Below are 43,243 nucleotides of genomic sequence, written 5' to 3'. Positions count from 1 at the left end.
CGGGACCTTGTGGCGCAAAAGCGTAAGGAGGTCCCCGCTCTACGCTTCGCTTCGGCGGGGACGACAGTGGTTTTGGTTGGGTTTTTTATCTGGACGCGCTTTGGTGATCCCTCTGGTCCACCCAACCGCTTTGAATATCGTTTTCGGGCGATGGGTCGCGTCAAATCGCCCGCGAACAATCGAACTTGGCCTTTGGGGCGGGCAGGGCCTGCACCAAAGCCTTCTGGACGGAAAACTATGATTAACTACGAATGCAGCCGAAAAAAGCAAAACGGCGACCCCCGAAGGAATCGCCGTTGGCAAATCAGGTGAACCAGAAAGCCTTAGTCGCGACGGCGACGGGGGCGTTCGCTACGCTCACGGGGTTGTTCCACCTCTTCAGGCTCCCCACGCTCAGCGCGCTCTGCTTTCAGCTTTTCTTCAATGTCTTCGCCCGTCACCTGGTCGACAACTTTCATCGACAAGCGGGTTTTGCCGCGGTCATCAAATCCCATCAGCTTCACCTTCACGGTGTCGCCTTCTTTGACGATTTCGCCGACAGTGGCGACCTTGCGGTTGGCCAATTGCGAGATATGGACGAGGCCATCCTTGGCACCGAAGAAATTCACGAAAGCCCCGAATTCCATCACTTTGACGACTTTGCCTTCGTAGATTTTGCCCACTTCGGCTTCATCCGTGATGCTCTTCACCCACTTCACAGCGGCATCGATCTTCTCTTGATCGGAAGCAGCAACTTTCACGCTGCCATCATCTTCGATCGAGATTTTCGCGCCGGTCTTTTCGACGATTTCGCGGATGACTTTGCCACCGGTGCCGATCACTTCGCGGATCTTGTCGGTTGGGATGGTGAAGGACACGATCTTTGGTGCAAAGGCATTGAGCTCACCCCGGGCACCGGTCAAGGACTTGGCCATTTCGCCCAGAATGTGCATCCGGCCAGCATGGGCACGGGTGAGGGCGACCTTCATGATCTCCTCAGTGATGCCGGCCACCTTGATGTCCATTTGCAGCGAGGTGATGCCATTTTCGGTACCTGCGACTTTAAAGTCCATGTCACCCAGATGATCTTCATCACCCAGGATGTCGGTCAGAACTTCAAAGCTGCCATCATCTTGCAACACAAGACCCATCGCCACGCCAGCCACGGGCGCGCTGATTGGGGCACCTGCATCCATCAAAGCCAAAGAGGCCCCGCAGACCGACGCCATCGAGGACGAACCGTTGGATTCGGTGATCTCCGACACCAAACGGATGGTGTAAGGGAATTGTTCTGGAGTTGGCAGAACCGCTTGCATCGCACGCCAAGCGAGCTTGCCGTGACCAATTTCGCGACGACCTGCGCCACCCATGCGGCCAACTTCGCCCACCGAATACGGAGGGAAGTTATAATGCAGCATGAAGCGCTCTTTATAGGTGCCTTCAAGGCTGTCGATAAATTGCTCATCATCGGCAGTACCCAAGGTGGCAACCACGAGAGCCTGGGTTTCGCCGCGGGTGAACAGAGCCGAGCCGTGTGCCCGGGGGAGCACGCCCGCTTCCGATACAATCGCACGAACCTTGTCAACAGGACGACCATCGATGCGGCGGCCTTCCTTCACGATGGCGCTGCGCACGATGTCGCTTTCGACTTCTTTACACACCGTCTTGAAGAGCGATGGGTCCATGCCGTCTGGCTTGGTTTCAGAAGCGACCAGTTCGGCTTCGGCGCGCTTTTTGGCGGCGCCAACGGCGTCTTGACGGGCACCCTTGTCGGCGATGCGGTAGGCCGCGTCGATTTCGGCACCGATCATGTCCTTCACAGCCTTATATTCAGCGCTGTGATCTTCGGCTTGGAAGTCCCAAGGATCTTTGGCGGCTTGCTCGGCCAACGAGATGATCAGATCGATCACAGGCTGCATCTGCTTGTGCGCGAAGGATACCCCGCCCAACACCACTTCTTCGGACAATTCGTAGATTTCAGATTCAACCATCATCACGGCTTCAGCGGTCCCTGCGACCACCAAATCCATGTCGCTTTCTTTGAGCTGATCGACGGTTGGGTTCAGGACATATTCGCCATTGATATAGCCAACGCGCGCGGCCGAAATCGGGCCCATGAACGGCAAACCCGACAGAACCAAAGCTGCCGAAGAGGCCACCAAGGCGACGATATCGGGATCATTTTCCTGATCGTGCGACAAGGTGGTGACCACAACTTGGGTTTCGTTCTTGAAGCCTTTGGCAAACAGAGGACGAATGGGGCGGTCGATCAGACGGGAAACCAACGTTTCCTTTTCAGTTGGACGGCCTTCGCGCTTAAAATAGCCACCGGGAATACGGCCAGCTGCATAGAATTTTTCTTGGTAGTTTACGGTCAAGGGGAAGAAATCGATCCCCGGCTTGGCCGAACGCGCACCAACAGCGGTCGCGAGAACTTGTGTGTCGCCATAGGTAGCCAAAACGGCCCCGTCGGCTTGGCGCGCCATGCGGCCAGTTTCCAGTGTCAGCGTACGTCCGCCCCATTCGAGCGAAACAGTCTTTATGTCAAACATCATCATTCCTTCTGGCAGATCATGGAGCCTTCCCCATGCTGCCGCCTACAAAACTCAGCCCAGGCCTTCCTGAACTGAGGGGTCCGGCGTCCTTGCCGGAGAAAGCCCTCGCCCTATGCGGGGGCCATCTTTCATCTTACCCCGATTGCCGATTTCGGTTGAGGGGCAAATAGCAAAAGGGCGGCGCATCTCGCACCGCCCCGATTGGTTTTGTCACAGCGCCTTAGCGACGCAGACCGTGCTTGGTCAAAATGGCCTGATAACGTGCCACATCGCGGGACTTCACATAGTCCAGCAAACGGCGGCGCAAAGATACCATGGCCAACAGACCGCGACGGGAGTGGTTGTCCTTCTTGTGAGACTTGAAGTGCTCAGTCAGGTTTACAATCCGCTCGGTCAGGATGGCGATTTGGACTTCTGGGCTGCCCGTGTCGTTCGGGGCGAGACCATGTTCTTTCATAATTTCGAGCTTACGCTCTGGTGATACCGACATCGTGGTTTCCTTTGGGTTGGCGGCGGGTTCAATCGCGCGCACTGAGTTGAAACACACGGACCGGCTCAAACCGCCCCGCGCGTGCGTCTCCTATAGCGACGGCTTGCCCTTGAAGGGTTGCCAATGCTGCCCGGCTCATATCTTCGCCAGAGACAACACGTGGTCTGCGCTTGGAGCGCAGCTCTTCAACCTGGTGGGGGAGAAGAACAATCCCGCGGCCTTGCCGCAACCTGAAAGCCTCTTCCGCTGTTACGGCCAGCGCCGGGATGTCGTCCAGCGCGGTCTCAACTGGCAAAAGGCTGTCGGACGCGGCGTCGCTATGGCATACTTCCTGTAGCTTTTCCAGTGTTATTGCTGCGCTCTCATGGAATGGCCCGACCGACGTACGTCGCAAGGCACTCACATGCCCCTCCGCGCCAAGCGCTGTTGCAAGGTCGCGGGCCAGGGCGCGGACGTAAAAGCCCTTGCCACAGCGACACTCAATCGTGGCGTGATCGGCGTCGGGCACATCAACAAGATTCGCCTCAATCAATAGCACGGTTCGGGCCTTGAGCTCTGGCACTTCGCCATCACGCGCCAAATCATAGGACCGTTCGCCCGCGACCTTGATGGCGCTATAGATGGGCGGGACTTGCTGGATTTCACCGATGAAGCCTTTCAGAGCCGCTTCTATCGCCTCTCTGCTGGGCCGCACGTCCGAAGTGGCGATGATTTTGCCTTCGCGGTCTTGGGTATCGGTGGACGCCCCCCATTCGACCGTAAAGCGATAGGACTTCTCAGCCTCCATCAGCCAAGCCACCGTCTTGGTGGCTTCGCCTAAAGCAATCGGCAAAATGCCCGTCGCCAAGGGGTCGAGTGTGCCGGCATGGCCCGCCTTCTTCGCGTCAAATGCCCGCCGGACGCGCGTGACCGCATCGGTGGAGGTGAGGTGTAGGTCCTTATCCAGAACGATCCAGCCGTGGACATCCTGACCCTTCTTGCGCCGCGACATCAGGCCTCATCCGCCGGTTTGATCAAGTCGGCACGAACCTTGGGATCGTTGAAAAGATCATTCATCTTCAGGGCCGCGTCGTAGGATGTGTCGGCAATAAAGCGCAGGTCTGGGGTAAATTTGCTTTCGAGCGCCCGCCCACATTCGCCGCGCAGGAATTTCGAAGCACGGTTCAGCGCTTTGGCAATCTCCTCGGCATCTTCAAGGCCAAGGGCCGCCACAAACACATTGGCGTGCTTCAAATCTGGACTCATGCGGACTTCACCAACCGTGATGCTCTTGTCCACCAAGGCAAGGTCTCGAATATCGCCCCGACGCAGAATCTCGACCAACACGTGACGGATATTTTCCCCCGCCCGCAATTGCCGCTGGGTAGGGCCAGATGAATGATCGAAACGCTTTGCCATGATTGTTTTGCCTTTTGCGCGCCTGCTGGTGTCGGCCAGTTTCAGGGGCGGGAGCGGGATGTAGCGGGTTGTGACGACGGGGGCAAGTCGGGCGCACCCTAAAGAACATCTTTCGATGGGCGATACCTAAAATATAATTGACGCATGAAGTAACTTATGGTAAGGAGCAATTCGCGATGGGTTTGCTTGAGGCTGGTATCCTGTGCGTGCCTAAAGGGTTTATTCTAGCATGTGGGCATTGGCTAAGAGCAAACGAGTTTGGGTGGCAAGCTTCGGCGCGAGTGCCTATGCGACGATCCCTTTTGTGCTTTTCCCTGTCTATTTTGTCCTGATCATTCTTGCGATAAAGTTGGGTCGACAACGCGGCATATCCTATTATGACGCGCCTCTTTATGGTGCCCATCTCGCGCTCAGAGTGCTGAGTGCGATTGCACTGGCGGGCGCGCTTCGGTTTGACTTCTCACATGTCTTAAATGAGTGTGAGGCAACAGCCATTTTGGCAATGCAGACTCGCGAGGCGTTTGACCCGTGCTTTCAAGTAAATGCTGACCTGACCAATCTGGTTAGAATTCTTGTCAGTTGCTGTCTGATTTGGATTTGGATCAAGCATGATCGACGTCCGTTGACAGTTACGCACCTCGGTTCTGCAGCAATCGTGGCCTTTGCTGCACTCCTCGTGAATGCAGCTCTTATGCAAAGACCGGACAGCATTTCGGTTGGATGGCCAACATCGCTTGTTTGGGACCGCTTCGGATTAACATCCATCTATATAAGCTATGCTGAGATCACACTCCAAGTTTTGCTCGTAGCCGGGTTCGGCTGTGTTTTGGGACATCTGTGTGCCCCGTGCGTCGGCCAGTCTAACAACCCGCCTAAACGCATCCTCTTTTCATCTAGCCCACACGCGAATTGGTTCAGAGCCGACAAGTTGACTTGGCAGCAAATTCTGGCCGGCTTTTTGGCAGCCACAGCCCTCACGGTCCTATTCACGGCCAAGAATTCGGCACCATACAGCGAGCATCCAATAGACTGGCGATATGCTGACACTGGTGATCTCATCGGGCGCTTCAATTATGACGCTCTGAAAACAGGATTTTCGGGCGCATTTGAAGTGCTGCCCTATCTGGCTGCGGGCGCAATGATTGTTTGGCTATTGAGCAAGGTGCGCTTAGCAGGGGTTCTTCCAATACTGGTCGTTGGCGCAATCATGGGTCGTATGGCTGGAGCCATGATCCAGCCACAGTATCAAACCCCATTTCTAACGCCACCGGATAGCGCAACTCTCATCGGAATGATCATCGCTGCCGGCTTTGGCGCGGCTGCAAACGCAATTGGCTTGCGAACGAACCAAGACAAAATTGGCCCGTCCAGTACCCAGGGGATTTAACTTCGACCTACAAACTGCGCTTGATGATCTGCACGTCGAAGCACTCAATCAGGTCGCCTTCGCGCAGGTCCTGATAGCCTTCAAATGCCATACCGCATTCTTGGCCAGCCGAAACTTCGCTAACTTCGTCCTTAAAGCGCTTCAAGGTAGAGAGCTTGCCTTCATGGATGACAACATCATCGCGCAGCAAACGAACACCGCAACCACGTTTGATATTGCCTTCATTGATCTTACAGCCAGCAATTTTGCCAACCTTGGTGATGTTGAATACCTGCAAGATTTGGGCGTAGCCCAAGAAGGTTTCTTTCCGCTCTGGCTCTAACATGCCGGAGAGAATGTCTTTTACATCATCCAACAGATTGTAGATGATGGAATAATAACGGATCTCAACGCCTTCATGCTCGGCCAAGTCACGCACTTGCTTGGGTGCCCGTGTATTGAACGCAAGGATCGGTGCGCCGGACGATTTGGCCAACAACACGTCGCTCTCGGTAATCCCGCCAACGGCTTGATGGATAACTTTCGCGCGTACTTCCTCGGTCGAGAGCTTTTCGAGCGCGGCAGTAATGGCTTCGGCGGACCCACCCACATCGGCTTTGACGATGAGCGGGAATTCCTTGACTTCGGCATCTTTGATACGGGCCAACATGGCTTCCAGACCCGAACGCGCGGTTTGGCGAACGACGACCTTTTCCCGCTTCATGCGGATCCGGTAATCGGTAACTTCGCGGGCGCGGGCTTCGCTGTCGACCACAACCACGACATCGCCAGGCTCTGGTGTTCCATCAAGACCCAAGATCTCAACGGGCTGCGATGGACCAGCCGATTGCAAGGTTTGGCCACGCTCGTCGGTCAAGGCGCGAACACGGCCCCATTGGGTGCCGGCCACAACCAGATCGCCGCGCTTCAAAGTCCCGCGTTGTACCAGGACGGTCGCGACCGAACCCCGACCCTTGTCGAGCTTGGCTTCGATGACGGCCCCTTCTGCAGCGCGATCTGGATTGGCCTTCAGGTCCAAAACTTCCGACTGAAGGAGGATGGTTTCCAACAGGGTATCCAGATTGGTGCGCTCTTTTGCCGAGACGGGCACCCACAAGGTGTCGCCACCCACAGCTTCCGTCAGAACTTCATATTGCAGAAGCTCGTTCAAGACCTTTTGCGGATTGGCCTCTGGCTTGTCGATTTTGTTGACGGCCACAATCATGGGAACGCCAGCGGCTTTGGCGTGATTTATCGCCTCCACCGTTTGTGGCATGACACCATCGTCTGCCGCGACCACCAAAACCACCACGTCTGTGATGCTGGCCCCACGGGCGCGCATGCTGGAGAAGGCGGCGTGACCTGGTGTGTCCAAGAAGGTTACACGATCGCCGCTGCCCAAGCGTACCTGATAGGCCCCGATATGCTGAGTAATGCCACCAGCTTCGCCCTTGACGGTATCCGCCGAACGAATGGCATCCAGTAGCGACGTCTTACCATGATCAACATGGCCCATGATGGTGACAACCGGTGGACGTGGCAATTGGTTCTCGTCGGTATCAGCTTCGCCTTCAAGGCCAATTTCCACGTCTGATTCGGCCACGCGCTTCACAGTATGACCAAAGTCGGTGACGATTAATTCGGCGGTATCTGCGTCGAGATTGTCCGCCCCCTTCATCATCTGACCCTGCTTCATCAGATATTTGATAACGTCTGTTAGGCGCTCGGCCATCCGGTTGGCCAATTCGGCCACGGTGATGACTTCGGGCACAACGACTTCGCGCACTTGCTTGGTCTGCTCTTGACCTTTCAGCATGCGCAAGCGGCGGTCGCGTTCTTTCTCGCGAGCCCGCCGAACCGAAGCCAATGAACGCTGACGATCCGAATCGTCGCCCAAGGCCGATGTAATTGTCAGCTTGCCTGAGCGGCGCTGTTGGGCACCTTTGGCACGCGAAACAGGGGGAGCGCGCACAACGGCAACTTTTTGCCGCTTTACCCGACCACCCAATTCCGACAGCAAGTCGCCGTCTTCGCCTTCTTCGCCCGATGGGGCTTCGCCAGTATCATCGCCACGGTCGGCACCCGAAACTTGTGGTTCAGGCTCATAGGCTGGGGCCGCTTCTTCGCGGCCACGAACAGGGCCATCATTTTGGATGTTGAGCGCAGCCTGTGCTGCAGCGCGGCGGGCTTCGGCGGCCCGCTGCTCTTCTTCCTGCTGACGCTTGCGTTGTGCTTCGGCTTCGGCGAGCTGACGTTCTTCCTCGGCGCGACGACGATCAGCCTCTTCACGACGCTGACGCAGTTCAGCTTCAGCCAATTGCTGTTGGCGGCGGATTTGTTCTTGTTCCCGCGCACGCTCGAGCGCAGCCATGCGGGCTTTCATTTCACTGTCAGACAGACCCAAAGTCTTGGTGGTCCGTGCAGGCGCTTGACGCGAGTCGTCAGACGGGGCCGGTGCCGCAGGCTTTGCTGCGGGCGCTGCGGCTACGGGGGCTGCAGGACGGGAAGGCGGGGTAAAGGCTGGCTTTGGCACAGATCCGGGTGTGCCAGCTGCAGGTGCTTCGCCAGGGCCAATGGTTCGTTTCTTCTTGACCTCAACCACAACTTGGTTGGTGCGCCCATGCGAAAAGCTCTGGCGAACGGTGCCAGCGCCCACATTGCGGGAAAGGGTCAGAGGCTTACGCCCCGTTTGGTTTTCGTTGTCGTTACCGTCGCTCATGCTCATCCTTGCGCACGCAGTGGCGCGTCGTAAAATTTAAACCGGCCTTTGGCCCCCAAATTAGGTCCAGCAAGCACAAGAACCGCCGTTCGAGCAGGGTTACCGCCCGGGCGTTCTGTGCCGGTCAAGATCGGCTTCGTCCAGTTCCAAATAGACCTGCCCCTATATATAGGTGCCGTCCCTTGGCCAATCATCGGGCACTAATGGAATAAAACCCGCTAAGCGCCTAATGTCCGTCGTCCAGCTGTCTGCTAAACGCCCTGGCATTAAGATAGCATGTATCACAACATCGCGTCCTAACGCCATGCCCATTTCCACCCCAGTGAAACAGCCTGCAGTTGGCACCCCGCCCCACATGCGCGACAGGCCGTCTAATTTACCTCGACCATCTGGCGATCCGTCACTGGCTTCAATGCGCCACGCTGGCTTTGCGGTTCGCAACGCCGAGGCAACTTGATCATTGCCGAGAACGATTTCGCCAGCTTTTCGCGCGATCGAGAGCTGATTTAAACAGCGTTGGCGCAAAGCCTCGACTAATCTGTCCATCAGATCTTCGCGCGGCTTCGCCTCGCGTTTGAGACCACGCGAAAAGGCACCTTTTTTGATGGCAAGGGCTACAGCCTCCCGCGTGGAGGTTACCCAGACCCCACGACCAGGTGCCCGCGCGGCTGGATCGGGAAAGACCCAGCCATCAGGATCGGCCACAAATCGGATCAGTCCAGCCTCGGGCTGAACCTCTCCTGTGGCTACACAGCGCCGAACGCGTCCGGCGCCTTCACGTCGTTCACTCTTGTCCATCGGCGGCAACTTCCGCCTCTGCTTCGGCTTCCTCCACCGCAGGAGCCTCAACCCAGCCCATGGCGACACGTGCTGCCATGATCAGCGCATCCGCTTGCTCGACGGTCATGCTCATGCCTTCCAAAAGGCCAGGGAAGCGGACTTTTTCGCCATTCTTGACTTCAAACCAGCCGCGCAGATCGTCTGAGACCAAGCCAGCGACGTCTTCCACAGTTTTTACGCCGCCTTCACCCAATTTGATGGCGATTTCGAGCGTAACTCCTGGCAGACCCAAAACTTCGTCTTCCACGCCAAGGCTGGTGCGCTTGGTGTTAAGTTCGTTTTGAGCGCGTTCGATGTAATCGCGTGCGCGGGCTTGCAGCTCGGCGGAGACGTCTTCGTCAAAGCCTTCAATCTGCAAAAGGTCGCCCAATTCAACATAAGCCAATTCCTCAATGGTCTCGAAGCCTTCCGAGACTAAGAGGCGCGCCATCATTTCATCGACGTCAATCGCGCCCATGAACAATTCAGTACGGCTATTGGCTTCTTTCTCGCGGCGCGAACGCTCTTCTTCTTCGGTCAGAATATCGATCGACCAGCCAGTCAATTGGCTAGCGAGGCGGACGTTTTGGCCGCGACGACCAATGGCCAAGCTCAATTGCTCATCTGGAACCACGACTTCCACGCGGTTTTCATCTTCGTCGAGAACCACTTTGGTCACTTCAGCGGGCTGAAGCGCATTCACGATGAAGGTTGCAGGGTCTGGCGACCAAGGAATAATGTCGATTTTCTCGCCACCCAATTCACCAACCACGGCTTGTACCCGCGAACCACGCATACCGACGCAAGCGCCCACGGGGTCGATTGAATTGTCGTGGCTGAAAACGGCGATCTTGGCGCGCGAGGACGGATCACGGGCCACCGCCTTGATTTCGATGACGCCGTCATAAACCTCAGGGACTTCAGCTTCGAACAACTTGGCCATGAAGCCCGGATGGGCACGCGACAGAAATATTTGTGGGCCTTTTGGCTCGCGACGCACGTCGTAGATATAGCAGCGGACGCGGTCGCCCATGTTCAGATTTTCGCGTGGCAAGGTCTGGTCACGGCGGATAACGCCTTCGCCACGACCCAGATCGACGATCACATTGCCATATTCAACGCGCTTGACGATGCCATTAATGATGTCGGCAACACGGTCCTTGTATTCTTCAAACTGTTTGTCACGCTCTGCCTCGCGGACCCGCTGTGTGATGACCTGCTTACCGGTCAAGGACATCACGCGGCCAAAGTCGAACAAAGGCAGGTCTTCTTCAAAAACATGGCCCACATCCACGCTGGGGTCGATGCGCTTAGCAACCGACAGCGGAATTTGCTGGCTGGGGTTTTCGACATCGTCTTGGGTCGCAACCACCGTCTGCTTGCGCTTCAACGTCAGTTCACCCGACTTCGGATTGATGCGAGCATCAATTTGATGATCAGCACCATAGCGGGCGCGGGCAGCTTTGCTGATCGCCTCTTCAATCGCTTCAACCACGATCGACTCGTCGATATTTTTTTCATATGCGACCGAGCGGGCGATGGACAAAAGTTCAAGCCGGTTGGCGGAAATGGCCATGTTTGTCTTCCTTCTGAAACGGAATGGGCTGATTAGGTTAGATCTGGATCCACCTCTGGTAAGACATCATCATCGGTGACAAACTCCACCTGATCGTCATCCAGAGCTTTTTCCAATTGCTCAAGTTCGTCTTCATCTGCCCCGCGACGGCGCAGGGATTCGCGGATTAGATCGTCTGTCAGCACCAGACGGGCACTGGCGATCCATTCGAAGGGGATAAGGGCTGTGTCTTCTTCGCCTTCGAGATTGATGCAGATATGGGTGTCTTCGGTTCCAGCTAGCTCACCGGAAAAGCGCTTGCGCCCTTCGATACCGCGATCTAGCTCCAGCTTCGCTTCCCAACCGATCCAGCGATCAAAATCTGAAAAGCGGGTCAAAGGACGATCAATGCCTGGAGAAGAGACTTCCAGCGCATATTCCCCCTCAATCGGATCTTCAGCTTCAAGAAGCGGGCTCAAGCCCCGCGACAGCTTTTCACAATCGCCGGACGACATACGGCCATCGGGGCGCTCTGCCATGATCTGAAAGGTCTTGCGACGCGACCCCATCAGACGCACGCGCACAATCTCATAACCCAAATCGCGGGCAGCAGGCTCAATCAAAGCCAAGAGTTTGTCTTCATAGGGCGACGTTGTGCGCACGTGGGTCTCAATCTGTTGCGCCATCCCTCCGTGGAGGCCGGCAAGTTTTAGAACAAAGAAAAAGCGGCTCCGGTGACCCGGAGCCGCTTTGACCGCCTCAGGCGATCAAAGTCGATCTGTTAAAAGGCTTATAGGCTGAGGAAGCCGCCTTGTCACCAGCTTTGGCACAGGCTTCCTCAGCGAAGCGGATGCGAAGCCCAAAAACTCAGCGGGTCGCCCCCTTTTCGGCCTGAATCCCTGCATCGGAATCAGGGCCACCCACGATCTTTTCCAGCTTCATGCGGAAGATCAAGAGCGAGTTCGGCGGAATTGGACCACCGCCTTGGGCACCGTAACCTAGGGCGGGCGGCACCCAAATCGTCCATTCATCGCCGGGGCGCATCATTTGCAAAGCTTCGACCCAGGCCGGAATCAAAGCACCAACTTGAAACTCTGCCGCTTCGCCACGGGCAAAGGAGCTATCAAACACTTCGCCATTCAAAAGCTTGCCTTCGTAATTCACCTGCACCATCGAATCGACTGCTGGCTTAGGTCCAGTCTCTGGACCCTTGGCAATGACCGCATATTGCAGGCCCGAGGCCGTCGTGATTACGCCCGGAGCGCTCTTATTCTTTTCCAAAAACTCCTTAGCGGCTTGGCCATTCGCGTCCAGCGGCGCTTCGGCGGCTTTGCCATCTACGCCATCCATCACCGACTTATCTTGATCGGCACCGGCAGGCTGGCACGCCACAAGCGCAACGCACGAAATCAACATGAGGGACGTCAGTCTCTTTTTGAACATAGGGGCAGCCTTTTTGTTGGGAGCAAAGGTAAGCGGACGGCAGGAGGAAGCGGTATCAAGAATCCTCAAACGGGACGCCATAAAGCTCGAGCCGATGGTCGATCAACCGATAGCCCAAACGACGAGCGATTTCTTGTTGAAGGCGCTCGATCTCAGGATCGACGAATTCAAGCACGCGGCCTGTTTTCATGTCGATCAAATGGTCATGATGCTCGGCACCTGCTTCTTCATAACGCGAACGCCCATCGCGAAAATCGTGACGTTCGAGGATGCCGCTTTCTTCAAACAAGCGGACGGTGCGATACACCGTGGCGATAGAAATGCCTTTATCGACCGCCGCTGCGCGGCGATGCAATTCTTCCACGTCAGGATGATCTTTGGCTTCCGACAGAGTGCGCGCGATGATGCGGCGCTGCTCGGTCATACGCAGACCTTTTTCCACGCAAAGGGCTTCAATGCGATCAGGCATAGTGGTTCCATCCGTCATGGTTAAGATATGCGAGGTTTGCGCTGTTTCGTCTACAGCTTTGACATCAATGTGCTGTAGTCAACGCACAAGAAAGAAGCTTTGCGTCCATAGTCGGGCCATTTTCGCGCCGATAATAAGCTTTGCGGACGCCAATTGGCGTAAATCCCTGGCCTTCATAGAGCGCTAAAGCCGGCAGATTATCGGCGGCAACTTCCAAAAAAAGGCGAACAACACCATGTCCGACCAAGTCTCGTTTCGAAGCGCTGAGAAGAGCGGCGGCGTGACCGTTTCGCCGCGCTGATGGATCAACAGCCAAGGTCAAAATCTCAGCTTCGTCGCCAATAGCCCGAACCAATAAAAAGCCTGCAATCGGCTTGCCAATGATCCAAACAAAATCTGATGCCACATAAGTCGCAAAGTCGGCTTCCGACCATGAATGATCAAACGCAGCTTGGTGGATACGGGCAAGGGCCGCTGCATCTGAGGGGTCCGCACGGCGCAAAGTCATGTCAGCGCAGATTCCAAAGAGAGCCCTCCGGGAAGCTTTGCCTCATGTCCGCGCAAGTAAAGCGGAGCGGGTGGGTTGGCGGCCGGGTCACGGTGCTGGGCCAAGTGTGCCAATATCACAGGGTCTGGCATATCTTGCGTAACCAGCTGCCAATGCGGGCGAAGTCGGGCCAGACTGGCCAAGCCTGGCCCGGTAAAGTGCCAATCCCCATCAAGCCGATCAAGCACGCTTACGACATCAAGGCGACACGGCTCAATAACGCACATCCGCCCCTCCCACGCCCCAACAAAGAGGCTTCCGGCGACATCAATGGCCGCCAAGATACGCGGAGCCGCCGCCCCATGAGCGAGGACTTCCAGCGTCGAGATGCCGAGGCAGGGTCGATCCAAAGCCAGAGCAAAGCCACGCGCAAAGGCTAGGCCAATCCGGAGTCCTGTAAAGGCACCAGGCCCGCGCGTCACCGCGATTCGATCAATCTGAGGTGCCGTAACCCCCGCCTCGGCCAACACTTCACCCACCATGGGAGCGAGGCGCTCCGCCTGACCTTTGGCCATAGGCTCCACGCGCGACACAAGGACTTCGCCTGATCGCAAAACCGCCACGGAGCAGGCATTTAGCGCTGTATCGATGGCCAGAATAAGCATTGGCACCCCACCTTCCGCGCGTTGCGGAGAAGGCCTTAGATAATGGTCAAAAGAGCAGAGTTCGGACGACCAAGGACCGCTTTATCGCCATTTATTCCAATCGGACGCTGGATAAGCTTTGGGTTCTTGGCCATTGCGGCAAACACATCCGCATCGCTTGCATCCGCGGGAAGGCCCGCGTCAGCAGCGTCCTTTTCGCGCATGAAGGCGCGCGGCGAAACCCCGCCCATTTTTTTGGCGATTTCTTTGAGTTCATCCACACTCAAACGCTCTGCCACCAACATATAGCGGCGGATTTCGGGCTGAATGCCGGCGGCCTCCAGCACTTCAAGACCCTTTTTCGACGAGCCGCAGCCCGGATTATGGATTAGAACATAGCTCATCGCTGCCGCTCCTAAATAGGTTATTGATCTGGCCTGCTAAATGGCTGGGGGATTAATCAAAGTAAAGGGTTGGGAAAAAAAGAAATGACCGGTATTGGGTTGGGTATGGCCCGCCCTTTACCGCTTGCCATAAGCATGACATGATGGGCGACGCTTGAAGGCAAAGCGGGTCGCCAAATTGGCGCTGAAGGAAGTTTCCGTGACTGAGATAAGCAGCCTAACCGCAACAATAACGACCAATTCACCTGAAAAGCTAGATCGCTCTGCCCTGTCTTGGGCCTGTTTTGAGGCCGGCCGTAATCCCTACGTGATCCTGTGCACGATTTATATTCTTGCGCCCTATATTGCGACGACCGTGTTTTCAGACCCCGTGGTAGGACAGGCAACGATCGCGAGTTGGCATACGCTGGCTGGGATAATCGTGGCCGTGACGGGCCCATTTCTGGGTGCCATTGCAGACCGCTTTGGTAACCGCAAGCCAATCTTGGGCCTCGTCACCTTTACCATGGTGCTGGCCATTTTTAGTCTATGGTGGGCGCTGCCCGCCGGCCAAGGCGGACTATCGATTGTCATGATCGGCGCCTTGACCACCGCACTTGGGGTCATGTTTGCTTATACCGAAGTGCTGCACAATGCGATGTTGCCAACAGCCTCTACGCCAGCAACTTTACCACACGCGTCTGGTCTGGGACTGGCGCTCGGTAATCTGGCTTCCGTCGTCTTCTTGATCTTCGTCCTTTGGGGTTTAGCGTTCCCCGGGCGCGTGGATTGGAGCTTTGTGCCCAGCCAGCCTTTATTCGGCCTAGACACTGCAACCCACGAGACCAGTCGCATTGTCGCGCCAATGACTGCCATTTGGTTTGCGATGGCTGCCTTACCTTTGTTTTTCTTCTCCCGCGACAAAAAGCCTTCCGGCATGAAACCGTCAAAAGCAGCCATTGATGGGGTCGTAGGTATGTTCAAAGCCGTTGGTCGTCTATTTCGGGTTGACCGCAATGCAGGCCTCTATCTGATTGCCCGCATGCTCTATGTCGACGGCAAAACCGCCATACTGATTGTTGCCGGGGTGACCGCAGCGGGTGTGTTTGGCTGGGACCTCTTGGAAATGTCCGCTTATGGTGTGATCTTGTCGATATTTGCGGTTTTTGGCGGGTTGGTGGCCGGCAGGGTTGATGCGCGGATAGGGGCGAAATGGTCCATCATCGCAGAAATTGGCGTAACCTTAGTGTGTTTAATTGTCTTAACCGCACAGTCCAAGACCCATGTGTTTGGCTTGCCGGTAGTGCCAGACACGCCAATTTGGAATGCGCCTATGTTCACCACTCTGCCCGAAGTCGTATTTGTCTGTGGAGCAATCATCATCGCCATATCCATCACAGCAGCCTATGCCTCCTCACGCACTTTGATGGCCAGACTTGCGCCCAAGGGTATGGAAGGAGAATTCTTTGGACTTTACTCTTTGGCAGGTTCTGCCACCGTTTGGATGGGCCCAATGTTGGTAGGGATATTCACCAAGGCGTTTCAAAGCCAGCAGATTGGATTGGCATCGACTGGATTTTTGCTAATCGGCGGACTCTTCCTCATGCTTTTTGTCAAGCAACCACCTCGCCTTGAAAGCGGGACTTACTAGATTGCGGACAGCCCAGATCCTCTGACGAGAAGACGCCAACGTGACGCATCCTGCCGTTCGCCCTCTTTCCTGGCAGCCTGCGCTGCAAGCACTTGCCTCTTTGGAGCAGCAGGCCGGCTGTCTTGGTTTCATCGGTGGCGGCACCCATACCCTGTCGCGCTGGTCCTATGTGATGGCGGAGCCGGTTCGTATCCATAGTTGGCACCGCAGCGCTGGCCATGACCCCTTTATGGACTTGCATGAAGCCTTAGTGGCCCCCGGTATCAAGCCGCACCCAGAGCTAGGACCATTTCAAGGGGGGTGGGCTGGCCTTTTGAGTTACGAGCTTGGCCACGCCTTCGAGGTTTTACCAGAGACTGGCAAAGAAAGCTGGCCCAATGCGTGGCCAGATGTTTGGCTGGGTCTGTATGATACTCTGGCCGTGTTTGATGCAGAAAATCAAAGAGCTTGGGTATTGTCTTGGGGCCTTAATTCCGCTGGGCGTTTGGACTTTGCCCTAGCTGAGAAGCGCGCAGAAAAACTGGCAACCTCTCTAGAGGCTGCCTGCCCGCTGCCCGTGAGGGCCGCAGAAGCCCCCACCGAACTGGCGCTGATCCCGTCTTTGCCGCGCGCCACCGTCGAAAGACAGATCGCACGCGTCGTCGACTATATCCATGCGGGTGACATATTTCAGGCCAATATATCTGCGCGCTTCTCGGGCCAACTCGCGCCAAATGACACGCCTCTGGATTTGTTTTGTCGCCTTATGGGCCGTCATCCTTCCCCGTTTGCGGCCTATCTATGCTTAGGTGATAAGGTGGTCGCATCCCACTCGCCAGAGCGTTTTATCTCTCGAGACCCGACAGGCACCTTGGAAACGCGCCCAATCAAAGGCACCGCTCCCCGATACAAAGATCCAGCTCAAGACAGCCGAAGTGCGCAGTCCTTGCTTGCCAGCGACAAAGACCGAGCTGAAAATTTGATGATTGTCGACTTGATGCGCAATGACATTGCCCGTGTCTGCGAGGCCGGCAGCGTGAAGGTGCCACGCCTATGCGATTTAGAGAGCTTTTCCACGGTACATCACTTAGTTTCTGAAGTGCGCGGCCATCAAAAACCAGGCCTAAGCTTTTTCGATGCGCTGCGCAGTTGTTTCCCACCGGGATCCATTACAGGCGCACCCAAAGTCCGTGCCATGGAGATCATCAGCGAGTTAGAAGGCGAGCCGCGCGGCCCTTGGTGCGGCTCCATGATCCGGGTTGGCTTTGACGGAGCAGCCGATTCCAATGTGTTGATCCGAACCGCTGCGTGCCGCAGGCATGGCGATCTTTGGCAGATTGACGCCCGGGCTGGCGCTGGCATTGTGGCCGATAGTGAGCCGGCAACCGAATATGAAGAAATTTTAGTGAAAGCGCGTGCGCTTCGTATTGCCGCCCATGGAGGAGACGTGGCGTGACAGCTTCCGCGCTTGGAGAATTCTGTTGGTTTAATGGCCGCTTGGAAAAAATCGCCAAGGTCCGGGTTGATCCAAGCGATCGAGGCTTTACCCTTGGCGATGGCCTGTTTGAGACGCTGCTTTGGACGGGCCAAGAAATTCGCTTTTTCGAAGATCATATGGCCCGAATGGGCCATGGTGCCCGCGAGTTAGGGCTGTCGGTCCCGTTTGAGATTGACTCAATTGAACAAGGCCTGCTGAACCTTGCCGCAAAAAGTGGCGCAAAAACAGGAGCGCTGCGCCTGACACTTACGCGCGGAACAGGGCCGAGGGGATTAAAGATACCGGAGAATAGTCAACCTAACTTGTTGGCGACACTTGCCGCCGTGCCAGCTGAATTCCCGCCCATAGAGGCCTGTATTGTGGATGTTCGGCGAGCTTGGGGAGCCCCGTCCGCACGCTTTAAGACCTTATCCTATGTCGACAATATCGTTGCCCTGTCGATGGCGCAGGCACAAGGGGCCGACGATGGCTTGATGCGTGGACCCGATGAGTCAATTGCCTGTGCGACAAGTTCAAATCTGATGATCCAGGTTGCGGGTACATGGCGTACCCCACCGATCGAAGATGGGGCCCTACCTGGGATTATTCGGGGGCGTTTGATCCGCGCTGGACTGGTCGTCGAAGGTAGGGTCAGCCATGTTGACCTCACCAGATGCGAGGCAGCCTGCTTAACCAACGCCATTACTGGGGTTCGACCGATCCACACTTTGAACAGATTAGCCTTGGATACAAACCCAGCACGCTTTGAAAGCCTGAGAGCAGGCGTAAGCTCAGGCTAGCAACCCGGCGTAGACACACTAGTCAAGCAGAGTTTGGCGGACTTACGGGGCCGAAAGTAAAAGCGTTCCCGCATCGTCGTGGTGCCCGATAGAAACGAAGTTCCTAGCGAGGTGTATTGAAGGGTGACCTCCCCGACAACAACGCCACCATTTGTTGCAAACAGGCCTGTGTCGACCGCAACCGTATTCCCAACTTTCAAAGAATGGCTGTTGCTGACATTGGCGCAGCCGCCTGTGCCGTCAATTTCTTGGCTCCACTCTACTTTCGGGGTGCCGGCTTGTAGGGCGATGGAGCCCACCACAAGTGACGGGCTCGTGGCCGTATAGGGGGCGAAGACGCCGCGCGTTACATTGGCAATTTGGGCGAGATCCGCACAGCTTACCCGGTCAGTTTGCGCGGCCAAGTCGCCCAATGTTGACGCTGCGAGAATTACTTTGCGGTCGACGCTGACGGCTTGACTAACTTCTGACGCGCCAAACAGCATAAGAATCATGAGCGGCGCGATCAAAGCAAACTCGACAGCGGAAACACCGCGCTCGGCGGTGCGGTTTTGCGATGTCTGACTTAGATGACTCAATTGGTTTTTAAGTGAGGTTTTGAACGTCATCACAAACAACCTCAATTGAACGGTTCGTTGCGGAATGCCGATGTTGCGGCAATGATGCGGTTATAGTTTCCGAGGGTGCCGCCCGAAGACGTATCGGAAAAATTACGCATGGCGTTGGAAATGCCTGGGGTCATTAACGGCCAGACATAATACCCACGCACCACAACAATCGCGTTGGCTGCCGTCGTCTCGTAGGGCTCATCGGCGGCTGAACCCGGTGTTAAGGTTCCATCTGCCCAGGGAACCGGCAGAGTACCGGACACGGGCTGGTTCTGAACTTGAACAAACAATCGGGCATTACAATCCGCCAAACCCATCATGCGGGCACAAACATTGGCTTTAAACTGGGTTTTTGTAATTGGGGCTGAAGTAGATTGTGCCTGACCTGTACGAATTTTCCGAGCTTCTTCGGCGACAGCGGCTTCCAGCGTCGTCTGCACAAAGAAAATCATCATGGTTTCGAAAATGCCAAACAACATGAAGATGAATGGCGTGGCGACCATCGCGAATTCAACAGCAGCTGTGCCTCGCTTGCCCTGCTTAGCGCGACGAGAACGCAGCCGTTTAACCATGATCGAGAGCAATGCAGACATCGTCCACTCCTTCAATACAGACACACTAAGCACAGAGGGCGTTTCAGTCTGCTTAAAGCGACGATGACATTTTTATCTATTAACGACGATCTAAGCTCTATTGGCGCGATCCTGAGCCCGCAGCGAAACCCGATCGCTGGTTGATGGCAGTCACAGCGGGAACATTGCCCTGCGTGGTCCCCTCAGAATGAACATTTGGGATGCACCGCTCCTGGCAGATTGCGGTGGAAATCTCTCGGCCACGTTGAATGGTAACCATGTCGCGCACATGAGCCGGCCGCACTTGCACAGTCCCCGAAAACACCGTGCGGCCTGCAGCGTCTACAGCGGTAATCTCTGTGGTGCCGGTCGACTTACCAATGACAAAGAGCACGCGGGCATCATGGACAATCACATCGGCAATGCTGGCATTTCCGACAACCACACCTGTCACTGGGCGCTCAAAACGCAAGGGCTGGGTTTGATCGACTTCCAATTGAAAGGACTGCGCGGCTGCCGAACCTGCAACCAGTACGACAAAGGCGCTGGCAAACAAAGCCAATGATTTCGGAAAATTGGACATGACAGAACTCCGTGCTGTCGTTCGTTTTACCCCCCACCTGTAAACCAGCCATTAACAAGTAAAGGCCGTTTGCGACCGAAAAGCTCGCAACTTGTGACGCCAAAGAGTTTGAATAATGACCCCTTCCGCAGCGCGGATATGAGGTAGAGAAAATACCATGCGGTAATTGCGTCTAAACTTAGAGCAACAACCTATAGTTTATTGAAAAAGGAAATATTAGCTTTTTGCATTTTTGCCTGATTTCTGTTCTTTTAGCGGTAACATATTACTTCGTCAATTTTACCCAATCCTACGGAAACCACGAAAGTGTCGAAATTTTGGCGAAACAAAGAAAAAAATCTTATTTAAGATCAATATTGTAAGTCAGTCTCGCCACAAATTTGCTGAGAAAATGGCATGTCAGATCAATTCTTACGATTGAGTTAACGCCCTGTTTATGAGTCTTCAAGAGAACGGGGCGGACACGGGGAATTGTAAGCAATCAAGACTTCAACCTCCTGGTCGCATGTAGAAAGGGAACCTAAAGATGAAAAAACTCTTCAAGAAAATCCGCAACAATGAGTCCGGTGCAACAGCTATCGAATATGGTCTGATCGCAGCTTTGATCGCTGTTGTGCTAATCACCTCGTTGGGCACCTTAGGCAATAATATGAGTGACCGCTTCAATTCGATCGGCACCTCGATCGGCAGCCGCTAATACGGACTTTGTCTGCCAAAATTGGCGCTTGGTCTTCGGGCCAGGCGTCTTTTTGGGCTCCTAGCCAAATCCGAGACATAAAGGATGCGCTCCTACGCGCATAAGATATAAAGCAAATCCCAAGGGGAAAATGTGACTCATACTTGGTGAACAACTTTCAATTTCACGAGAGGAAAAGGCTAGTTTTTATGTCCTACTGGCTCAGGTATGTACTTTGAGCGGTAACATATTACTTCATATTTTCTATCTAATTCTACGGAATCTATGAAGTTGCAGAAATTTTGGCAAAACAGCCCCCAAAAATCATCATTAAAATCAGTAGTTTGAATTTATGTGGCCGCAAATGTGCCCAGAAAGTGGCATGTCAGATCAATTTTTACGTTTCAGTTTACGCCATGTTTATGAGTCTTCGCTAGAACGATGGGGACACAGGGAATTAGAAGCAATCAAGACTTCAATCACCCGGTCGCATGTAGAATGGGAACCTAAAAATGAAAAAGCTTTTCAAGAAAATCCGCAACAATGAGTCCGGTGCAACCGCTATCGAATACGGTCTGATCGCAGCTTTGATCGCTGTTGTCCTGATCACCTCGTTGGGCACCTTGGGCAACAACATGAGCGCCCAATTCAACTCGATCGGTACCTCGATCGGCAGCCGCTAATACAGACTTTGTCTGTTAAATTGGCGCTTGGTCTCCGGACCAAGCGCCTTTTTTGTTTTTACCCCGGCCTCGGCTCCCGCAGTGTCATTTACCTTGGCTTAGCGGAACCATGCTAAAAAACGACCATGACAGTTGGACCTGAAACATTTGCAGCAGCTGCGGGGTTGGTAGCCTTTTCAGGGGCGATGATTTGGGCTGGAATCGGCGATGTTCGGACCTTCCTAATTACAAACAAGTTAAACACGCTGATTGCGGTAGGTTTTTTAGTTTTCGCGTTGCCGATGGGCTTAGGCGTGAATGAACTCGCGGCCCACGTTGGAGTGGGCCTTGTTACGACGATCATTGCTATGGGCATGTTCTTAATCGGCGTTTATGGCGGCGGTGATGCCAAATTAACCGGCGCCGCAGCCTTATGGCTTGGGCCAGCCGCAATGATGCCATTCATCCTATACACGTCCATAGCCGGGGGAGTCTTGGTGCTGTTCCTTATCCTGGGCCGCCGCTTGGCGAAGCGGTTTGGTCTGCCAAAAAGTCCGCGCTGGGCACGTCGACTATTGCGGAAATCAGCGGCTGTACCTTATGGGGTTGCCTTGGGAATCGGGGCAATTCTTGCAACGCCATATACCGTTTGGTTTCCAAGTTTTTAACCTAAAATTGTGTAAATTGTTTGCATTTCTTGAACCTAAGAAATCATCGCGTTAACCTCTTCTTAGAACCTATTTACGCATGGTCGTCCGGTAAATCGTTTTGGATTTGGGTGATTCTCTAAGGGTTCAGCAGGAAATTGGCCTGCGAGAGCCCTGAGCGGGAGATGCGTAGCGTGAATATTCGGCAAATCTCGATCATTGGCGGTGCTTTGCTAGTCGCAGGTGGCGCATTCATTTGGATGCGGTCGCAAGCCGGAAACCCACAAGTCGCGCAACCGGTTGCGGTTGCCGAAGCCAAGGTTGAAACGGTCAATGTTCTGGTTGCTAAGCGCGATATGGTTGTGGGTGAACGCATTTCGCCTTCCTCCTTGGGATGGGAAGCCTATACCCCGACGAGCGCTGCCGCACCCGGATTCATCTTGCAATCAAAAAGCCCCAAGGCAATTGAAGAGTTAGCCAATGGCATCGTTCGCCAAGCCATGGTGAAGGGCGAACCTGTGCTCGCCAGCAAAATTGTTGATGTTGATGCAAAAACAGGGGCTATGGCCGCACTGCTCACGCCAGGCATGCGCGCTGTTTCTTTCCCAATTAGCCCAGAAACAGCTGTGGCCGGCTTTGTGCTTCCAGATGATCGCGTCGACATTATTCTGACGCGCGAAGTACAATTTACCTCTAATGGTCAGTCCCAGTCTAAAGTCGTTTCAGCGGCCATTTTGGAAAATGTCCGCGTGCTGGCAATCGACCAGTCGGTCACTCAGGACAAAGACAAAACAACCCTACCAGGCGGCGTCGCAACAGTTGAATTGTCTGCAACCGATGCTGAGAAAGTTCGTCTCGCCCACAAACTGGGTGATTTATCACTCATCTTGCGCGGCTATGCAGATGCTGGTGGTGCGACTTTTGCGTCGACCGGTACCGACGTCATGAGCCAACGCACCGGTATAGCGCAAACAAGCGACCCGAAGCCGGCGACAACTCAAGTGGTTCAACAGGGTTCTCAGCCCATCCCGACGACCGTTAAAGTATATCGGGGAGGGCAGTGATGCGCAGAACCCAAACCGCGAAAAGTCTACTCGCCGCAGCATCAAGTCTTGTACTTTGCATTGGGCTGATCCCAAGCTTGGCATCTGCCCAAGCGGCCATCTCAAAACCAGCCAGTCATGCCACCACAACCCAGCGCCTCACTTTAGGGCTGGGCAAATCGGCGATTGTCGATCTGCCAGTTGATGCCCGCGATGTTGTGGTCTCTGACCCAAACATCACGGATGCAGTCATGCGCACCGGTCGCCGAGCCGTTCTGCTCGGCACCCGAGCGGGTGAGACAAATGTCTTCTTTCTAGATGCGCAGGGCCGCCAAATTTTGGCGTTGGAGATTCGGGTTGCCCGCGACACGTCAGAGTTAAACGCTTTGATCCAACGCCTAGTGCCAGAGGCACGCGTTGTCGTTGATAGTGTGGGCGACTCCATCATTTTGACGGGCGAAGTCCCCAATGGACTGACGGCTGACCAGGTTTTGCGCATTGCCGGCCAATATGCAGGCGGCGTCGACAAAGTTCTGAACATGATGAGCGTCTTGTCAGGCGATCAGGTCATGCTGCGCGTTCGCATCGTGGAAATGCAACGTTCGGTCATCAAGCAATTGGGCATGAACCTGACCTCCACCAACATCCTCAATCAGCTTTTGCCGGAGGATTGGGGTCTTAAGTTTGCGACTGCCAATGGCTTTTCAGTCAATGGGGCTTTCTTAGGCGGCACCACGATTGACTCAACTTGGGCACAAAATTTCATTCGCCCCGTTTCGAACTCGTTCCTGAGTGGCAATTCCAGTCTTCTCGACCCAACCGTTGGCGCAGGCGCGGGTGGCTTTAGCTCTAGATTCAACCCCGATACGAACCGCACAGAGGTCACCTATGGGCCCGGCGAACTGGTGTCGGGACAGCGCACGGATAGCAATATCCAAGCTTTGGAGCGTGTTGGCTTGGCGCGGACCTTAGCCGAACCAAATCTTACGGCAACGTCCGGTGAGCCCGCTAAATTCTTGGCTGGGGGCGAATTCCCTGTACCGACCGCCCAAGAAGGTAATCGCGTCTCAGTTGAATTCAAGCCCTTTGGTGTCGGCTTGGGCTTTACCCCCATCATCTTGAGTCCGGATCGTATATCTCTGAAGATTTCCACCGAAGTTTCCGAAATCTCTACGGCTGCCTCCTTCCGCCAAGCTGATACGCTGATCCGGGATGCGGCAGGGAACATTACGGATACGATCCGCGGCTTGTCTATTCCCGGGGTCTCTGTACGGCGCGCGGAGAACACGATGGAATTGCCTTCAGGGCGTTCGATGGTGATGGCTGGCCTCATCCAACAGGCTACGCGGCAGTCGATTGAGGGGATGCCCGGCCTCAAAGATCTACCAATCTTAGGCAATCTGTTCCGGTCGCGTGATTTCCAAAGCAATGAAACCGAGCTGGTAATCATCGTCACGCCCTACATCGTAAAATCGACGACCATGGACCAACTGCAGACGCCAGGGGATGGTTACGCCCCATCAAATGACGCAACAGCCTTGTTGCTGGGTCGCATGAATAAAATCGTCAAACCCGATTCGAAGGGGCTGCCGCAAGGACGTTATCGTGCCCCTGTCGGCCATATTGTGAATTAAGATCAGGAAGAAGCCGATGATCCAAGTAGTCGCTCCAAACGCTTCAATCGCCCGAACCGGCAAGGCCGCCGCCATGGCGCTTGCGCTGTCAGCGCTGATGCTACTCGGTGCTTGCGGGGGCGGTCATGCTGCCAAAGAAGAGGCCACTGTCGATTTTGTGGAGCAGGCCCATTTGAAACGCACTGTTCTTGATGCCTACATTCCCGAAGTTGTCCCCGTTGAAGCGCGAATGGCGGTTTCCGCACCGAGTGGTGCTGTTGGCCTCAACGTACAAGAAGCGGCAGAGCTGAAGGCGTTCGCCCAAGAATATGTTCGTCTTGGCCGCGGCAATATTGTTGTGTCGGTACCGGCTAATGCCAGCAACAGCCAAACGGCTGGGCAAGTCGCCCAAGATGTTCAACGGGCTCTTTTCCTTGGTGGCGTCGATTTTTCAAAAATCTCTTCTGGCCCTTATCAAGCGCAAGGGCAGTCCAATGCCCCTATTTTGATTACCTTCGGCCGCTATGAAGCCAAGCCAATCGTTTGTGAACCTTGGACATCGTTTGATCCACGAAAGACGGCCAACAACACGCCAGTCGATCGATTTACATGCGCTCAGAACGCCAATTTGGCTGCAATGGTTGCTGATCCCGGTGACCTTCTTGGCGATCGCAAAGATGGGCCGCGGGATGCAGCCCGAATTCAGACAGGTATTGATCTACACCGCAAAGGTGGTGTGCCGACAGTTAGTGGATCCGTTGCAGCCGGGGGTGGCAAATGATTGGGAATGCAAAACGCAAGCCCATGTGGGAAGAATTGGCAACGGCTGACGAGCCTTTTGAGCTGGATGCCGATCTAGACTTTCTAGAGCCGACCCATGCGCAAAGCATCCCAGCGGCCGCCTCTCCGGGTGACTTCGATGCAGCCGCCTTTGAAGAAACCTATGTCGGTGAGCTAGCACGCGGCGGTGACCAACCTGTGCCACGCATCTCGGTGCAAGTCTTCTGTGAGCGACCTGATACTGCCCAACTGCTACAATCGGCCTCGACTGATCGCCGGATCGCAAAAGCCCATGTGACCGTTTCCATGGGCGGCTTGGCAGGGGCGATTGAATTCTTCCAGGCACAGCCATCGCCCAACCTGATCATTGTTGAAAGCTTGGCTCCGCCAGCCGCCTTGATTCAGCAATTAGACGAACTGGCTTCCTATTGCGAACCCGGCGTCAAAGTAATCTTGATCGGCGAGTCCAACGATATTGGCCTATACCGTGAGTTGATCCGGCGCGGGGTTTCCGAATACCTCGTTCCGCCGCTGCAGCCTTTGCAGCTAATCCGCACCATTTCCGGCCTTTATGTCGATCCGAGCAAGCCTTTCTTGGGCCGTACCATTGCGTTTGTGGGTGCGAAAGGCGGTGCTGGCTCATCCACCATCGCGCATAATGTCGCGTGGTGCATGGCAGAACATGCCCGCGTAAACACCACATTGGTAGACCTTGACCTTTCTTGGGGGACCACCGGCCTCGACTTCAATACCGATCCAGCAACAGGTATTGCCGATGCTTTGGAACAGCCAGAGCGGGTCGATGATGTGTTACTGGACCGCTTGCTGACCCGCCATACAGACCACTTGACCCTCTTTACGGCTCCGGCATCGCTGGAACGCGAGTTTGATATTTCCCCAGACGCCTATGAAACGGTGATCGAAGGGGTCCGCCGCGGCGTGCCTTATGTTGTTCTTGATTTGCCTCACACTTGGTCAAAATGGATGCGGCAAACCTTGTTGTCTGCCGATGAGGTTGTTGTCGTGGCCCAACCAGACCTGGCTGGGTTGCGCAATGCCAAAAACATCTTCGATATGGTGCGGGTTGGTCGCCCAAACGACACGCCACCAAAGGTCATTTTGAATATGGTCGGCGTTGCCAAACGGCCCGAGATCCCGGTCAAGGACTTTGCCGAAGCCTTGGGCGTACAACCAACCCTAGTCTTGCCTTACGACCCCCAATTGTTCGGAACCGCAAGCAATAACGGGCAAATGTTGGCTGACGTAAATCCCAACAGCAAATGCGCTGAAGGTATGGATTTCTTGGCTCAATTATTCACGGGTCGCGCCCCTCAGCCCAAGGCTAAGACTACATTCTTGTCAAAACTAATTCCCGTAAAAGCGGCTAAGTGAGGACAGGATGTTTGGTAAACGCGCAGACGGGGCGGCACAGGCATCACCTCCTAAGTTTGCCCCCATTGAGTCTCCAAAACCAACAGCAGCGCCACAAGGGCCATCCCCTGCGGCTGCGACAGCGCCATCGGCGTCGCCCGCTGGAACTTTGGACCCGGGACGTGTCGCCAAAGCCGTGCGCGCACCAACCCAGTCAGCACCGCCAGTCGTCCCCGTCAATGATGGAAGGACGGAGGAATATTACCGCACCAAGGCTTCAATCTATAACGCATTAATCGAGACCATTGATTTGGGTCAGTTGGCTGCGTTGGATCAGCGCACTGCCCGTGATGAAATCCGCGATATCGTCAATGAAATCATCGCGATCAAGCAAGTCATCGTCTCGATTGCTGAGCAAGAGCAATTACTCAACGACATCGTCAATGACGTTTTGGGCTATGGTCCACTTGAACCTTTGTTGGCGCGCGATGATATCGCCGACATCATGGTCAATGGGGCAAATGCCGTCTTTATCGAAGTCGGCGGTAAAGTGACCAAAACGCCGATCCGCTTCCGCGACAACCAGCAGCTGATGAACATTTGCCAACGGATCGTGAGCCAAGTCGGTCGGCGGGTTGATGAGAGCTCACCAATCTGCGACGCGCGTTTACCAGATGGCTCGCGCGTGAACGTTATTGTGCCGCCTTTGGCGCTGGATGGCCCTACCCTCACCATTCGTAAGTTCAAAAAAGACAAATTGCGGATGAAGGACCTCGTCGGGTTCGGGGCCATTTCTGAGGCTGCCGGCAAAGTGCTCGGCATAATTGGTGCTGCCCGATGCAATGTGCTGATCTCTGGCGGGACGGGTTCTGGCAAAACGACCCTACTGAACTGTTTAACCGGATATATTGCCCCGGATGAACGCGTCATCACTTGCGAAGACGCGGCCGAACTGCAACTGCAACAGCCCCATGTCGTTCGCTTGGAAACCCGTCCGCCCAATTTGGAAGGTCAAGGCGCGGTCCACATGCGCGATCTCGTCAAGAACTGTCTCCGGATGCGTCCAGAGCGGATCATCGTGGGCGAAGTCCGGGGACCAGAGGCGTTCGACTTGCTACAAGCCATGAACACGGGTCACGACGGTTCCATGGGAACTTTGCACGCCAACAGCCCGCGGGAAGGTCTTTCGCGGATGGAAAGCATGATCACGATGGGCGGCTTCTCTCTGCCCACCAAAACGATCCGCGAAATGATTGTTGGTTCGATTGATGTGGTTATTCAGGCAGCCCGCCTGCGCGATGGCTCACGCAAAATCACCCACATCACTGAAGTTCTAGGCTTAGAAGGCGATGTGATCGTAACCCAAGACCTGATCGTCTTTGAAATGGATGGTGAAGACGCAAACGGCAAAATTATCGGCAAGCACCGTTCGACTGGTATTGCGCGTCCAAAATTCTGGGATCGCGCACGCTATTACGGTCTTGAAAAGGAACTCGCCGAAGCTCTTGATGCGGCGGATGTGTAACAGACATGGATCTTGGAACCATCATTCCTGTGATTGTAGCCATCGGCGTGGTGCTGATCGGAATTGCGCTGGCCGGCGATGACAAACAGGAATCTCAAAAGCGAATTAAGTCGGTGGCGCAGTCGCGCGAGTCCGCGATCAAACGGCGCGGTGCTGACCCGGATGAAACACGCCGGAAGCGCTTGCTTGGCAACATTAAGGATATCGAAATGCGGGAACGGCAATTGCGTCGGGCCCGACTTTCTGTCGGCGCGCGCATCGAGCAAGCGGGTCTAACGATCGAAGAAAAGACTTTTTGGATCGCATCGGGTTCAATTGGCATCTTGGTCGCTTTGGGCGTATTGGTCTCGGGCAATTCTTGGTACGTTGCCTTGGGCGCAGGTGGGGTTGCTGCTTTTGGATTGCCGCGCTGGATTTTGGGCTTTCTGGTTGGCCAGCGCCAAAAGAAATTCATTGCAGAATTCGCCAACGCTATTGATGTGATCGTGCGCGGTGTGAAGTCTGGCTTGCCCTTAGCAGAGTGTCTGAAGATCATCGCTCGGGAGGCACCAGAACCCTTGAGCACAGAGTTTCGGCGCATCTGCGATAGCCAATCCATGGGCGTTCCGATGGATCAGTGCTTGGCAAAGCTTTTTGAACGCATGCCACTTCCTGAAGTCAGCTTCTTTTCGATCGTTTTGTCGATCCAATTGAAGGCGGGTGGGAACCTTTCAGAAGCCTTGGGCAATTTGTCTTTGATCTTGCGGTCGCGCAAACTCATGCGCGAGAAGATCAACGCCCTATCTTCCGAAGCCAAGGCCTCGGCCATGATTATCGGCGCTTTGCCAATCTGCGTCTGCTTGATGGTTTACATCACAAGCCCCTCTTACATGGGCCTACTTTTCTCTGACCCCACTGGACATCTTGGATTAGGTGTTGGGGTTTTGATGATGGGTACCGGCATTCTCGTCATGCGCAACATGATTAACTTCGATATTTAAGGAACAAACTATGTTCGCAGAAGTTAAGGATTTTGCACGGACGGTCACAGACCCAGATTTTGTTGCCTCGCTCATCATGGCAGTTGCGCTGTTGATTACTGCTTTGACGATTGCCCAACCTCTGTGGAAAACCGACCAATTGGCGGCCCGCATGAAAGGTGTGGCAACCGATCGCGAGTCCATGCGCCGCAAGAGCCGCGCGACCATTGCCGCTGAGCACGCCGAAAAGACGTCCCTGCGCCAACGCGCTAAAGGTCCGTGGAAGTCGATCGTCGACAAGCTAAACCTTCAGAAACTGCTTGAAGATCCCAATGTGACCCAGAATTTGATGGAGGCAGGACTTCGCGGCCCCGGGCCTGTTGCCATCTTCTATTTTGCGCGCTTTGCGACCCCAATTTTCTTTTTCATCGGCGCGCTGACCTATGTCACGATCTTTGGAAAGGACATGACCAGCAACAACCGGCTTATCGCGGCCCTTGGGGCGTGTGTCGCGGGTTTTTACCTGCCAAACATCATTGTTAAAAACATCGCGACCAAGCGGCGCACATCAATCATGCGCGCTTTCCCGGATGCGTTGGACTTGCTGCTGATTTGCGTTGAGTCCGGCATGTCAATCGAAGGGGCCTTCTTGCGCGTCGGTCAAGAAATCGGTTCATCCTCCATCGAATTGGCGGAGGAATTGAGCTTGACCAATGCGGAGCTCGCCTATCTGCAGGATCGACGCGTGGCTTATGAAAATTTGGCTAAGCGCACCAATCATCCTGGCGTAAAGGGCGTCGCTACAGCGCTGATCCAAGCCGAACGATATGGTACACCACTCGGCGCGGCCCTGCGGGTAATGGCGAAAGAAAACCGCGAATTGAGGATGACGGAAGCTGAGAAAAAGGCAGCCGCTCTGCCGGCAAAGCTAACGGTGCCGATGATTGTGTTTTTCTTGCCGGTTCTGTTCATCGTGATTCTGACGCCAGCCTATATCCAGTATCAGAACATGAATGGCGGCGCTGGTCCCAAAAACATTTCGGGTGCGCCGCCTCGGTAAACGGCAAGCTGAGCTAAATCCAATCTTAGTGCGTTGCACCACCTTCAGCGGTCTTCTGCACATACAAACGGCCACAGTACAGGCACTCAACCTGGCCTTCGTCACCCATCTCATACCAAACCTTTGGGTGCCCCAAAGCACCGCCACCGCCATCACAGGCGATGCGATGACCATCCACATAAATGGTTTCAACTGGCTGCTTGTTCTTTAGAAGTACGGAGACGGACATAAATCTGCTTCTCTCACAGTGGCGTGATTGCTACGGCCTGTTTAGCGTCCTAATTAGAACTTTCGGGCCCTATCCGTCAACGTGTGCGCCAAGCGAGAAACCATGACCCAATCCCCTTTTGCGATTGAAGCCCGCGGGCTTCAAAAAACCTATGCAGCCAGCGGAAAATCTCCCGAAAAGCAGGCTCTGAAAGGGTTGGACCTCGCAATCCCAAAAGGGTCTATATTCGGCCTATTGGGGCCAAATGGCGCAGGAAAGTCCACATTTATCAACATTCTGGCTGGCCTAGTCATCAAAACGGCGGGTGAAGTTCGTATCTGGGACATCGATATCGACAAAGACCATCGCACTGCTAAGGCAGCCATTGGGATTGTGCCACAAGAAATCAGTTTTGATGCCTTCTTTACCCCCTTTGAAACACTCGAGCTCCAAGCCGGTTTTTATGGGGTCCCGCCCAAGGAACGGCGTTCGATGGAGTTGCTGGAAGCCGTTGGCTTGGCGGATAAGCGCGACACATATTCTCGGCAATTATCAGGAGGCATGAAGCGTCGGTTGTTGATCGCCAAAGCACTTGTGCACACGCCGCCGGTTGTCATTCTGGATGAACCCACCGCCGGCGTTGACGTCGAACTCCGCCGCTCGTTGTGGGAATATATCACGATGCTGAATAAAGAGCGTGGTGTGACGATTGTCCTGACCACGCACTATCTCGAAGAGGCGCAGGAATTGTGCGACAATATTGCGATCATCGATCAAGGACGACTGATTGCCTCTGAGCCAACGCCGACTATTTTGAAGCGGCTCGACAAAAAGGCAGTGGTGATCTCTCCCTTAGAGCCCTTAACGCAAATTCCTTCGGGCCTATCCGATCTTGAATGTGTGTTACGCCCAGATGGGGCTTTGGCCATTCACTACCGACCCAACGAGCACAGCGTGGAAGCACTCTTGTCTCAGGCGATGGGCGCTGGAGTGCGGATAAAGGATTTACGGATCGAAGAACCCAATTTGGAAGATGTCTTTGTTGCCCTCACAACCCCCGCGGGCGGGCGGTAAAGCGCAAGAAAATAGGCGCGCAATCCCCAAGCTTTTTGATTTCATATCGCGTTGTAATGTGATCGTCTGGTGGCGTCCGCCAATCAGCCGCCATCTCTGCCTGCCACTCAAAGCCACCGTGTTGGGTTACTTTCTCTAGCGTCCACGCGGCATAATCGGCCCAATCGGTGGCAAAACGAAGCTCACCGCCGAGCTTAAGTGCTTTATGGGCATCGTCCAAAAAGGCGGTTTGGATAAGACGACGCTTATTGTGTTTGGCCTTATGCCATGGGTCCGGAAACAGGACCACCAGCTTGTCGAGGCTGGCCGGCTTGAGGGCCTGCAAAACGGGCCGGGCATCTGACGCCGAAAGACGCACATTCGTAAGGCCGCGGTCTTCAATACCAACCAAGGCCTTGGCAACCCCTTCTTGAAAGGGCTCGGCCCCCAGAAAGAGGTGATTTGGATGACGCTCGGCTTGCCCAATCAAATGCTCGGCTCCACCAAAGCCGATCTCAAAAACAATGGCTTCCGCAGAGGGCATCCAGTGGCTGGGGTCTAGGCCATGGGCTGGTTCTGCTGGAATCGACACGCGTGGAAATAGGGTTTCAAACAGCTGTTCTTGGCGATCGGATAAAGCGCGGCCACGCACGCGTCCAAAGGATCGGAGCGGCCCAAAGGGCTTTGGTGCAGAGAAATCAGGGTTGGACATGGGCTGCTTATGCCCGTTTGGCTGCCCTTGGACTAGAGCCGGAAATCTACGCTTGGCAGCAACCCCTCGTACAGAGCCTAGTCGCCATCAGCCAGAATGCGAACTAGCTCAATGACCTTCTTGCGCTGAGTGCTGGATTTTAAGCGCGCATAATCGGCCAGAAGCTCAAGAGCGCCAGGGGCAGCCAAAAGACTTGCGGTAGAGAGTGTCTCTGCCACGCTTGGAATTTCTGCAACACCCGGCCCTAGCGCCACGTTTAGCCCGTCGAAGAAGAAGGACGGCTCAACGCCCAATAGGCCGCAAAGTTGGAATAGACGGCTTGCCCCGATTCGGTTCATGCCGCGTTCGTATTTTTGAACTTGTTGAAACGACAGACCCAGCAATTCGGCCAAGCGCTCTTGGCTCATACCCAAATCTTCACGCCGCTGCTTTAAGCGACAGCCAACATAAGCATCAACGGAAGTAGAACGACGATGATTAATCATGAAACCTTGCCTTGGTGCAGACATTATTTCAATGAAGAGTTGTTTGTGTCAATGCCGCTTGTGTCGCCAAACCGCCATCAGGCCGAAACCAAGAATTAAAATGCCAAACCCGAGTTCGCCGAAACGGGCATAGAAAGTGGGTCCGAAGAACTCCGGCAGTCGTGCCGTCGCATAGCCAGCCCCGGCGCGATGTTCAGCCACTGGGCGTCCGAGGCGATCAACAATAGCGGACCACCCGCCACTAGCGGATCGCACCACAGGCAGCCCTGTTTCAATGGCACGATAACGGGCTTGCGCATAATGCTGATCTGGCCCCAGCAAATCACCATACCATGCATCAATCGACACATTCAGGATCCAAGCAGCTTTACCAGTCGCTTGCTTGTTGAAGCTTGGAAACACAATCTCATAACAAATGCGGGGATCGGCCAAAGGCGCTTTGGGAAGGCTTAATGTCGCGGGCTCTGGCCCTGGTGACATCTCGCCATCATAAGAGACTAGACTTGCAATCCCGAAAACCTGGAACAGCGATCGCAGGGGCAGATATTCACCAAACGGTACCAAATGATGCTTATCATAGACGGCGCGCGTGGTTAGGCCGCCATTCTCCACATCAAACACCAGCAGACTATTGGAAAAGAGCGCTTGTCCGGCCAAAAGGTCACGACGAATGGAACCGACTGCTAAAGTCCGTGCACCGAGGCGGGCTTGAATCTGCTCTAAGACAAGGGGCTCTTCCAAAAGAATGAATGGGAAAGCCCCTTCCGGCCAAACCACAATATCTGCCTTCTGGGAGTCTGACGTTTCCAACAAATCAAGATAGGTTTCAACGATCCGCACCGTATTGGCGGGATCCCACACCTCCTTTTGGCTAAACCCAGCTTGGCCGGCAGCAATCACAGGACCTTTTCCAGCCATCGGATCAATCGGCCCCGCTGCGCGAAGCTGAATCAAGCCATACGCATAGCTACCCAATGCTAACCCCCCTGCGACGACAAGAGAGATATAGCGCTTGCGCCCCTCGCCCGTTGCCAAAAGGACGACGGGTGTTGCTAAAGCCCAGAGGGTCAAGACTGACAGCCCATAAGGACCGATTAAGCCGGCAACTTGGCTGATCGGCTCTCCCGGTTTCCAAATATAGGCCGGCAAATTCCAAGGAAGGCCGGTGAATAAATGGCTACGCGCAAATTCGCTCATGCCAAAGCAGACGGCAAAAATCAGAATACGAGACGGCCCTGCGCGCCAAAGCCCTTGCGCCGCAACAGCCGCCAGCCCCCAATACACACCCATCGCGGCGGGCAAAGCTGTAACAGCGAATGGCATCAAGACGGCAAATTTCTCGGGATCGACCAAAAACGCATTGCCGACCCAAAACATCCCAGCGAGGAAGTAGCCAAATCCCCAAGACCAGCCGCGCCAAAAGGCCGATCTAAGCCGCTTCTTGTTTTGAAATGCGCCATCCAGCAAGAAAATGAGGCCGCAGATGGATACCATGAAGGCCGGCCAAATATGGAAAGGTGCATGGCCCAAGACCGCGAGTGCACCTAACAACATCGCACCTAAACCAGAGAGCCAAGCAGGCTTGTTCGGGCCCAGAATAGCTATGGGATGACTTGTTTCGGGCTCAGCCGCCGATGATGGGGGCATTAGGGTGTCAGTCACGCAGATGGTGCCTGAGAACTATCGGTATTTGCCTTTTCCACCGCTTTGGCGGAACGGATACGCACCCGCTTGATTCTGCGCGGGTCCGCATCAATGACTTCAAAATCATAGCCAGTAGGATGATGAAGGATTTCACCGCGTGGCGGGACCCGTCCTGCAAGTGCAAAGACCAAACCACCCAGCGTATCAATATCATCTTCCATATCTTCCAGCGTCAGATCCACGCCAGCACGCTCAGAAAAGTCATCTAACTCTACCCGCGCATCGGCCTCCCAGACGCCGTTTCCGGTATCAACGATGAGGTCCTGATCGAGATCATCGTGTTCGTCATCAATATCGCCAATGATTTCTTCTACGAGGTCTTCAATCGTCACCAAGCCATCGGTGCCACCATATTCATCGATCACAAGTGCCATATGGCATCGCTTTGCACGCATTTGCAGCAACAGGTTTGGTAACTTCATGGAGATCGGAACATAGAGCAAATCGCGCTTTAGCCGCCCTAAGACGAGATCATCCAACTTTGCCTTGGTCTGACCCTCTGCATCCGGAATCAGCAAGGATAGAATGTCTTTGACGTGGACAAAGCCCAAGGGTGTGTCGAGATTTTCGGAATAAACCGGCATACGAGAATGCTGATGTTCCTCAAACATGCGGGCGACTTCGCCAAGCGGCATCTCAATTTCTACGGCCGTAATGTCGGCGCGGGGTACCATTACGTCACGCACCGACAACCGATCAAAGCTTGCGGCCTTGACGATCATGTCCTTTTGATTGCGCTCAATCGTTTCGCCAGACTGCTCGCGCTCACGCAGGAGCTCGGCGGGATCTAGGCCTGCATAAGCGTTCTGGCGACGCAGCTTTTGCGTCCACCGCTTCCAAAAGCTTGTTTTCTTGGCTGAGTTACTACTGGATGGGTCGTCAGTCATGGGTGTGATAAGGATCAGCAATACCGAGGTTTGCCAATATCTCTCTCTCTAAGCCTTCCATCTCCGCCGCATCATCATCGGCTTCATGATCATATCCTAAAAGATGTAATAGCCCATGCACAAGTAAATGGGTAGCGTGATCTTTGAGGTTTTTGCCCTGTTCAAGGGCCTCGCGCGCACAGGTTTCGTAAGCAAGCGCGACATCCCCCAAGGTTTTCTCAAGCGCGTGAACTGTCTCAGGTGCTGGAAAAGATAAGACATTTGTTGGCTGGTCTTTATGGCGCCACTGCGCGTTTAAAGCTTGAACGACCGGATCGCTGGTCAGAAGCAATGCGAAGCTATCTTCGGCTGGTTCAAAATAACGTGAGACCGCCTGCACGATTTTCTCGATTTCGGCCTCGGAGTCTGGTCCGAAAACTTGATACCAACCTTCAGCTTCGATTTGTACGTCAACGCCAAAGGATGCGGGGCGGTTAGTCATAGTGTGCTCTGGTTCTGCAATCGGCACAGCGCGGGCGGGGACTGCCTCGTCAGCTTCACGCTCATATGCCGAGACGATCCGCCCGACGAGGGGGTGGCGGACGACATCTTCTGCCGTAAAGTGGACGATCTTCATGCCTTCAACTCGCCGCAGGATTCGTAATGCATGGGGCAAGCCGGACTCGCTGGCGCGCGGCAAATCGATCTGACTTGGATCGCCATTGACTGCCATACGCGACCCCTCACCCAAACGGGTCAGCAGCATTTTCATCTGCATGCGAGTGGTATTCTGCGCTTCATCCACGATCACAAATGCATCGGACAAAGTTCTCCCGCGCATGAAGGCCAGTGGGGCGACCTCAATTTCACCTGCGGCTTTGCGGCGCTCTAATTGCGCGGCTCCTAGAAGGGTTTTGAAGGCATCCCAAATAGGCTGAAGATAGGGATCCACCTTCTCTTCAAGGTCTCCCGGCAGAAAGCCCAATCGTTCACCCGCTTCCACAGCGGGTCGGGTCACTACAACGCGTGAGACGCGCCCTTCTAGCAATAGCGAGACGCCAACCGCCACGGCCAAAAAAGTCTTTCCAGTTCCGGCAGGCCCAACGCCGAACACGAGGTCGTACTCGCCACCCATGAGAGCGTCGAGATAAATGGCTTGAGTCGGGGTTCTGGGCTTGATGTCGGCGCGGCGCCCGGGCAACGAAAGAGCGCCGCTGCGCGCGCGCGAACCCGCCCGAACGAAGGTGATAGCCGAACGGACTTCAGGCAGACCCAAAGCCATCCCGGCCGCCGCCCTCTCGATGAGAGCCTGCAATGCCTCGCGCGCTTGGCCAACCGACACAGGATCATCGCCATGGACCAAAATATCACCGCCTTGGGCGGTTACATCGACACCAAAAGCATCCTCGACCAAGGTCAAATTACGATGAGCCGGACCCGCCACTAAAGGCACCAAGTTTGGGTTGGTGAGGGCGACGCGCCCTTCTTCTGATTTGCGACGACGCGTCACGAAGCAGTCACCAATTCCCCGGTCAGGGAATTCGGCATGGTGCCAATTATTCGAACACTTTGGATTTGGCCAATCAGATGTTCTGGCCCGGCAACATGGACCGACTGCAACCATGGGCTACGGCCCAAGATCTGGCCTTCATTGCGGCCCTTACCGGTGAAGAGCACATCAAAAGTCTCCCCAATTTTGGCAGCATTAAAGGCGCGCTGTTGCTCTAATATCAAGGCTTGCAAACGTTGCAGTCGGTCATCGGCGACTTCTGAAGCGACTTGGCCATACATTTCAGAGGCTGGCGTGCCCGGGCGCTTAGAATATTTGAAACTATAGGCTCCTGCATAGCCCACCGCGCGAACCAGTTCCATCGTGTCTTCAAAATCTTGTTCGGTCTCTCCGGGGAAACCCACAATAAAATCTGAAGCCAAAGCGATGTCAGGACGTGCCTGACGTACCTTGGCAATGGTGTCGAGATAGCTCTCTACACTGTGCTTGCGGTTCATAGCTTTGAGGATTTTGTTGGAGCCAGACTGCACAGGCAGGTGCAGATAGGGCATTAGTTCCTTCACTTCGCCATGGGCTTCAATCAAGTCGTCGCTCATGTCGCAAGGGTGTGACGTCGTATAGCGGATGCGCTCTATCCCACCGATCTTGGCGAGATGGCGAACCAATTGTGCCAAAGACCATGTCTCAGAACCAGACAATGTCGGCCCCTGCCCATGGTAGGCGTTGACGTTTTGACCCAAAAGCGTGATTTCCCGTACCCCTTGCTGCGCAAGCCCGCGAGCTTCGAGAATAATGGGATCAACTGGGCGCGAATATTCCGCGCCGCGCGTGTAGGGCACAACACAGAAGGTACAGAATTTATCGCACCCTTCTTGCACAGACAAAAAGGCCGATGGTCCATCGGGTGCGCGCAAAGTTGGCAAGGCGTCAAACTTCTCGTCAGCCTCGAAGCTCGTCTCAAGTCGCTCACCGCTCGCTCGGGCGGCACGGGCGATCAACTCGGGTAGCTTATGATAGGCTTGTGGGCCCACGACCAAATCTACCGCTGGCGCGCGACGCATGATTTCTTCGCCCTCGGCTTGAGCGACACAGCCTGCGATCGCAATGGTCATTTTGGCACCGTTCTGCGCCATCAAGTCCTTATGTGCCTTAAGACGACCAATTTCAGAATAGACTTTTTCGGTTGCCTTCTCGCGAATATGGCAGGTGTTGAGCACAACAAGGTTTGCATTATCAGGCTTATCAACTGGGCTGTAGCCCAAGGGCCGCAAGACATCAGCCATACGTTCGCTGTCATAGACATTCATTTGACAGCCATATGTCTGGATAAACAGGGTCTTGCCTGTCTTCCCGTCTGGTGCTCGGGCAGATGTGGGGCGGTCTATCTGTTGGCTTTGGAGAGAGGTCGCGGCTTCTTCATGCATAAAGTCAGCCTAAAACGCCAAACGCAGCAAATAGGCAAGAGCATTCGCGCAACACTTTGTCGGTGAAGCCAGACAGAATTAGTCGGTGAAGGCTACAGCATCGCCCAGTTTTGCATGCTTCAGCAGGTCACGCAGGTCGTCCTCGGCCAAAGCCACGCAACCCTCTGTGGGCCTATAGTCTTCTGAAGCGCAATGCATGAAGATAGCCGACCCCATCGCCGGCACAACAGGGTCATCATTATGTCCAAGGACGACAATGATATTGTAAAGCCCGTCTTCGCGCCACAAATGTTCAGCACTAGCCGGATAGGGATGGGTCACGAACTGATTGTATTTTGGGTCATCTGCTGCATCACACCACCCGTCTTGTGGCTGAATCGGCGTGGCATCAAATCCCGACACAGGCTTGGGTCCACGATCCTCTCTCCAAAAAATGGCACGGATTGGCCACACGCCAAGCGGGCTTGCCCCATCGCCCTCACGCTTTTCAGTAGCGGGCTTTGCACCACCCTTACCAATGGAACAACGCACTTTTGTTTGTCCGTAGGTTAGCCAACCCGATTTTGACGCTGCAAAAACCTGCATAATTTCCCCTGGATCAAGACTCTGTGATGCCGCACCCTCTTGTATCACACAATAGGGTGCAACCATGTAAGGCTCATGTCACGCAAGCGCACCCTCCTTCTGGTCGATGACGACCATGATCTCCGCACCACCTTGGCCGAGCAATTCGAGCTGACGGGGGAATTCGACACCGTTATGGCCCAGGATGCTGCAAGCGGGGTCGCCGCTGCACGCACTCAGGGTCCCGACCTAATTCTGCTCGATATCGATCTTCCTGATCTCGATGGTCGTGAAGCCTGTAAGGCGATCCGCGCGGGTGGATTTGCAGGGCCTATCATCATGCTGACAGGTCAGTCCACCGATTCTGATACAGTCTTGGGCCTCGATGCGGGTGCCAACGACTATGTCACCAAGCCATTCCGCTTTGCGGTACTTCTGGCTCGCGTACGCGCCCATTTGCGCAGCCATGACCAAACTGACGTCGCGACCTTGAAGATTGGCCCTTACGACTTCAAACCCGCCAACCGTACATTGACCGACGCCACCGGCAAGCGCATCCGCTTGACCGATAAAGAAGCTGCAATCCTGCGCTATCTGTATCGCTCTGGCGCAAAGGCAGTGCCTCGCGATGAATTGCTGCGCGAAGTCTGGGGTTATAATGCGGCTGTCACCACGCACACGCTGGAAACCCACATCTATCGCTTGCGACAGAAAATTGAGCCGGTTTCAAGCCGCAACGGTCTTTTAATCACGGAAGGTGGTGGCTATCGCCTTGAGCCATAGGGCTTGAGGCTATCGCCATTCATCGCGGCCGCCTTTGCGCTGCCGGGTTAAATTCATGTGATATTGAAAGCGTTCAGGCCGGTAATAGCCTTGGACAACTTCAATCGGTGCCGATTGGGCATCTTTCATGACGCGCACGATCTTCAAAAGCGGCGAGCCAGTTGCAATCTTGAGAGCTTGGGCCGTTGCAGGCTCTGCGCTGCAAGCTGTGATCCATTGTTCAGCGGAAACCGCCACAAAGCCTGACCGCTCTAGCAAATCCAACATCGGCGTATGCGCCAGCGCATCCGGGTCAAAAGTCGCTGCAATGTCGATTGGTAAGTGGGTAACGATGTAGGAAAAGGGTTCGCCCTCCAACTTGCGGATACGCTCTGCGCGCTGGACAGGGACACCACTTGGGAGACCCAAGAGTTCTGCAATCTCCGCCGTGGCCGCAACCTGGGCCACATTTATCAGTTCAACCTCTGTCGAAAGGCCCATGACTTTCAGGGCTTCCATCAGATTATCAAAGCTGCCCTTCACGACTGGTACAGTGGCATTATAGGTCACGACAGTACCGCGGCCCCGATGGCGGGAAACCATACCCGCCGAAGCCAATTCATTGAGGGCACGCTTTACCGTAATGCGGGAGACATTGAAGACTTGCGTCAAATCCTGCTCGCCTGGCAAAACAGCGCCTAACGGAAAGGCACCTGAGCGAATGCGCTCACGCAGGACCAAAAACAATTGGTGATACAAGGGCGTCGGCAGCCTTGCGTCTACCATAGCGGCCTTAAGCTCGGAACTAGGTTCGTGAGAATTGGGCAAGGTCGTGTCCATGAAGAGAAACTAGTCTGCCCTTAGGAAATGGAAAGCCCTAATTCCGGCAGGCTACTGAAGTAAAATGATGTCTCAACCACCGTTGGCACGCTCCAGAACAGAGTCAAGACTCTCCCAGATCTTACCGCCGGGATAAATTCCGATAGACATGGTCATATCATGTACTTCGACAGTCTCGAACATCCCACACGTGAAATAAGGATCGCCGCGCATGATTGCCCAGGCAGCGTCCACATCATCGGCGCACACAATCAAGCACGAGCCATGGATTGTTGGATTGCCAGGTGCCTTTAGGGGTCCGGCGGTGACATAGGACTGCCAATGGGCTTCAACATGGGCGAGATGCCCCGCCAAATGCTCGATCCGCTTTTCCGGTGCCGTTGGGCCATCTTTGCAGACAAACAGAAAAGTTGGTTGTGTTTGCCTTGGAACTGTCGGTGGATTTGACACATAGTCCTCCCTTTGGATGGCCGTTACCACTTTAGGGGTGAGTCATTGCCTTGCCAATGTTGAAACGTTATTTGATATAAAGATAGATCATTTCTAAACAAAGGTGCACCCGCGCGCATGTCTGAAACTTCCAGACCCCAATTGGTGAGTTCAGGTCAGACTTTGGCACAGAAGCTACTGGCGCGGGCATCGGGTAAGCCACGAGTGGAGCCTGGCGAAATTATTTTAGTACAGGTTGATTTGGCGATGGCGCATGATTCTAGCGGACCGCGCCGGTGGAAGCCCCATTTAGACTCCCTTGGTGCAACCCTTTGGGATCCTTCTCGCATTGTGATTGTGTCAGACCATTATGTTCCGGCCGTCGATGGAGAAAGTGCCGCGATCCTGAAGTTAACGCGTGACTTCGCCAAGGAACATCGAGTGGGGCATTTCTTTGACATGGAAGGCATTTGTCATGCGATCCTTCCTCAGAAAGGTCTGCTTCGCCCGGGGATCTTTGTTGCTGGCGGCGATAGTCATACCCCGCATGCGGGTGCGTTTGGCTGTTATGCAGCAGGGTTTGGTGCCACGGATATGCTTGGCATTGTGGTTACCGGACAAACTTGGACCATTGTTCCTGAGACCATCCGCATTGAGATAACCGGCTCCTTAGGGCCGATGGTGTCCGCAAAAGATGTGATGTTGGTTTTGTGCCGAGAGCTTGGCATGGACAACGCGTTTAAGGCCATTGAATATGGTGGCCCTGGCGTGGAAAGCATGTCGATGGATGAGCGTATGGTTCTGTCCAATATGGCGGCGGAACTCGGGGGAGAAGTCGGGCTGATTGCCGCTGATGAGGTAACCCTTGGCCATATTCGCGCCCATGGTGGAAGTGCGACAGAAGCCGACTTGGCTTGGAAGCCCGATCCTAATGCGACCTATGAACGGATCATTTCTATCAATCTTTCCGACCTCGAGCCGCAAATCGCTCTACCCCATTCGCCAGCCAATAGTTTCCCAATCAACCACGCGCTGGGTTCCCCGATCCACCAAGCTTACATTGGCGCCTGCGTAGGGGCCAAGTTGCAAGATCTCCACATGGCGGCGCAGATTTTAAAGGGACAACGCATCGCCAAAGATGTTCGCCTTCTCGTCGCGCCGGCTAGCTCACAAGTCACTGCTGATGCGGCTGCAGACGGGACTCTGTCGACACTGCTTGCCGCCGGTGCAACATTGTTACCGTCAGGATGTGGCGCTTGTGCCGGCATGGGCGCGGGATTATTGGCCGCCGGCGAAGTTTGTATTTCAACAACGAACCGGAATTTTAAAGGCCGGATGGGTCACGCCGAGGCCTTTGTCTATTTGGCTTCGCCCTACACTGTTGCGGCTAGTGCACTTACGGGCTGCGTCAGCGACCCGACAAAATTCTTGCCGGAATTGGCGGTGGCACAATGACAGAGACAAGAGGGACAGGCCGTGCCTTTGTTTTTGGCAATAACATTGATACTGACCTGCTGGCACCCGGACATTTAATGAAACTGTCTGCCGAAGACTTGGCACAACATTGTCTCGAAGCAATTGCGCCAGATTTTGCAAAGTCTGTACAGCCGGGTGATTTTGTGGTCGCTGGCAAGAATTTCGGCTTGGGCTCATCGCGTGAACAAGCAGCCATTAGCTTACGCCTTCTAGGTGTTGGCGCTGTTATCGCACCAAGTTTTGCGCGAATCTTTTATCGGAACGCACTGAATTTAGGCCTACCAGCGCTTTTCTGTGAGGAAGCCTATCGTATTGCTGACGGCGACCAGTTGATGGTCGACCCGGTCTTGGGCAAGATCACGAACAAGACGCGTAGTGAGACGTTATCGTGTAAGCCTATTCCAGACCATTTGATGGCGATGGTTCGGGCTGGGGGCTTAATCGCTCATCTGAAATCAAGACGCGGCACATAGGGATTGAGCATGACACAAATTTCCTTGCACGAGCGGCTCGGCCAAAGCAATGCCCTTTTAGCCCCGGGGGCTTTTGATGCTTTAAGCGCGCTGATGGTGGAGCAAGCAGGCTTTGAAGCCATTTATATGTCCGGCGCGTCTATCTCTTACACGCAATTGGGCCGGCCTGATATTGGGTTGGTTTCGGCTACCCAAGTTGCCGACATCATTGGCCGCGTGCGCGATCGCGTCCAAATCCCACTCATCGTGGATGCCGATACAGGCTTCGGAAACGCGCTGAACGTTCAACATACGGTACGACTTTTTGAGCGAATGGGAGCCAATGCACTGCAATTGGAGGATCAAACCGCCCCGAAGCGCTGTGGCCATTTGGCTGGAAAAGAACTGGTCGCACCCGGTGAAATGGTGGGAAAGATCAAGGCTG

At 54.6% G+C, this 43,243-nt stretch carries 45 protein-coding genes (1 of these 45 cut by a window edge); 19 read left to right on the top strand and 26 right to left on the bottom strand.

Features of this window, described 5'->3' with window-relative positions:
* Positions 1 to 323: 323 nt before the first annotated feature.
* The 4 genes from pnp to rbfA all read right to left on the bottom strand — a co-directional run bounded on the left by pnp (position 324) and on the right by rbfA (position 4,422).
* Entirely contained in the window at positions 324 to 2,531 is a 2,208-nt protein-coding gene (gene pnp, locus B7364_RS15915) for a polyribonucleotide nucleotidyltransferase (RefSeq protein ID WP_085341037.1), read from the bottom strand.
* 223 nt (positions 2,532 to 2,754) lie between these two features.
* Positions 2,755 to 3,024, bottom strand: coding sequence for a 30S ribosomal protein S15 (gene rpsO, locus B7364_RS15910; RefSeq protein ID WP_085341036.1), 270 nt, complete (start codon positions 3,022 to 3,024; stop codon positions 2,755 to 2,757).
* Between the two features lie 28 nt (positions 3,025 to 3,052).
* Positions 3,053 to 4,015 (bottom strand): tRNA pseudouridine(55) synthase TruB, encoded by a 963-nt coding sequence (gene truB / locus B7364_RS15905; protein WP_085341013.1) that lies wholly within the window; start codon positions 4,013 to 4,015, stop codon positions 3,053 to 3,055.
* Entirely contained in the window at positions 4,015 to 4,422 is a 408-nt protein-coding gene (rbfA, locus tag B7364_RS15900) for a 30S ribosome-binding factor RbfA (RefSeq protein WP_085341012.1), read from the bottom strand. Before rbfA ends, truB begins: the two co-directional genes overlap by 1 nt.
* Before the next feature lie 262 nt (positions 4,423 to 4,684).
* On the opposite strand from rbfA, the gene B7364_RS15895 reads away from it, so the two are divergent.
* The gene (locus B7364_RS15895; RefSeq protein WP_198534295.1) at positions 4,685 to 5,809 is read left to right on the top strand and encodes a hypothetical protein; all 1,125 of its coding nucleotides are present in this window, start codon (positions 4,685 to 4,687) and stop codon (positions 5,807 to 5,809) included.
* A gap of 7 nt (positions 5,810 to 5,816) precedes the next feature.
* On the opposite strand, the gene infB is transcribed toward B7364_RS15895, so the two are convergent.
* The 9 genes from infB to B7364_RS15850 all read right to left on the bottom strand — a co-directional run bounded on the left by infB (position 5,817) and on the right by B7364_RS15850 (position 14,328).
* Positions 5,817 to 8,507 (bottom strand): translation initiation factor IF-2, encoded by a 2,691-nt coding sequence (gene infB / locus B7364_RS15890; protein WP_085341035.1) that lies wholly within the window; start codon positions 8,505 to 8,507, stop codon positions 5,817 to 5,819.
* A 162-nt stretch (positions 8,508 to 8,669) separates the two neighbouring features.
* Positions 8,670 to 9,305: an RNA-binding protein gene (locus tag B7364_RS15885; protein ID WP_085341010.1), complete on the bottom strand. Its 636-nt coding sequence runs from the start codon at positions 9,303 to 9,305 to the stop codon at positions 8,670 to 8,672.
* Positions 9,292 to 10,902 carry a transcription termination factor NusA gene (nusA, locus tag B7364_RS15880; RefSeq protein ID WP_085341009.1) on the bottom strand — a complete coding sequence of 537 codons (1,611 nt, stop codon included), beginning with the start codon at positions 10,900 to 10,902 and terminating at the stop codon, positions 9,292 to 9,294. The genes B7364_RS15885 and nusA overlap by 14 nt, the downstream gene beginning before the upstream one ends.
* 32 nt (positions 10,903 to 10,934) lie before the next feature.
* Positions 10,935 to 11,567 (bottom strand): ribosome maturation factor RimP, encoded by a 633-nt coding sequence (gene rimP, locus B7364_RS15875; protein WP_106407661.1) that lies wholly within the window; start codon positions 11,565 to 11,567, stop codon positions 10,935 to 10,937.
* 181 nt (positions 11,568 to 11,748) lie between these two features.
* Positions 11,749 to 12,297 carry an FKBP-type peptidyl-prolyl cis-trans isomerase gene (locus tag B7364_RS15870; RefSeq protein WP_085341033.1) on the bottom strand — a complete coding sequence of 183 codons (549 nt, stop codon included), beginning with the start codon at positions 12,295 to 12,297 and terminating at the stop codon, positions 11,749 to 11,751.
* A gap of 82 nt (positions 12,298 to 12,379) precedes the next feature.
* Positions 12,380 to 12,793, bottom strand: a complete 414-nt coding sequence (locus tag B7364_RS15865; RefSeq protein WP_085341008.1) for a Fur family transcriptional regulator — start codon at positions 12,791 to 12,793, stop codon at positions 12,380 to 12,382.
* Between the two features lie 64 nt (positions 12,794 to 12,857).
* Entirely contained in the window at positions 12,858 to 13,301 is a 444-nt protein-coding gene (locus B7364_RS15860; RefSeq protein ID WP_085341007.1) for a GNAT family N-acetyltransferase, read from the bottom strand.
* Positions 13,298 to 13,945: a tRNA (adenosine(37)-N6)-threonylcarbamoyltransferase complex dimerization subunit type 1 TsaB gene (gene tsaB, locus B7364_RS15855; protein ID WP_085341006.1), complete on the bottom strand. Its 648-nt coding sequence runs from the start codon at positions 13,943 to 13,945 to the stop codon at positions 13,298 to 13,300. Before tsaB ends, B7364_RS15860 begins: the two co-directional genes overlap by 4 nt.
* A gap of 35 nt (positions 13,946 to 13,980) precedes the next feature.
* Positions 13,981 to 14,328, bottom strand: a complete 348-nt coding sequence (locus tag B7364_RS15850; protein ID WP_085341005.1) for an ArsC/Spx/MgsR family protein — start codon at positions 14,326 to 14,328, stop codon at positions 13,981 to 13,983.
* 199 nt (positions 14,329 to 14,527) lie between these two features.
* On the opposite strand from B7364_RS15850, the gene B7364_RS15845 reads away from it, so the two are divergent.
* Genes B7364_RS15845 through B7364_RS15835 form a run of 3 tightly spaced genes read left to right on the top strand, consistent with a single transcriptional unit; the run spans position 14,528 to position 18,214 of the window.
* Positions 14,528 to 15,958: an MFS transporter gene (locus tag B7364_RS15845; RefSeq protein WP_157893750.1), complete on the top strand. Its 1,431-nt coding sequence runs from the start codon at positions 14,528 to 14,530 to the stop codon at positions 15,956 to 15,958.
* Between the two features lie 40 nt (positions 15,959 to 15,998).
* Positions 15,999 to 17,393: an anthranilate synthase component I family protein gene (locus tag B7364_RS15840; RefSeq protein ID WP_085341003.1), complete on the top strand. Its 1,395-nt coding sequence runs from the start codon at positions 15,999 to 16,001 to the stop codon at positions 17,391 to 17,393.
* Entirely contained in the window at positions 17,390 to 18,214 is an 825-nt protein-coding gene (locus tag B7364_RS15835; RefSeq protein ID WP_085341002.1) for an aminotransferase class IV, read from the top strand. Before B7364_RS15840 ends, B7364_RS15835 begins: the two co-directional genes overlap by 4 nt.
* Here the strand turns inward: B7364_RS15835 and B7364_RS15830 are convergent.
* The 3 genes from B7364_RS15830 to B7364_RS15820 all read right to left on the bottom strand — a co-directional run bounded on the left by B7364_RS15830 (position 18,211) and on the right by B7364_RS15820 (position 19,977).
* Entirely contained in the window at positions 18,211 to 18,822 is a 612-nt protein-coding gene (locus B7364_RS15830) for a TadE/TadG family type IV pilus assembly protein (RefSeq protein ID WP_157893749.1), read from the bottom strand. The two genes, B7364_RS15835 and B7364_RS15830, sit on opposite strands and share 4 nt — an antisense overlap.
* An 11-nt stretch (positions 18,823 to 18,833) precedes the next feature.
* Positions 18,834 to 19,415: a TadE/TadG family type IV pilus assembly protein gene (locus tag B7364_RS15825; RefSeq protein WP_085341000.1), complete on the bottom strand. Its 582-nt coding sequence runs from the start codon at positions 19,413 to 19,415 to the stop codon at positions 18,834 to 18,836.
* A gap of 97 nt (positions 19,416 to 19,512) precedes the next feature.
* Positions 19,513 to 19,977, bottom strand: coding sequence for a pilus assembly protein N-terminal domain-containing protein (locus B7364_RS15820; RefSeq protein ID WP_085340999.1), 465 nt, complete (start codon positions 19,975 to 19,977; stop codon positions 19,513 to 19,515).
* A gap of 526 nt (positions 19,978 to 20,503) precedes the next feature.
* On the opposite strand from B7364_RS15820, the gene B7364_RS15815 reads away from it, so the two are divergent.
* From B7364_RS15815 to B7364_RS15770, 10 genes are all read left to right on the top strand, one after another.
* Positions 20,504 to 20,674, top strand: coding sequence for a Flp family type IVb pilin (locus tag B7364_RS15815; protein WP_085340998.1), 171 nt, complete (start codon positions 20,504 to 20,506; stop codon positions 20,672 to 20,674).
* A 491-nt stretch (positions 20,675 to 21,165) separates the two neighbouring features.
* A complete protein-coding gene (locus B7364_RS15810) occupies positions 21,166 to 21,336 on the top strand; it encodes a Flp family type IVb pilin (RefSeq protein WP_085340997.1) in 171 nt (56 codons plus the stop codon).
* Between the two features lie 125 nt (positions 21,337 to 21,461).
* A complete protein-coding gene (locus tag B7364_RS15805) occupies positions 21,462 to 21,983 on the top strand; it encodes an A24 family peptidase (RefSeq protein ID WP_085340996.1) in 522 nt (173 codons plus the stop codon).
* Between the two features lie 173 nt (positions 21,984 to 22,156).
* A complete protein-coding gene (gene cpaB, locus B7364_RS15800; protein ID WP_157893748.1) occupies positions 22,157 to 23,026 on the top strand; it encodes a Flp pilus assembly protein CpaB in 870 nt (289 codons plus the stop codon).
* Positions 23,026 to 24,639, top strand: coding sequence for a type II and III secretion system protein family protein (locus tag B7364_RS15795; RefSeq protein ID WP_157893747.1), 1,614 nt, complete (start codon positions 23,026 to 23,028; stop codon positions 24,637 to 24,639). The genes cpaB and B7364_RS15795 overlap by 1 nt, the downstream gene beginning before the upstream one ends.
* A 16-nt stretch (positions 24,640 to 24,655) precedes the next feature.
* On the top strand, positions 24,656 to 25,399 hold the full coding sequence (locus B7364_RS15790) for a CpaD family pilus assembly lipoprotein (RefSeq protein WP_085340994.1): 744 nt from the start codon (positions 24,656 to 24,658) through the stop codon (positions 25,397 to 25,399).
* Positions 25,396 to 26,790 carry an AAA family ATPase gene (locus B7364_RS15785; RefSeq protein WP_085340993.1) on the top strand — a complete coding sequence of 465 codons (1,395 nt, stop codon included), beginning with the start codon at positions 25,396 to 25,398 and terminating at the stop codon, positions 26,788 to 26,790. Before B7364_RS15790 ends, B7364_RS15785 begins: the two co-directional genes overlap by 4 nt.
* Positions 26,791 to 26,797: 7 nt before the next feature.
* Positions 26,798 to 28,294: a CpaF family protein gene (locus tag B7364_RS15780; protein WP_085340992.1), complete on the top strand. Its 1,497-nt coding sequence runs from the start codon at positions 26,798 to 26,800 to the stop codon at positions 28,292 to 28,294.
* A 5-nt stretch (positions 28,295 to 28,299) separates the two neighbouring features.
* The gene (locus tag B7364_RS15775; protein ID WP_085340991.1) at positions 28,300 to 29,274 is read left to right on the top strand and encodes a type II secretion system F family protein; all 975 of its coding nucleotides are present in this window, start codon (positions 28,300 to 28,302) and stop codon (positions 29,272 to 29,274) included.
* 10 nt (positions 29,275 to 29,284) lie between these two features.
* Complete coding sequence (locus B7364_RS15770; protein ID WP_085340990.1) at positions 29,285 to 30,313, top strand: type II secretion system F family protein; 1,029 nt, start codon at positions 29,285 to 29,287, stop codon at positions 30,311 to 30,313.
* A 25-nt stretch (positions 30,314 to 30,338) separates the two neighbouring features.
* Here the strand turns inward: B7364_RS15770 and B7364_RS15765 are convergent, their stop codons facing one another.
* The gene (locus B7364_RS15765) at positions 30,339 to 30,542 is read right to left on the bottom strand and encodes a zinc-finger domain-containing protein (protein ID WP_085340989.1); all 204 of its coding nucleotides are present in this window, start codon (positions 30,540 to 30,542) and stop codon (positions 30,339 to 30,341) included.
* 102 nt (positions 30,543 to 30,644) lie between these two features.
* Here B7364_RS15765 and B7364_RS15760 point away from each other — a divergent pair, with 102 nt between their 5' ends.
* Positions 30,645 to 31,595 carry an ABC transporter ATP-binding protein gene (locus tag B7364_RS15760; protein ID WP_085341031.1) on the top strand — a complete coding sequence of 317 codons (951 nt, stop codon included), beginning with the start codon at positions 30,645 to 30,647 and terminating at the stop codon, positions 31,593 to 31,595.
* On the opposite strand, the gene trmB is transcribed toward B7364_RS15760, so the two are convergent.
* The 7 genes from trmB to B7364_RS15725 form a co-directional block, all read right to left on the bottom strand.
* Entirely contained in the window at positions 31,570 to 32,286 is a 717-nt protein-coding gene (gene trmB / locus B7364_RS15755; RefSeq protein ID WP_085340988.1) for a tRNA (guanosine(46)-N7)-methyltransferase TrmB, read from the bottom strand. The genes B7364_RS15760 and trmB overlap by 26 nt on opposite strands.
* A 77-nt stretch (positions 32,287 to 32,363) precedes the next feature.
* Entirely contained in the window at positions 32,364 to 32,771 is a 408-nt protein-coding gene (locus B7364_RS15750; protein WP_085340987.1) for a helix-turn-helix domain-containing protein, read from the bottom strand.
* A 48-nt stretch (positions 32,772 to 32,819) separates the two neighbouring features.
* Positions 32,820 to 34,433, bottom strand: coding sequence for an apolipoprotein N-acyltransferase (gene lnt / locus B7364_RS15745; protein WP_157893746.1), 1,614 nt, complete (start codon positions 34,431 to 34,433; stop codon positions 32,820 to 32,822).
* On the bottom strand, positions 34,430 to 35,362 hold the full coding sequence (locus tag B7364_RS15740) for a hemolysin family protein (protein ID WP_085340985.1): 933 nt from the start codon (positions 35,360 to 35,362) through the stop codon (positions 34,430 to 34,432). Before B7364_RS15740 ends, lnt begins: the two co-directional genes overlap by 4 nt.
* Positions 35,355 to 36,851, bottom strand: coding sequence for an rRNA maturation RNase YbeY (gene ybeY / locus B7364_RS18320; RefSeq protein ID WP_085340984.1), 1,497 nt, complete (start codon positions 36,849 to 36,851; stop codon positions 35,355 to 35,357). The genes B7364_RS15740 and ybeY overlap by 8 nt, the downstream gene beginning before the upstream one ends.
* A complete protein-coding gene (miaB, locus tag B7364_RS15730) occupies positions 36,848 to 38,275 on the bottom strand; it encodes a tRNA (N6-isopentenyl adenosine(37)-C2)-methylthiotransferase MiaB (protein WP_085340983.1) in 1,428 nt (475 codons plus the stop codon). The genes ybeY and miaB overlap by 4 nt, the downstream gene beginning before the upstream one ends.
* 78 nt (positions 38,276 to 38,353) lie before the next feature.
* Entirely contained in the window at positions 38,354 to 38,860 is a 507-nt protein-coding gene (locus B7364_RS15725) for a L,D-transpeptidase family protein (protein WP_085341030.1), read from the bottom strand.
* A 75-nt stretch (positions 38,861 to 38,935) separates the two neighbouring features.
* Between B7364_RS15725 and B7364_RS15720 the strand changes: the two genes are divergently transcribed.
* Positions 38,936 to 39,622, top strand: coding sequence for a response regulator transcription factor (locus B7364_RS15720; protein WP_085340982.1), 687 nt, complete (start codon positions 38,936 to 38,938; stop codon positions 39,620 to 39,622).
* 9 nt (positions 39,623 to 39,631) lie between these two features.
* Here the strand turns inward: B7364_RS15720 and B7364_RS15715 are convergent, their stop codons facing one another.
* Positions 39,632 to 40,441, bottom strand: a complete 810-nt coding sequence (locus tag B7364_RS15715; RefSeq protein WP_198534293.1) for a GntR family transcriptional regulator — start codon at positions 40,439 to 40,441, stop codon at positions 39,632 to 39,634.
* 72 nt (positions 40,442 to 40,513) lie between these two features.
* Entirely contained in the window at positions 40,514 to 40,891 is a 378-nt protein-coding gene (locus tag B7364_RS15710; RefSeq protein WP_157893744.1) for a YciI family protein, read from the bottom strand.
* Between the two features lie 117 nt (positions 40,892 to 41,008).
* On the opposite strand from B7364_RS15710, the gene B7364_RS15705 reads away from it, so the two are divergent.
* The 3 genes in view from B7364_RS15705 to B7364_RS15695 are tightly spaced (at most 9 nt apart) and all read left to right on the top strand, a layout consistent with a single transcriptional unit that may run on beyond the window.
* Positions 41,009 to 42,325: a 3-isopropylmalate dehydratase large subunit gene (locus B7364_RS15705; protein ID WP_085340980.1), complete on the top strand. Its 1,317-nt coding sequence runs from the start codon at positions 41,009 to 41,011 to the stop codon at positions 42,323 to 42,325.
* Positions 42,322 to 42,819 carry a LeuD/DmdB family oxidoreductase small subunit gene (locus B7364_RS15700; RefSeq protein ID WP_085340979.1) on the top strand — a complete coding sequence of 166 codons (498 nt, stop codon included), beginning with the start codon at positions 42,322 to 42,324 and terminating at the stop codon, positions 42,817 to 42,819. The genes B7364_RS15705 and B7364_RS15700 overlap by 4 nt, the downstream gene beginning before the upstream one ends.
* A gap of 9 nt (positions 42,820 to 42,828) precedes the next feature.
* On the top strand, positions 42,829 to 43,243 hold the 5' end (the start) of the coding sequence (locus tag B7364_RS15695) for an isocitrate lyase/PEP mutase family protein (RefSeq protein ID WP_198534292.1). Its footprint extends 470 nt past the window's final position; the window shows 415 of its 885 coding nt (coding positions 1-415); it begins with the start codon at positions 42,829 to 42,831; its stop codon lies off the right edge, out of view.

Origin of the sequence: Aquidulcibacter paucihalophilus (genome assembly GCF_002105465.1) — a bacterium.
GTDB classification, from domain to species: Bacteria; Pseudomonadota; Alphaproteobacteria; order Caulobacterales; family Aquidulcibacteraceae; genus Aquidulcibacter; species Aquidulcibacter paucihalophilus.
This window is presented reverse-complemented; position numbering and strand designations above follow the sequence as displayed.

Excerpts from the sequence above, each read along its gene's own strand:
- B7364_RS15740 (WP_085340985.1), bottom strand. The coding sequence starts at position 35,362 with ATGACTGACGACCCATCCAGTAGTAACTCAGCCAAGAAAACAAGCTTT.
- B7364_RS15725 (WP_085341030.1), bottom strand. The coding sequence starts at position 38,860 with ATGCAGGTTTTTGCAGCGTCAAAATCGGGTTGGCTAACCTACGGACAA.
- B7364_RS15885 (WP_085341010.1), bottom strand. The coding sequence starts at position 9,305 with ATGGACAAGAGTGAACGACGTGAAGGCGCCGGACGCGTTCGGCGCTGT.
- B7364_RS15775 (WP_085340991.1), top strand. The coding sequence starts at position 28,300 with ATGGATCTTGGAACCATCATTCCTGTGATTGTAGCCATCGGCGTGGTG.
- B7364_RS15750 (WP_085340987.1), bottom strand. The coding sequence starts at position 32,771 with ATGATTAATCATCGTCGTTCTACTTCCGTTGATGCTTATGTTGGCTGT.
- B7364_RS15815 (WP_085340998.1), top strand. The coding sequence starts at position 20,504 with ATGAAAAAACTCTTCAAGAAAATCCGCAACAATGAGTCCGGTGCAACA.
- B7364_RS15820 (WP_085340999.1), bottom strand. The coding sequence starts at position 19,977 with ATGTCCAATTTTCCGAAATCATTGGCTTTGTTTGCCAGCGCCTTTGTC.
- nusA (WP_085341009.1), bottom strand. The coding sequence starts at position 10,902 with ATGGCCATTTCCGCCAACCGGCTTGAACTTTTGTCCATCGCCCGCTCG.
- B7364_RS15785 (WP_085340993.1), top strand. The coding sequence starts at position 25,396 with ATGATTGGGAATGCAAAACGCAAGCCCATGTGGGAAGAATTGGCAACG.
- B7364_RS15700 (WP_085340979.1), top strand. The coding sequence starts at position 42,322 with ATGACAGAGACAAGAGGGACAGGCCGTGCCTTTGTTTTTGGCAATAAC.
- B7364_RS15760 (WP_085341031.1), top strand. The coding sequence starts at position 30,645 with ATGACCCAATCCCCTTTTGCGATTGAAGCCCGCGGGCTTCAAAAAACC.
- B7364_RS15770 (WP_085340990.1), top strand. The coding sequence starts at position 29,285 with ATGTTCGCAGAAGTTAAGGATTTTGCACGGACGGTCACAGACCCAGAT.
- B7364_RS15830 (WP_157893749.1), bottom strand. The coding sequence starts at position 18,822 with ATGACGTTCAAAACCTCACTTAAAAACCAATTGAGTCATCTAAGTCAG.
- B7364_RS15715 (WP_198534293.1), bottom strand. The coding sequence starts at position 40,441 with ATGGACACGACCTTGCCCAATTCTCACGAACCTAGTTCCGAGCTTAAG.
- miaB (WP_085340983.1), bottom strand. The coding sequence starts at position 38,275 with ATGCATGAAGAAGCCGCGACCTCTCTCCAAAGCCAACAGATAGACCGC.
- B7364_RS15805 (WP_085340996.1), top strand. The coding sequence starts at position 21,462 with ATGACAGTTGGACCTGAAACATTTGCAGCAGCTGCGGGGTTGGTAGCC.
- B7364_RS15790 (WP_085340994.1), top strand. The coding sequence starts at position 24,656 with ATGATCCAAGTAGTCGCTCCAAACGCTTCAATCGCCCGAACCGGCAAG.
- B7364_RS15825 (WP_085341000.1), bottom strand. The coding sequence starts at position 19,415 with ATGTCTGCATTGCTCTCGATCATGGTTAAACGGCTGCGTTCTCGTCGC.
- B7364_RS15780 (WP_085340992.1), top strand. The coding sequence starts at position 26,798 with ATGTTTGGTAAACGCGCAGACGGGGCGGCACAGGCATCACCTCCTAAG.
- B7364_RS15850 (WP_085341005.1), bottom strand. The coding sequence starts at position 14,328 with ATGAGCTATGTTCTAATCCATAATCCGGGCTGCGGCTCGTCGAAAAAG.
- tsaB (WP_085341006.1), bottom strand. The coding sequence starts at position 13,945 with ATGCTTATTCTGGCCATCGATACAGCGCTAAATGCCTGCTCCGTGGCG.
- B7364_RS15810 (WP_085340997.1), top strand. The coding sequence starts at position 21,166 with ATGAAAAAGCTTTTCAAGAAAATCCGCAACAATGAGTCCGGTGCAACC.
- rbfA (WP_085341012.1), bottom strand. The coding sequence starts at position 4,422 with ATGGCAAAGCGTTTCGATCATTCATCTGGCCCTACCCAGCGGCAATTG.
- B7364_RS15865 (WP_085341008.1), bottom strand. The coding sequence starts at position 12,793 with ATGCCTGATCGCATTGAAGCCCTTTGCGTGGAAAAAGGTCTGCGTATG.
- infB (WP_085341035.1), bottom strand. The coding sequence starts at position 8,507 with ATGAGCGACGGTAACGACAACGAAAACCAAACGGGGCGTAAGCCTCTG.
- B7364_RS15860 (WP_085341007.1), bottom strand. The coding sequence starts at position 13,301 with ATGACTTTGCGCCGTGCGGACCCCTCAGATGCAGCGGCCCTTGCCCGT.
- B7364_RS15795 (WP_157893747.1), top strand. The coding sequence starts at position 23,026 with ATGCGCAGAACCCAAACCGCGAAAAGTCTACTCGCCGCAGCATCAAGT.
- B7364_RS15720 (WP_085340982.1), top strand. The coding sequence starts at position 38,936 with ATGTCACGCAAGCGCACCCTCCTTCTGGTCGATGACGACCATGATCTC.
- pnp (WP_085341037.1), bottom strand. The coding sequence starts at position 2,531 with ATGTTTGACATAAAGACTGTTTCGCTCGAATGGGGCGGACGTACGCTG.
- B7364_RS15870 (WP_085341033.1), bottom strand. The coding sequence starts at position 12,297 with ATGTTGATTTCGTGCGTTGCGCTTGTGGCGTGCCAGCCTGCCGGTGCC.
- rimP (WP_106407661.1), bottom strand. The coding sequence starts at position 11,567 with ATGGCGCAACAGATTGAGACCCACGTGCGCACAACGTCGCCCTATGAA.
- truB (WP_085341013.1), bottom strand. The coding sequence starts at position 4,015 with ATGTCGCGGCGCAAGAAGGGTCAGGATGTCCACGGCTGGATCGTTCTG.
- trmB (WP_085340988.1), bottom strand. The coding sequence starts at position 32,286 with ATGTCCAACCCTGATTTCTCTGCACCAAAGCCCTTTGGGCCGCTCCGA.
- B7364_RS15765 (WP_085340989.1), bottom strand. The coding sequence starts at position 30,542 with ATGTCCGTCTCCGTACTTCTAAAGAACAAGCAGCCAGTTGAAACCATT.
- B7364_RS15705 (WP_085340980.1), top strand. The coding sequence starts at position 41,009 with ATGTCTGAAACTTCCAGACCCCAATTGGTGAGTTCAGGTCAGACTTTG.
- rpsO (WP_085341036.1), bottom strand. The coding sequence starts at position 3,024 with ATGTCGGTATCACCAGAGCGTAAGCTCGAAATTATGAAAGAACATGGT.